Genomic DNA, 56,685 nt, shown 5'->3' with positions numbered 1-56,685 from the left:
GCCGGCGCCTGCGATGACCACCACCGGACCGGGCGGTGCGGCGATGACCGCGGCCTGTTCGTCGGTAGGCGCGAAAAGACCCAGCGCCGAGGCCAATTCGGCCGGACTGTAGCGAGCGGTCATGCCCTCTCCCCCTCGGACTGTGCCGGGCAGCTGTTGCGCACCGGGCAGTGTGCGCAATTGTCGTTGAGCCGGGCGACGAACGTCGGCCCCTGGGTCGCGGCGGCGGCGTCACCGACGTCGCGGCGCCACTGCGCGACCCCGTCGTCGGTCAGCGCGTCCTGCTCCCGCTCGGTCGGACCCGCGGCACCGCACTTGCCCAGGTACACCAACCGGCCGCCACCGGGCACGTCCCCGTCGGGGAGCAGCCCCGCGGCCACGGCCAGCTGATACATCGCCAGCTGGGCGTGGCGCTGCCCGTCGTCCTTGGTGACCGGGCTCTTGCCGGTCTTCAGGTCCACGACCACCAACCGGCCCTCGCTGTCGCGCTCCAACCGGTCCAGCCGGCCCCGCACCCGAACCGCGGGCCGCTCTTCGTCGTCGTCGCAGACGACGCCCTCGACGTCGACTTCGGTACCCACCTCCGTCAACTCGCGGCGGGTCTGGGTGCGCCAGTGCTCGAACGCCGACAGCATGGCCTGATGACGGGTCAACTCGTTGGCGGCGTGCCACTGCGCCTCGTGAGGCAGGTCCGCCCACACCTTCTCGAGCTCGTTGAGCAGTTGGCTCTCCGTTTTCCCCGACTCCGCCACCAGTGCGTGCAGCAGAGACCCGACCGCGGAGCGGACATCGCGGCCGTCGCGGCCGCCGTGGCGTTCGAGCAGCCAGCGCAGCGGGCAGTCGGTGAGCGTCTGCAGCGTCGACGGCGACAGCGTCACCACATGCTGCTCGTCGTCCCACAGCGGATCGTCGGTGGTCAGCGGCGTCATGAGGTGCCACTGCGTCGGGTCGGCACCCGGTACGCCGGCGGCGGCCAGCCGGGCCAGCTGTGTGGCCGCGCAGTCACGGGCGGCGTCGTCGACCGCACCGTCGGGGGCGCACACCACCGCCCGCAACCGGCCGACCAATGCGGACGGCGCCAGCACCCGCGGGGCCCGCACCGGCGGCTGCGGGTCGCCGCCGTCGTCCGTGGCGAACGCGCTCAGCTCTGCGCAGAACGGCGAGGGCAGCAGGGCTTCGGTACCGCTGTCGCTGTCGACAGCGGTCACCAGCACCCGGTTCCGGGCGCGGCCGAGCGCGGCGATCAGCAGCCTGCGTTCCTCGGCGAGCAGCGGCGCCCGCGACGACACCGCGGCGTCCGCGGAATCGGCGACGCCGTCGAGCACGTCGACCAGACGCTGGGTGCCCAGCACCCCGCCGCGCGGGACGGTGTTGGGCCACAACCCTTCCTGCAGACCGGCGATGACGACGAAGTCCCATTCACCCGCGAGCGCGGCGTGGGCGCTGCGCACCGCGACGGACTCCGTGGCGCGCCGCTCGTCGCGGCGCACCGGCGGTAGGCCGAGCGTGGTCACGTGGTCGAGGAAGCCGCGGACCGATGCGCCCGCGGTGCGGGTGACGTACTGGTCGGCGACGTCGAACAGGGCCGTGACGGCGTCGAGGTCACGGTCGGCCTGAGCACCTGCCGCCCCGCCCCGCTCACTGGCCGCGAGCCACCGCCGCTGCAGCCCGCTGCGATGCCACGCCTGCCACAGCGTGTGCCGCGGGTCGGCCCCCTCGTCGACGCTGCGCCGCGCGGCCGTCAGCACCGCGCGCACCCGGCGCAGCGGACGCTCGAGTTCGGCCGACACGGCGGGCGGCGGCCCGGTGAGCGCCTCGACGAGCAGGTCGGCGAAGTCCCGCGGCGGTTGGCTGCCGTCGGCGCGCCGCAATGCCCGACGCACCTGCCGCATCGTCACCGGGTCGACCCGCCCGATCGGACCGGCGAGCAGCGCCTCGGCCTGCGCACCGGTCAGGGTGTCGGCGGTGGCCTCGAGGACTGTCAGCAGCGCGCGTACCGCGGGCTCTTCGACCAGCGGCGCGGCCGTGGACAGGTCGACGGGCACCCCCGCCGCGGTGAGCGCACGCGCCAACGGCGCACCCGTGCGCGGCAGGGACCGCACGATCACCGCCATCTGCGACCACGGCACCCCGTCGACGAGGTGTGCGCGGCGCAGCGCGTCGGCGATGAGACCGGACTCGGCGTGGGCGGTCGCGGCGATCCGCACCGCGACTGAACCCTCGGTGGCGGAGGCGGATCCGACGAACTCGGGACGTTGACCGGGCAGCCGCCGACCCAGCCCGTTGATCGCGCGCGCCACGGCGGGTGAACACCGGTGCGAGCGGGTGAGGGTCACTGCGACGCCGTCCTCGTCGCGCAGCAGCGCCGGGTCCGCACCGCGGTACCCGAACACCGACTGGTCGGGGTCACCGGCGTACACGGTCAGGTCAGCGCCGGCGGCCAGCACCCGAACGAGCCGGGCGGCCTGCGGGTCGAGGTGCTGGGCGTCGTCGACGAGCAGCAGACCGATCCGCTGCCGTTCGGCGGCCAGCAGATCGGCGTCCATCGCGAACGCCTCGAGCGCTGCCCCGACGAGTTCGGCGGCGCCCAACGCCGGTGTCGTGGCCTGCGGCGCGGCCATCCCGACCGCGGAGCGCAGCAGCATGATCTGCTCGTAGGCCTGGGCGAACCGGCCCGCCGCCGCCCACTCCGGGCGCCGCGACATCCGGCCGAGGCGTTGCAGCGCAAGCGGATCGACGCCGCGTTCGGTGCAGCGGGCCATCAGGTCGCGCAGCTCGGTGGCGAATCCGGCGGTGGCCAGCGCGGGCCGCAGTTCGGCGGGCCACGCGACCGGGGACCGGTCACCGTCCTCGAGGTCACCGGCGAGCATCTCGCGGATGATGCCGTCCTGTTCGGCACCGGTGATCAGCCGCGGCGGCGCATCACCGTTGCGCTGCGCGGCCAGCCGCAACACCGCGAACGCATACGAGTGAATGGTGCGGACCAGGGGTTCGCGCACGACCTGCCGGACGCCGCCGTCGAGCAGCCTGCGGGTGACCGCCGCGCGGGCCGCCGAGCGCAGCGACGCCGAACCGGTCAGCAGCAGAACCGATTCCGGATCGGCCCCGGCGGCGATGTGCGCGGCGGCCGCGTCGACCAGCAACGTCGATTTGCCGGCTCCGGGGCCGCCGAGCAGGCGCACCACGCCACGCCGCCCGGGCGCGAGCAGCATGCGCGGCTCGGTGTGCTCGGCGGTGGTCGTCTCGACGTCCGGTGCGGTCATGAGGGCATGACATCACGGGGGTACGACAAGTCCCCGTCGGTGCGGGCTGGCACCATCGTCGGTGTGAGCCTGCACGTGCACCGCTACGGTCCGTCCGAACCCGTTCAACTGCTGGCCGTGCACGGTCTGACCGGCCACGGCAGACGCTGGCAGACGATGGCGAACACCTACCTGCCCGAGTTCGCCGTCGCCGCACCGGACTTGATCGGCCACGGCCGCTCCACGTGGGCCGCGCCGTGGACGTTGGACGCCAACACCGAGGCGCTCGCCGCCCTGCTGGACGCCGACGGCGGCGGTCCGGTCGTGGTGGCGGGCCACTCGTTCGGCGGCGCCGTCGCGCTGGCGCTGGCGGCGGCGCGGCCCGACCTGGTGTCCGGTCTGGTGCTGCTCGACCCCGCGGTCGGTCTCGACGGCGAATGGATGCGCGAGATCGCCGACGATATGTTCGCCTCCCCCGACTACACCGACCGCGACGAGGCCAGGGCCGAGAAGGTCTCCGGCTCGTGGGGTGAGGTCGATGCCGTCGAGCTCGACCGTGAACTCGACGAGCACCTGATCGCGCTGCCGAACGGTCGCAGCGGGTGGCGCATCAGCATCCCGGCGATGATGTCCTACTGGAGTGAGCTGGCCCGGCCGGTGACGCTGCCCCGGGATGGGACGCCCACCACGCTGATCCGCGCGACCCGGACCGATCCCCCGTACGCCACCGATGAGCTGATCGCCACGCTCGACGCCGCGCTGGGCGACGATCTGACTGTGCTGCACTGGGATTGCGACCACATGGTCGGCCAGGCCAAACCGGCGGAGACGGCCGAGGTCATCCGCGGACACCTCGAACGGCGCTGACCCGTGGCGGCCATCACCGACGAGCAGGTGGAGGCCGTCCGCGCGTTGGTGGCGCAGATCCCGCCGGGCCGGGTCGCGACCTACGGTGACATCGCCGAGGCGGCCGCGCTGTCGAGTCCGCGCATCGTCGGCTGGATCATGCGCACCGACTCCTCGGATCTGCCGTGGCACCGGGTGATCAGCGCATCCGGCAGGCCCGCACCACATCTGGCCACCCGACAGCTCGAACTGCTGCGCGCCGAAGGGGTGCTGGCCACCGACGGGCGGGTGCCGTTACGGGAGATCCGGCACGTCTTCCACTAGAGGATTCGACTAGAGCACCAGGCGGACCAGCGCCGCGGTGCGCGCCAGACCGGGGAACGCCGCCGCCGTCGACCGCGGGTGCAGAGCGTGCACCGCGAGCCGGAACATCAACGCGCGCAACAACATCTGCGGCCACTCCGGCAGCGACGCCCAGCGTTCGATCAGCCCGTCGTCGGCCTCACCCCACGACAGCGCGTCGACGACGACCACACCGGCCGCCCACGACGCCGGCCGCCAGTACGGCGTGATGTCGGTGATGCCGGGCGCGGCGGCCCCGGCGAAGAGCACCGTGCCGTAGAGATCGCCGTGCACCAGCTGACTCGGGCTCTTGGTGACCCGGCGCAGCGTGGCCAACTGGTTGATGAGTTCGATGGACCGCTGCCCGTCGGCCGAACCGGGCGCGACCCGCGCACCCGGCGGCAGCGAGTGCAGCGGGCGTTCCTCCCAGGCCGCGCGGTCGGCGGCGATGAACACGTCGACGTCCGCCCACGGCGCGACCGGGGGCTGGGTGAGGAAACGCGGCCGCTCGAGCGTCGCGGTGGCCTCGTGCAACCGGACCGCCGCCGAGACGACCTCGTCGTGGCGGGGCTCCGGTGTCCCGGCGACGAACGTGTCGGCCCGCCAGCCGGCGACCACGTAGCGGCCGTCGGTCGAGCGCACCGGCCGCGCCAGCCGCACACCGTCGACGAACAGGGTCTCCCGCACCTTCGCCGACCAGGCCGCCCGGGCGTGGTCGGCAATCATCGACAGCACCACCTCGCCGCAGCGCCAGCCGCCCTCCCAGCTCGAACCGAGCGGAACCGGGCGCACACCGACCAGCCCGAACGCCGCCAGGACATGGTCGGGCGGTCGCTCGATGCTCACAGGGTCAGGCTACCGGTGACACCCTCGACAATTGGCGCGCTGACCTGCTGTGTCGCCGAGCCGTTGCCGTGCTGAGACCTGCGGCCGGTCAGTACATCACCATGTCGGGTTCGAGTTGGCGCGCCCACGCCACGATGCCGCCCTGCAGGTGCAGCGCCTCGGAGAACCCGGCCTTCTTCACCGCCGCCAGCGCCTCGGCCGAGCGAACACCGGTCTTGCAGTAGAGCACCGGGATCCGGTCCTGGGGCAGCTTCGCGAGCCCGTCGCCGGCCTCGATCGTCGACTTGGGGATGAGCTCGGCGCCCTCGATGCGGTTGATGTCCCATTCCACCTGCTCGCGCACGTCGATCAGCGCGACCGGCTTGCCCGCGTCGATCAGTTCGCGCAGCTCCAGCGGCGTGACGGTCGAATCGGCCGCCGCCGAGGCCGCCGCGTCGGAGACCACCCCGCAGAACGCGTCGTAGTCGATCAGTTCGGTGATCTTCGGCGTCGCCGGATCCTTGCGGATCTTGATCGTGCGGTAGGTCATGTCGAGCGCGTCGTACACCATCAGGCGGCCGAGCAGCGGTTCGCCGATCCCGGTGATCAGCTTGATCGCCTCGGTGCCCATCACCGATGCGATCGAGGCGCACAGGATGCCGAGGACGCCACCCTCGGCGCAGGACGGCACCATCCCGGGTGGCGGCGGCTCGGGGTAGAGGTCGCGGTAGTTCAGGCCCTGCGGTTTTCCATCCGGCGCGTCGGGGGCGTCCTCCCAGAACACCGAGACCTGACCCTCGAAGCGGTAGATCGACCCCCACACGTACGGCTTGTGAGCGAGCACCGCGGCGTCGTTGACCAGGTACCGGGTCGCGAAGTTGTCGGTGCCGTCGAGGATCAGGTCGTACTGCTCGAACAGCCCGACCGCGTTCTCCGGTTCGAGGCGCTCCTCGTGCAACTGCACGGTCACCAACGGGTTGATCTCCAGGATCGAATCGCGTGCGCTCTGCGCCTTGGACCGGCCGATGTCGGACTGCCCGTGGATGATCTGGCGCTGCAGGTTCGACTCGTCGACGACGTCGAATTCGACGATGCCGATGGTCCCTACCCCCGCGGCGGCCAAGTACAGCAGTGTCGGCGACCCCAGGCCACCGGCGCCGATCACCAGCACCTTGGCGTTCTTCAGACGCTTCTGCCCGTCGAGACCGAGGTCGGGGATGATCAGGTGGCGGCTGTAGCGAGCCACCTCCTCGCGCGTCAGTTCGCCCGCCGGCTCCACCAGCGGAGGCAATCCCACATTCCCGGACACCGGTATCTCCTCAAAATTCTGCGGTGCGTCGACCACAGCGGTCGAGTCACCTCAACAATAGGCACCCTCGACAACACCGGATGTGCCCGCAGGCTTCCCGTCAGGCGATCGGATAGGGCCAGGGATTGAAGCGGCACGTCAGCCCGTCGGCACGCACGGTCTCGGGGTCGAACCGGGAGGCGTCGTCGTTCGAGGTGGAGAACGTCTGCTGCATCATGATCGGCGCCAGTGCCCCGTTCTCGATGCACGATTCGTGACGCTGGTAGCCGATCGCGTGGCCCACTTCGTGGTTGATGACGTACTGGCGGTAGGACCCGATGTCGCCCTGGAACGGCACCGCGCCGCGCACCCAGCGGGCCTCGTTGATGAAGACGCGGGGCTGATCGCCGAGGTAGGCCGGGTTATAGCAGGAGGCCTCGAGCGGGATGTCGTATCCGCAGCCCTCACGGATGGTCAGCGGCGAGGTCAGCGACACCCGGAAGTCGGGTTCGCCGGTGTCGATGCGGGTGAAGGCGAACTGCGGGTTGTGGGTCCAGCTCTTCGGATTGGCCAGGGTCTCGTCGACCATGCGGGCGAATCCCTCGTCACCGCCGAACCCCGTGGTGTCCAGGCCGTCCTCGACCTCGACGGTGTAGGTGAAGTTCTTCGTGGTGCCCTGCCCGACCTGCGCGGTGGCGCCGGGGACGATGTGCCAGGTGCGCGCACCGGCCTCGGTGAACGGCCCGCCCGCGGGCAAGATGCCCGTCGGCAGGTTGGCGTCGAACTGGGTGAGTCCCTTCGGCGGCGCCCCGACGATCGCCGTGCTGGCCGCACCGATGGTCGGCGGGCCCTGCACCGGTCCCTCCTCGTCGGCGACCTGTTCGGGGACGGCGGTCCCGGTGACGGTCTGATAGATGACGACGACGGTGAGCACCGCCAGCACCGGCAGCGCGTAGGCGCGCCATCCGTAGGTCGACACGAACCGGCCGAGCCAGGTCTGTTTGCGCCACTGCCGCCGCTCGTCGCGGTTGGAGCGGGCGCGGCCGCTGTCCGCCGCGAGGGGGTCGCGCTGGGCGCGCAGCGGGTCGCGGTGGCCACGTGGCGGCTCCTGCCACTCGGTGCGCACCGCGGGGACCCGACCGTCCCCCCGACGCTCTGGACCCATGTGTCCTCCACGCGCGCGGGAGTCGTAGGTCACGAAAACAGGATGGCACAGACCTGTGGCGATGAGTTTCCGGCACGCCACCGCCTTCGCCACCGGTGTCGAGACGCGGGCACCCCCGCTTCGGTAGTAATGTCGCCAGCGATGCGCGCCTCGGCCGAACACCGCCCAGCGCGCCAGCCGATTCCAGATTGAGGACTTGATGAGCGATCTCGCCAATACCGCTGAGAGGAGAGGCGACAAGCCGTCCAACGGCACCGGGGTGTCGAAGAGCAACCGGCGGGGCAATCGACTCCCTCGCGACGAGCGCCGCGGTCAGTTACTGATCGCCGCCAGCGAGGTTTTCGTCGATCGGGGCTACCACGCCGCCGGTATGGACGAGATCGCGGACCGGGCCGGGGTCAGCAAACCCGTGCTGTATCAACATTTTTCGTCGAAGCTCGAGCTGTATCTCGCGGTACTGCAACGCCATGTCGACAACATGGTGTCCGGTGTCCGCCAGGCGCTGCGCACCACCACGGACAACCGTCAGCGGTTGCGCGCGGCGGTCCAGGCCTTCTTCGATTTCATCGAGCACGACAGCCAGGGCTACCGGCTGATCTTCGAGAACGACTACACGACCGAACCGCAGGTCGCCGCCCAGGTGAGAGTGGCCACCGAGGCGTGCACCGACGCGGTCTTCGATCTGATCAGCCGGGACTCCGGCCTGGAGGCCCACCGGGCCAGGATGATCGCGGTGGGCCTCGTGGCCATCAGTGTGGATTGCGCCCGTTACTGGCTGGACGCCGAACGGCCCATCTCCAAGGACGATGCGGTCGACGGCACCGTCCTGTTCGCGTGGGGCGGGTTGTCCCACGTGCCGCTCACCCGTTCTTGACGGCCTCCGAGCCGACCACACCGAACCCCACCCGACGCACGTCGGCGGCGCCGATCTCCACGTAGGCGATCCGGCTGGTCTGCACCAGGAACCGCCTGCCCTTCTCGTCGGACAGTGCCAGCACGTTGCCGCCCGCACCCTCGGCGAGGGCGTCGGTCACCAATTTCTCGACCTCACTGGGCGTCTGCGCGCTGTTGAGGACGAGCTCACGCGGGCTGTCCGTGACACCGATCTTGACCTCCACGCCTGCACCTTTCGTCGTGTCTCACCGACTCCCTGTCGTTATCGGAAAGGCTAGTGGACGGCCTCGCGACCGCGTCGCCCTGGTGATTACGCGCTGCGCGAAGCGGCCGTCGCGCCGACGCGGCCGTCGCGCCGAAACCGCATTCCCTGCTGCCAAGCTTGTGGCCTGGCAGCAGGGAATGCGGTTTCGCGGGTCACGGGTGGCGACCGAACCGACGCAGGACCGTGACCGAATCGGATACTCGCCGACCTCAATTGTCACTTCTGCCCCGCTAGCATCGGGCTCAGAGTCGCTGGAAGCTACCGGAAAGCCATCATGACCAGGCATTACTCGCCGCATTCGCCGTACAGGTCCGCGCGTCGGAACCGTTCGACCGAGGAGCCGTACTCCGCCGCCGAGCACCCGGGCCACCGCCATTACGCGGACTCCACCGTCGGGCTGGACACCTACCGCGGATACGCCGATCAGCGCCCCGACTACGGAACCTATCGGCCCTCCGGGCAGTACACCGCCGAGGAGACGGCGGACTCCCGCTACGACGACGGTGCGGACTACGAGGATTACGAGGACTACGAGGACTACGACGCGTACGTCCTGCCCGTCGACAGCCGCTGGAAGTGGATCGCCGGTGGAGCGGCCGCCATCCTGCTGGTCGCGGTGATCTGCACGTTCGTGATCCTCGGCGGCGGCGACAGCGGTTCGGTGTCCGCAACGGTCGGCACCTCGGCCGAGAACCGCGCACCCGCGCCGACGGCCACCGCGGCGCCGCCGCAGGACACCGTCGCACCGTCACCCCCGCCGGTCGCCTCGCTCTCCCCGGAGACCGTCACCACCGTCACCCCGACCGCACCCGCGCCGACCGAGAGCGCCGTCCCCGAGGCGCCCAGCGCCGTCGCTCCCCCGCCGCCGGCCGCCACCCCGCGGGAGATCACCTACACGGTCACCGGCAACCCGCAGATCATCGACTTCGTCACGGTCATCTACACCGATCAGCAGGGTGCGCTGCAGACCGAGGTCAACGTGACGCTGCCGTGGTCGAAGACGGTCGTGCTCGACCCCGGCGTCGAGTTGAAGTCGGTGACCGCGACCAGCGTGGGCGGTCAGCTCAACTGCGCGATCACCGACGCCGCGGGCACCGCGCTGGTGTCGCAGAACAACAACTCGATGATCGCCACCTGCACCCAGTAGCGCTCAGGCCAGGCCGAGTTCCTGCATCCGGGCGTGGTGGGTCTGCTGCAGCCGGTCGAAGAACTCGGCCATCTGGGTCAGGCCCTCACCCGAGGACATCACCAGGTCGACGAGTTCGTCGTGGTCGGCCAGCACGTACTGCGCCTGCGTGATCGCCTCGCCGAGCAGCCGGCGCGACCACAGCGCCAACCGGTGCCGCTGCCGGTCGCTGGCGGTGAGCTCGGCGAGCGCCTCGGCGACGACGAACTGGGAGTGGCCGGTCTCGGCGAGTACACCGCGTACCACCGAGGCCACGTCGTCGGGCAGCGCGCCGGTGATCTCTGAGTAGAAGTCCGCGGCCAGCGCATCGCCGATGTAGGTCTTCACCAGCGCCTCGAGCCAGGTGCTCGGGGTGGTCAGTCGGTGGTAGCTCTCCAGCGCGGAGGCGTACTTCGTCATCGCGGGCACCACATCGACCCCACGCTGCTCCATGGCGTCGCGCAGCAACTCGTAGTGGTTCATCTCCGCGGCGGCCATGCTCGCCATGTTGATGCGTCCCCGCAGGTTCGGCGCCATCCGCGCCTCCTCGGTCAGCCGGTAGAACGCGGCGACCTCACCGTAGGCGAGCAGCGCGAACAGTTCGACGACGCCGGGATGATCAGCCGCCACACCGGCCGCCGGCGCGGTGCTCGTCTGCTCTCCCGAGGCTGCAGGCTGCGTCGAATTCATGGGCCAACTGTAATGGCCGCGCGGCGTCGATCCGCGCCGGCAAAGCCATCCAGGGTATGATGGCTCCAGGCGGCGGCTCATTCGAGACGGGCCGCTACCCAAAGAAATGTGCGTGCACGCGTTGGCCCGCCTCCGAAGTGCGAGGCCCAACGGATCGGTTCCGCCCGTCAGGGGCGATGTAGCCGCTTCATCGTCAGACTCGTGTGCGCGTGGAAAACCACGAGGTCCGACCATGAGTCGACTATGAAAGGCCACGTTCACTTCGCATGACTCCTTTGACAACTCCCGTTGACATGACATTCGCCAGCCTGGGCGTCCGCGACGAGATCTGTCGCGCACTGGCCGAGGAAGGCATCCACCAGCCGTTCGCCATCCAGGAACTGACGCTGCCCATGGCGTTGGCCGGCGACGACCTCATCGGTCAGGCCCGCACCGGGATGGGCAAGACCTACGCCTTCGGTGTCCCGCTGCTACAGCGCGTCACCACCGACACCGACCGGCCGCTCACCGGCACCCCGCGCGCCCTGGTCGTCGTCCCCACCCGCGAACTGTGCCTGCAGGTCCACAGCGACCTGTCGCTGGCCGCGAAGTACCTGACCGCGGGCGACCGCAAGCTCTCGGTCGTGTCGATCTACGGCGGCCGCCCGTACGAGCCGCAAATCGAATCGCTGCGCAAGGGCGCCGACGTCGTCGTCGGCACCCCGGGCCGGCTGCTCGACCTGGCCCAGCAGGGCCACCTGCAGCTGGGCGGTCTGAACGTGCTGGTGCTCGACGAGGCCGACGAGATGCTCGACCTGGGCTTCCTGCCCGACATCGAGCGCATCCTGCGCCAGACCCCCGACACCCGCCAGGCGATGCTGTTCTCGGCCACCATGCCGGATCCGATCATCACGCTGGCCCGCACGTTCATGAACCAGCCCACCCACATCCGGGCCGAGGCGCCGCATTCGGCCGCCACGCACGACACCACCGCGCAGTTCGCCTACCGGGCCCACGCGCTGGACAAGGTCGAGATGGTCAGTCGCATCCTGCAGGCCGAGGGCCGCGGCGCGACGATGATCTTCACCCGCACCAAGCGCACCGCGCAGAAGGTGGCCGACGAACTCGCCGAGCGCGGCTTCAAGGTCGGCGCCGTCCACGGTGACCTGGGCCAGGGCGCGCGCGAGAAGGCGCTCAAGAGCTTCCGCACCGGCGAGGTCGACGTCCTGGTGGCCACCGACGTCGCCGCCCGCGGCATCGACATCGACGACATCACCCACGTCATCAACTTCCAGATCCCCGAGGACGAGCAGGCCTACGTGCACCGCATCGGCCGCACCGGGCGTGCAGGCAAGACCGGTGTCGCGGTGACGCTGGTCGACTGGGACGAGCTGCCCCGCTGGTCGATGATCGACAAGGCCCTCGGCCTCGACACCCCCGACCCGGCCGAGACCTACTCCAGCTCCCCGCACCTCTACGAGGAGCTGAACATCCCCACCGACGCGACCGGTTCGGTCGGCGAGGCGCGGATCAGTTCGTCAACGCGGCGGGCCGAGCGCGCCGAGCGCGACGGCGACGAGAAGCCGGCGCGCAACCGCAGCCGTCGGCGCACCCGCGCGGGTAAGCCCGTGACGGGCCACGTCGAGGGGTCGGCCGACCAGGCGACCGCCGAGGCCGAGGACAGCGGTGACACCGAGGACAGCGGTGAGCGCGCCCCGCGGCGGCGTCGCCGGCGCCGTCCGCGCAAGGCCGCTTCCACCACCAGCTGACCCGACAGCCGGCCTCATCAGTGGTCAAACCCGAACGCCGCACGCGCGGCGACGTGATGGCCGCCGTGGCGATCGCCGCCGTGATCGCGCTGGTCGCGGCGGTGGTCTGGTGGACCAGCGACGCCAGGGCGACCATCAGCGAACCCGCCGCTTCGGCCGTACCGGATCCAAAACCCGCAGCCGCGGTGCCGTCGGCGCTGCGTGAAGTGTGGAGCGCTCCGAGCCCGAAGACCCGGTTGCCGGTCGTGGTCGGCGGCAGCGTCGTCACCGGTGACGGTGACACCGTGGTCGGCCGTGACCCCGCCACCGGCGACACCGTGTGGCGCTACGCCCGCGGCATCGACCTGTGCGGGGTGACGTCGGTCTACCACTACGCGGTCGCGGTGTACCCGGATGCGCGGGGCTGCGGTCAGGTCAGCACCATCAACGGCCGGACCGGTAAACGCGGCAACGCGCGCAGCGGCTACGCCGACCGCGAGGTGACGTTGAGTTCGGACGGCACCACGGTGCTGTCCGCCGGTGACAGCCGCCTGGAGCTGTGGCGTTCGGACATGGTCCGGATGCTCAGCTACGGCGCCCTCGACGCGCGGGTGAAACCCGATGTGCCGATCGCGCCGTTGTGCCGGCTGACGTCGGCGGCGGCGAGTTCGGAGGCGGTGTCGGTGCTCGAGGCGTGCCCGAACGAGGACACCCTGCGCCTGACGCTGCTGCGGCCCTCCAACGAGGAGGACACCCCCGACATCAAGTACGTCGAGCTGTCCGATGTGGCGGCCGACTCCGATGCCCGGGTCATCGCGGTCTCGGACAGCACGACGGCGGTGTACCTGCCGACACCGGAACCGACCGTCGACATCGTCGACGAGACCGGGACCACGGTCGCCAGCACGCTGATGACCGCGCCGCCCTCCCCGCACGCCGTCGCGACGCGCGCCGGGGACCTGATCACCTGGTGGACCGGCGACTCGGTGATGGTGTTCTCCGCCTCCGGGTTGCAGTACAAGTACACCGTCACCCCGTCGGGCGGGAACATGCCACTGGGTCCGGCGGCCGAGATGGCCGACCGGCTGCTGGTACCCGTCACCGACGGTTACGACGTCTTCGACCCCGGCTCCGGCGCCGGTGAGCGGCACATCGCGTTGACCCGGACTGCGGTCGACGGTGCCGTCATCCCCGCCGTGGTCGGCGACCGCGTCGTCGAACTGCGCGGCGGTGAGCTGATCGGGCTGGGCTAGGGGGTCCCCTTGCCCGCCGCCGCGACTTACACTCACCTCACCGCGTTGGGGAGGTGACCACGTGGACGAAGGCCGGCCTGAATCGATGCGTGCGCTCGTCGTGCGGGACCGCGCTGCCGGTGTGCACGGCCTGGTGCCCGCCGACGTGCCGTATCCGCACGCCGCCGAGAACGACGTGATCGTGCGGGTGCTCGCCGCGAGCTTCACACCCGGCGAACTCGGTTGGCCCGCAACGTGGTCGGACCGCAACGGGCACGACCGCGTCGACCCGGTCCCCGGGCACGAGATGTCCGGGGTCGTCGCCGAACTCGGATACGGCACCACCGGGTTGACGCTGGGTCAGCGGGTCTTCGGGCTCACCGACTGGGCCCGCGACGGAACCCTCGCCGAGTACGTCGCGGTGGAGACGCGGAATCTGGCGCCGCTGGCCGCGGACGTCGACCCCACGATCGCCGCGGCCGTCGCGATCTCCGGCCTGACCGCATGGCAGGCGTTGTTCGACCACGCTCATCTGGCGGCCGGCCAGACCGTGCTGATCCACGGTGCGGCGGGTGCGGTCGGGTGGATCGCCGTGCAACTCGCGGGCGAGGCCGGCGCCCACGTGATCGGCACCGGACGCGCCGCCCACCGCGATACCGTGCTCGACCTCGGCGCCGACGACTTCGTCGATCTCGGACGCGACGCCATCCCCGAACCCGTCGACGTGGTCCTCGACATGATCGGCGGTGACGTCCAGGACCGCTCGGCCGCGGCGGTGCGCCCCGGTGGTGTGCTGGTCAGCATCGCCGGACCGCCCCGCGTGGTGCCGCACGGCGGCCGCGCGCTGTTCTTCGTCGTCGAACCCGACCGCGCGGGGTTGCTCCGCCTGCAGGACCGCATCCGCGACGGCCGGCTGCGGCCGCCCCCGGTGACGGTGTACCCGTTCGACAAGGCGGTCGCGGCGTTCGACCCCGCCCACCGCGAGCGGGGTAAGACGGTCGTGCGGATCGGCTGACCCGCTAGAGCTCCGGGGTGTAGGTAGGCATGCCCTTGCCGTTCTTCCAGTGTTTGAGCAGCGCGGCCGCGAGCTCGCGGTAGGCCAGCGCCCCCTTGTTCTTGCGGCCGGCCAGGACCGAGGAACCCGATGCGCTGGCCTCCGCGAAGCGCACCGTGCGCGGGATCGGCGGGGCCAGCACCGGCAGCTCGTACCGGTCGACGACATCGAACAGCACGTCACGGCTGTGCGTGGTGCGCGAGTCGTACAGCGTCGGCAGGGCGCCCAGCAGCTTCAGGTCCGGATTGGTGATGGCCTGCACGTCGGACACCGTCCGCAGGAACTGGCCGACCCCGCGGTGCGCCAGCGTCTCGCACTGCAGCGGCACGATCACCTCGTCGGCGGCGGTCAAGCCGTTGAGCGTCAGCACGCCCAGCGACGGTGGACAGTCGATCAGCACCACGTCGTAGTTCCCGGACACCTTGGCGAGCGCCCGTTTGAGCGCATGCTCGCGACCGGCGCGCATCAGCAGCATCGCCTCGGCGCCCGCAAGGTCGATGTTGGCCGGCAGCAACGTCATTCCCTCGGGTGTCTCGACCAGCGCCGCATCCGGTTCGACCTCCCCGAGCAGCACCTCGTGCACCGAGACCGGCAGCTTGTCGGGGTCGTGGCCCAGCGAGAACGTCAACGAGCCCTGCGGGTCCAGGTCGACCAGCAACACCTGCTTGCCGCTCTCCGCCATCGCCGCCCCCAACGACGCGACCGTCGTCGTCTTGGCGACCCCACCCTTTTGATTAGCGACTGCAAGTACCCGCGTCACACGTGCCATCCTGACACGGCCACGCCCCGAATACGGGACGTGCGGCAGAATCGACGGGTGTGGGCCTGACCGACCATCGACTTCTGCTGATCCGCCACGGCGAGACGGAATGGTCGCGTTCCGGGCGACACACCAGCCGCACCGACCTCGAACTCACCGAAACCGGCCGTGAGCAGGCGACACAGACCGCCGAGGCGCTGGACCGGCTCACCCTCGCGGATCCGCTGGTGATCAGCAGCCCGCGCCGGCGTGCGCTCGACACCGCGAAATTGGCGGGCCTGACCGTCGACGAGGTGTCCGATCTGCTCGTCGAATGGGATTACGGCGACTACGAGGGCCGCACGACGCCCGAGATCCGCGAGAGCGACCCCGAATGGCTGGTGTGGACGCACGGCTGCCCGGGTGGCGAGACCGTCGAGGCGGTCACCGAACGCGCCGACCGTGCCGTCGAGATGGCGCTGGGCCATCTGGAATCCCGCGACGTCATCTTCGTCGGACACGGTCACTTCTCGCGCGCCGTCATCACCCGGTGGGCGGAGTTACCGCTGACCGACGGTATTCGCTTCGCCATGGTGGCGGCGTCGATCGCGGTGTGCGGATGGGAGCACGGGGTGCGGCAGATCAGCGCGCTGGCGCTGACCGGCTATCCGCATCCGTGCAAGCCGACATGACCGGATCCGCGGCCGAACCGACGTTCGTGCTGGCCGGCCCACAGGGTGCGGTCGTCGCCGACGGGATGCACACCGCCTATCCCGCGCTGACCGAGGCGCGCGCCGCGCTGGCCGACGGCGACACCCCGATCGTCGTGGGGGCGTTGCCTTTTGACCTGACCGCACCGACGGCGCTGTTCCGGCCGCAGGAGGTTTCGTTCGGTGCGACGCCCCCGGAACCGCCGGTCACCGACCTGCCCGCCGTGCGCATCGCCGAGTTCCGGCCCGCGCCGGAGGAGCACCGCGCCCGCGTCGCGTCGGCGGTGGCCGCCCTCAACGACCCCGGCACCGGCCTGCACAAGGTCGTCCTCGCGCGGGCGCTGCAGCTGACCGCCGAGGAGCCGCTCGACGCCCGAATTGTGTTGGCGCGCTTGATCGCCGATGATCCGAGTGCGAACGCCTACCTGGCCGACCTGAGCGGGGCGGGCGGCCGCTACCGCGGCACCGCGCTGGTGGGCGCCAGCCCGGAGCTGCTCGTCGCGCGGCGCGGCGACGTGGTGACGTGCCAACCGTTCGCCGGGTCGGCTCCCCGGCACGCCGACCCGGAGGCCGACCGCGCCAGTGGCGCCGCGCTCGCCGAATCGGCGAAGAACCGCCACGAGCACGCCGTGGTGATCGAGCAGGTGCGCCGGGCCCTCGCCCCGTTCTGCGCGGAGTTGGATATCGCCCCGAACCCGCATCTCAGCGCGACGGCCGCGGTCTGGCACCTGAGCACCAAGATCACCGGCCGTCTTCGTGAAAAATCCACGACCGCATTGGATCTCGCGGCCGCATTGCATCCGACGCCCGCGGTGGGCGGGGTGCCCACCGACCGGGCCGCGGCGCTGATCGCCCGACTGGAGGGCAGCCGCGGCTTCTACGCCGGAGCCGTCGGGTGGTGCGATGCAGCCGGCGACGGCCGCTGGGTGGTGTCCATCCGCTGCGCGCAACTGTCCGCCGACCGCCGCAGCGCCACCGCGCACTCCGGCGGCGGGATCGTCGCCGAATCCGATCCCGACGACGAAGTCGCGGAGACCACAACGAAATTCACCACCATCCTGTCCGCACTGGGGGTAACACCATGACCGTGACGGTTCGACGGGTCCGACCCGGCGACGAGGTCGAGCTGACCGCGATGGTGCACGAGCTGGCCGCCTTCGAACGGGCGTCGCAGGAGTGCACGGTCACCGAAAGCCAACTGCGCGATGCGCTCTTCGGCACCGAACCCCGGGTCTACGGCCACATCGTCGAGGTCGACGGCCGGGCCGCCGCCGGCGCGCTGTGGTTCTACAACTTCTCGACGTGGGACGGCGTCGCCGGCATCTACCTGGAAGACCTGTTCGTCCGTCCGGACCACCGGCGCCGCGGCCTGGCCCGCACCCTGCTCGCGACACTGGCACGGGAATGCGTCGAGCACGGCTACAGCAGGCTGAGTTGGGCGGTGCTGGACTGGAACGAGAATGCGATCGCGCTCTACGACGCCGTCGGCGGGAAACCGCAGACGGACTGGATCACCTACCGGGTGTCGGGTCCGGAGTTGTCGGCGCTGGCGGAGTCCTGAGCGCCCAGCCACTCGAGCGCCGAGGGGCTGAACAGCAGGAGCAGCGCAATCACCGCGACCGCGGCGACCGGAATGCCGTAGAACCACTGGTGCGATCCGACCGCGACGTACCACGTCACCGGTAGCAGCAGCAGTTGGGCGAACACCGCGATGCCGCGGCCCCACCGCCGTCCGGTCCACAGCGCCCACCCGGCGGCGAGCACCCCGCCCCCGACGATGCCGAACCACATGGCGTTGCCGAAGCCGCTGACGATGTGCTGGTCGGCGCCGAACAGTCCGCGCACCACGAACAGCAGGGCGGCCACCACCCCGGCGGCGCCCTCGATCGCGACCAGGACGGCGGCCTGGCGCACGGTGGAGGGGGCGGGAACGGTCACGACGTAAAGCCTAGATGCTCGCCGTTAGGCTCATGCCTCGTGCGTGCCGTGCTGATCGTCAACCCGAACGCCACATCGACCACCGCGGCAGGCCGGGATCTGCTCGCCCACGCGCTGGAGAGCCGTGTGGAGCTCACGGTCGCCCACACCGACCATCGAGGCCATGCCATCGAGATCGCCCGCGAGGCGGCCACTCAGGGGGTCGACGTGCTCATCGTGCACGGTGGCGACGGCACCGTGAACGAGGTCGTCAACGGTGTGGTGAGCGCAGGTCGCGACGCGGACGCACCGGCCGTCGGGGTGGTGCCCGGCGGATCGGCCAACGTGTTCGCCCGCGCGCTGGGCATCAGCCCCGATCCGATCGAGGCCACCAACCAGCTCGTCGACCTGCTCGGCGAGTACCGGCGCACCGGGGTATGGCGACGGATCGGCCTGATGGACTGCGGCGAGCGGTGGGCGGTGTTCACCGCGGGCATGGGCGTCGACGGCGACGTCGTGGCCGCGGTGGAGGCGCAGCGCGCCAAGGGCCGCAAGGTGTCGGCGTCGCGCTACATCCGGGTGGCGGTGCGCGAGGTCCTCGCCAGCGTGCGCAAGGAACCGACGCTGACGCTGCATCTGCCCGGCCAGCAGCCGACCGAGGGCGTGCACTTCGCGTTCGTGTCGAATGCGAGCCCGTGGACGTACGCCAACGCCCGGCCGATCTGGACGAACCCGGGCACGACGTTCGAGACGGGGCTCGGAGTGTTCGCCACGACCAGCATGAACGCGTGGGCGAATCTGCGGCTGGCGCGGCAGATGTTCGCCCGGGAACCCGATCCGGTGGCGCGCCATCTCATCCGCGACGACGATATGGCGTGGGTGCGGATCACCTCCGCGGTCCCGGTGGCGTGCCAGATCGACGGAGATTACGTCGGGCCGCGCGAAACCATGACCTTCACCGCGGTTCCCGACGCGCTCGCGGTCGTCGCGCCGTCCGCGAAAACGCTCTGACCTGCGCAAAAGAAAACGTCAAAAAAATTTTGCGCGCAAGTGTGTTGAGTGTAGTACGAGTGGGTAAGCGGACCTGGAACGTGGTCGCGCCAGTGACGTTGCACACGTGTTAACGCACATCTCTTGACATCCGTCGAGCCTGTGAAAATATCGGATGCAACAGTGCAGAAACATTTGTGTGCACGCGTTAACAGCCGAAGAAAAGCTCGTGCGCCCTGCTGCGCACATAGTGAGGAGTTAAAACAATGGATTGGCGTCATAAGGCCGTCTGTCGCGACGAGGATCCGGAGCTGTTCTTCCCGGTAGGGAACAGCGGGCCGGCGCTCGCGCAGATCGCCGACGCGAAGCTCGTCTGCAACCGGTGCCCCGTCACCACCGAGTGCCTGAGCTGGGCTTTGGAGTCCGGTCAGGACGCCGGCGTGTGGGGCGGCATGAGCGAAGACGAGCGTCGCGCGCTCAAGCGTCGCAATGCCCGCACCAAGGCTCGCAGCGGAGTCTGAACCAGCTAGAACCTTCAGTGAAGGCCCCGACGGAAGTCGGGGCCTTCACTGTGTTCGAAGACACAATTCAATTACAGAGAACCATTCCGTGTGAATCCGGCTTTCAATGTCCGGTGCGCGCACTGGCCAACCTCGGCCGCTCCCGCCTACTGCGCGGCTCGGCCGCTTCCGCCTACTGCGCGCTCGGCCGCTCCCGCCTACTGCGCGGCTCGGCCGCGGCGCCCGATCGGGACCCTCAGCACCACATCCGTCCCCCCGCTCGGCACATCGTGCATCCCGAGCGACCCGTCCAACTCCGCCGAGACCAACGTCCGCACGATCTGCAACCCCAGCCGGTCTGACTTCTCGAGGCTGAACCCGGCGGGCAGCCCACGGCCGTCGTCGTGCACCACGACGTCCAACCACCGGGCCGAACGCTCCGCGCGGATCGTGACACTGCCCTGCGCGGTGGTCGCGTCGAATGCGTGCTCGATCGCGTTCTGCACCACCTCGGTGATGACCATGACCAGCGCCGTCGCCCGGTCGGCGTCGAGCACGCCGAGATCGCCTTCGCGTTTGATCCGGATCGGCGGACCGACGCTCGCCACGTCGTTCATGATCGGCAGGATGCGGTCGACCACCTCGTCGAGGTTGACCTCCTCGTTGACCGACATCGACAGCGCGTCGTGCACCTGGGCGATCGACGACACCCGGCGCACCGACTCCATCAGCGCCTCACGGCCCTCGGCGTTGTTCGTCCGCCGCGCCTGCAGCCGTAGCAGCGCCGCCACCGTCTGGAGATTGTTCTTGACGCGGTGGTGGATCTCGCGGATCGTCGCGTCCTTCGACAGCAGCGCCCGGTCGCGCCGCTTCACCTCGGTGACGTCGCGGATCAGCACCGCCGCACCGGCCGCCGCGCCGTGCACCACCAGCGGGATCGTGCGCATCAGCACCGCGGCGCCGCCCGCGTCGACCTCCATGCGCATACTCGAACCGCCTGCGAGCGAATCGCGTACGTGGTTGGCCAGTTCCTGAGCCTCGAACGGGTCCGAGATGAGCGGACGCGTCACCGCCACGAGGTTGTGCCCTTCGAGGTCGGCGGCCAGGCCCATGCGGTGATAGGCCGAGATGCCGTTGGGGCTGGCGAACACCACGTCGCCCGCGTCGTCGAGACGGATGAATCCGTCGCCGACCCGGGGGCTCGACCGCGACATCGCGAGGTCGCCCACGTTCGGAAAGGTGCCCTCCGACAGCATGATCAACAGGTCGGCCGCGCAGTCGAGGTAGGCGATCTCCAGCGGGCTGGCCGTGCGTCGCGACGCGAGCGCGGTCTGGTGGGTGAGCACCGCCACGACGTCCTCGCGGTAGCGCACCGGGACCGCCTCGACGTTGAGTCCGGGCGCATCGGTCTGCGCCGTCGGCCCTTCGCGGCCGATGATCCCGGACTCGAACGTCGCCGTCACCAACGGCATGGTCTCGGGTATCGCGGTGGTGCCCACCGCGTCGGCCAGCAGCACGGTGGGGGCGGTGTTCGGCCGCACCTGCGCCACACAGACCAGCACGCCGTCGTCGCGGCGCACCCACATCAGGTAATCGGCGAAAGACAGATCGGCCAGCAGCTGCCACTCCCCGACCACCGCATGCAGATGGTCGACGGCATTGCCGGGCAGGACCGTGTGCTCGGCGAGCAGATCACCGAGGGTCGACATATCGCTCTACCGGGGACGGGAGAAGCGCTAGCTGATCACCGCGATGAGGTCACCGGCCTGGATGACGTCACCCTCGGCGACATTGACCTTGGTCACCGTGCCCGCGACCTCGGCCAGCACCGGAATCTCCATCTTCATGGACTCGAGCAGGACCAGGGTGTCACCCTCGCCGATCTGATCGCCTTCGTGGACCACGACCTCGAGCACACTGGCCACGATCTCCGCGCGAACGTCCTCGGCCATCTTCACCCCACTCACTGTCAGCTGTTGCCGCTCTATCGAACCACAACCCCGCGGCGTCGGAGCACCCGCCGGGCCGTGAGACAATGTCCTACAACCATCCGCGGGAGCGGGTCGGTGAATACTCGGACACACGGAGGTACCCCGATGGCCAAGCGAGGCCGCAAGAAGCGCGACCGGAAGAACACCAAGGCGAATCACGGCAAGCGACCCAACGCCGGGTCGAAGTCCGTTCGCTGACCTGAACTGATACACGAAACGACGGTCGTCGACCATTCGGTCGGCAACCGTCGTTTCGTTGTGTGCAGGGTCAGCTGCTGCGGTAGATCGTGGTGCGGCTGATCTCGATGCGCAACCGCTCGCGCAGGCTGTCCGGCGCCTTCTCCCCGCCGCACTTGACGGCGATCAGCCGTTTGACGCGCTCTTCCACGCCGTAGTGGCGCAGGCACGCGGGGCATTCCTCGAGGTGGTGCTTGAGCTTGTCGCGTGTCTCCGGGGTGCACTCCCCGTCGAGCAGCGTCCACACCTCCGCGATGACGGCGGCGCATTCCGGATGTTCCGGGTCGACGGGACCGACCGGCGGGGTCCACCGCTCTTCGTCACTCACGACGACACCTCCTCGGGCGCTTGCGCTCCGCGGATGAACCCGCGGTCTCGGGCGACATCGGCGAGCAGCTCACGGAGCTGCTTGCGGCCGCGGTGGAGCCGGGACATCACGGTCCCGATGGGCGTGTCCATGATCTCGGCGATCTCCTTGTACGGGAAGCCTTCGACGTCGGCGTAGTAGACCGCCATCCGGAATTCCTCGGGCAGCGCCTGCAGCGCCGCCTTGATCTCGGTGTCGGGCAGCGTCTCGAGCGCCTCCACCTCCGCTGATCGCAGACCCGTCGACGAGTGTTCGGCGTTCGCCGCCAGCTGCCAGTCGGTGATCTCCTCGGTGGGGTATTCCGACGGCTGGCGCTGCTTCTTGCGGTAGCTGTTGATGTAGGTGTTGGTCAGGATGCGGTAGAGCCACGCCTTGAGATTGGTGCCCTCGCGGAACGACCGGAACCCGGCGTACGCCTTGACCATCGTCTCCTGCAGCAGGTCCTCGGCGTCGGCGGGATTGCGCGTCATCCGCAGCGCACCGCCGTAGAGCTGATCGAGCAGCGGAATCGCATCGCGCTCGAAACGTGCGGTCAGTTCGGCGTCGGATTCTTCTCGTTCGACCGCCGATCCGTCGATGTCGGTCATCGTGGTCGACACCGTCCCTTCTGTCGCGGCACCGTCGAACAGGCCCGGCAGATCCACCGGACGTTCCAGGCAGGCCAATGGCACCAGAGTCCTCCTGTTGATCCTAGTGGTAGTGACCGACACGTTCCCGGGCGCGTACACGCCCGAAGTACCACCAACAACAGCATCACCGCGCGATGTTGTTCCCGATCGCAACCGATGCGCGTCCTAAGCTGACCGGCGTGCGCGCAGCTACACCGGCGATCGCGGCCCTGGTCACCGCGAAAGTGCCCCATGAGGTCCTGCAGTACCGGCACGATCCGCGCGCCGGTTCCTACGGCGAGGAGGCCGTCGAGGAACTCGCCGCCACCGGGATCGGGGCCGCGCAGGTCTTCAAGACCCTGGTCATCGCGCTCCCGAAGGGTCTTGCGGTGGCGGTACTGCCGGTGCCGGCCAAATTGTCGCTGAAGGCGGCCGCCGCCGCGCTCGGCGTCCCGAAGGCCACCATGGCCGAGCGGGCCGCAGCCGAACGCTCGACGGGTTACGTACTCGGCGGGATCTCTCCGCTGGGTCAGCGCAAGCGGCTGCCGACGGTCGTCGACTCCTCGGCACTGGAGTGGGACCGGATCCTGTGCAGCGCCGGTAAGCGCGGCCTCGAGATCGTGGTGGCCCCGCAGGACCTGATCCGGCTCACCGGCGCCGTGACAGCGGACGTCGCCGCTACTTGACGTCGGACGGGTGCCTCGCCAGCGGCGTGACGTGGATGTCCATGTAAGGGAAGAGCGGCAGCCCTGAGATCAGATCGTGCAGTTCGTCGTTCGAGTCGACGTCGAAGATCGAGAAGTTCGAGTACTCGCCGACGATGCGCCAGATCTGCGGCCACTTCCCCGACCGTTGCAACTCCTGCGAATACGCCTTCTCCCGGGCGATCAACTCGGTGCGCACCTCCGGATCCATCTCGTAGGGGATCCGGACGTCCATCCGTACGTGGAATTGCATCGACACTCAGCCCCGGACCGGGTCGAGGACGAAGTCGTAGGTCACCGCTTCGCCGCCATCGCGCTGCGGCGCAGGCGCCAGCACCAACTCCGGCTTGACGGCGGTGGCGATGTCGTCGTCGTTGTGCGGGTCACCCGGGAAGTACAGCTGGGCGGTGAGCAGTTCGTGGCCGGGCGCGGACACCTTGACGTGCAGGTGGGCCGGGCGCCAGGCATGCCAGCCGGCGGCGGCGATCAGCTTGCCGCAGGACCCGTCGGTGGGGATCTGGTACGGCGCCGGACGGATGGTGCGGATGCGGAAGGCGCCGTCGGGACCGGTGGTGAAGCTGGCCCGCAGATTCCATTCCGGGATACCGGGGGCGAACTGTGAGTAGAACCCGTCGGCGTCGGCGTGCCACAGCTCGACCTTGCCGGGCAGCGGAGTGCCGTCGGTGGAGGTGATCCGGCCGCTCCACACCAGCGGTGTGCCCCGCTCGTCCGAACGCATCGGCATGGTTCCGTCGGCTCCGAGGTCCGGCGAGTTCGGAACGTAGTAGGGGCCCTCGATGCTGCCCCGGTTCCCGCTGCGGTGGGAGGTGGCGACATCCTCGACGGCGTGTTCGACCCAGACGTCGAGGAACAGCGGCCATTCGCCGTCCTCGCCGACACCGATCAGCCACGCCTTGAGCGCGTTGTACTCGTCGTAGGTGACCCGGTGCTTGCGGATCGTCTCGTGCACCGCGGAGAGCACCTCACGGGCCAGCAGGTCGACCCGCTCCGACGGGGTGTCACCGACGGCGTCGTACGGCGACTTGTCGGTGCGGAAACGGTCGGTGGCCGAGGCGCCGGACGCGGCGGCGGTGGCGGTCTGGGCGGGTGTGGGTGTCTGGAACGTGGTCATCGTGGATCTCCTTGTGCAGTGGGCTGTTTCAGATGTCTGTGCGGTAGCGGGCTAGCTTGTCGGGGTCGATCTCGATGCCCAGACCGTTGCCCGCGGGGCGACGCATGACGCCGTCACGGATCTGCAGCGGCTCGGCGAGCAGGTCGTCGCTCATGTCGAGGAAGTTCGACAGTTCACCGGCGTAGCGCGAGGTGGCCGCGAAGGCGGTGCCGAACGTGACGGCACACGCGGTGCCGACCTGACCGTCGATCTGATTGCCCATGACGATCTCGACCCCGAGGCCCTCGGCGAGGTGGTGTACACGTTGCGACTGGGTGAAACCGGTGCGCGCGGTCTTGATGCTGATCGCGGTCGCGGCGCCGGCGAGTAGCTCCCGGGTCACGTCGGCGGGGGTGGGCACCGATTCGTCGGCGATGAACGGCACATCCAGCGCCCCGACCAGGCGGCGCCGCCCGAGCACGTCGTCGGCCGGACACAACTCCTCGGCGAACAGCAGGTCGAGGTCGGCCATCTGCTTCATGGCCCGCAGGGATTCCGATGCGGTCCAACCACGGTTGCCGTCCACGTAGAGGTCGACGGAGCCGCCGAAACGTTCCCGCAGCGCGCGGACCACCGCGGTGTCCAGTGACACCGGGCGCCGGCCGACCTTCACCTTGAACGTGGTGATGCCGTAGGTGTCGCGCATCCGCTCGGCTTCGGCGACCATCGCCGCGGGAGTGTCGAATCCGAGCATGTGGCTGACGCGCATGCGGTCGGTGAACCCGCCGAGCAGATCGCTGACCGGCAACTCCAGCGTGCGTCCGAGCGCATCCCAGATCGCCATGTCGACGGCGGACTTGGCGGTGGGGTTGCCCACGGTACGGCCCATCCGGGCGCCGGCCACCTCGCGTTCGGTCAGCGTGAGCCCGACGATCTGCGGGGCGAAGATCCCCTCGATCACCGCGACGATCCCGGCCTGGGTCTCGCCGTAGGTGAACGGGCGGGGCGGCGCCTCCGCGACACCCACGACGCCGTCGTCGGTATGCACGCGCACCAGCACGTGTTCAGCGACGGTGACCTCACCCGAGGCGAACTCGAGCGGTTTGACATACGGGATCGCGAACGGGATCGCGTCCAGCCGGGTGATCTTCACAGCGGCCTTCCGGTGGGCAGGGATTCGGGGATCGAGTCGGCGGCGAAGGTGGCTTCGAGCACGCCGGCGACGGCTTCGGCCAGGGGGTTGTCGGCGGAGGCGCGCCACGCCAGCGCCAGTTCGATGGTCTGGGCGTCGAGCAGATCGCGGAACACCAGCCCGGCCAACGGCAGCGCACGCACCGACTGCGGGACGACGGCCACCCCCAGGCCGGCGGCCACCAGCGAGAGCAGCACCGCGGTGCCGGGCGCCTCGTGTTCACGCCGGGGGACGAACCCGGCCTGACGGCAGCTGCGTACGACCGCGTCGTTGACCGCCGAATGCCGGCCGGCGTAGGCGATGAACGGTTCGCTGCGTAGGTCGGTCAACGAGACGACAGGTTCGACGGCGAGCCGGTGGTCGACCGATACGGCCAGCACGAGCGGTTCGACGTCGATCGTGCGCAGCTCGATGTCCTGGCCGACCGCGGGTGGGCGTAGTACACCCAGATCGATTGCGCCGCTGCGTAAACCGTCACATTGGTCCGGGGTCAGCAGGTCCGCCCGGATCTGCAGTGCGACGTCGGGCAGCTCGCGTCTGACCACCCGCGCGATACGCGGCAGATGCGAGAACGCAGCGGTGCCGGTGATGCCCAACCGGACCAGCCCGCTGCGTCCGGCCGCGATGCGTCGTACCCCTCGAACGGCATCGTCGACCCCCGCGAGGATCCGGGCCGCCTCGCTCTGCAGGAACTCCCCCGCCGCGGTGAGCGACACCTGCCGGGTGGTCCGGTTGAACAATGTGACGCCCAGCTCGTCCTCGAGCTGACGGATCGCGTAGGACAGCGCCGGCTGGGCGACGTGCAGCTGCTCGGCGGCACGGCCGAAATGGCACACCTCGGCGACGGCGGTGAAGTACCGCAGATGGCGTAGCTCCATCGTGTCTCCCCTGAGTCACAGCGCCGGCCGGTTGTGACCGGTGCCACGGCCCAGAGTATGGCGGCGATCCATACCCAACAAGGACTTGTTTTCGCCGTATTGATCGATAGAAATGATCAATAGGTGCCCAGCCCAGGACTAGTAAGAGCCCTAGTGTGACGGCGGCCACGTCCTGTGACCGTGGAGGCAACACGTCACAGGGAGGCACCGATGAGCGCACCGACAACCGACCGTCGCAGTCACCTCGAGCGCGTCCTCGCCGATGCGGTGATCGACGACCCCGAGGCCGGGATCCACCGCACCAACCGCCGCATCTTCACCGACGAGGACGTCTTCGAACTCGAGATGAAACACATCTTCGAGGGCAATTGGCTCTACCTGGCCCACGAGAGCCAGGTCGCCGCGGCCGGCGACTATTTCACGACCTACATGGGCCGGCAGCCCGTCGTCATCACCCGCGCCAAGGACGGCAGCCTGAACTGCCTCATCAACGCGTGTGCCCACCGCGGCGCGATGGTGTGCCGTCGCAAGACCGACAACCGCATGACACTCACGTGCCCATTCCACGGCTGGACTTTCCGCAACGACGGCACCCTGCTCAAGGTCAAGGACCCCGAGGGCGCCGGTTATCCGGCCACGTTCGACGTCGACGGTTCACACAACATGACGAAAGTGGCTCGCTTCGACAGCTACCGCGGCTTCCTGTTCGGCAGCCTCAATCCGGACGTCGCACCGCTCGCGGACCATCTCGGCGACACCACCAAGGTCATCGACATGCTCGTCGACCAGTCCCCCGACGGTCTGGAGGTGCTGCGCGGATCCTCGACCTACACCTACGACGGCAATTGGAAGGTGCAGGCGGAGAACGGCGCCGACGGTTACCACGTCACCGCGACGCACTGGAACTACGCCGCCACCACGTCGCGGCGCACCACCGGTGAATCCGCCAACGACACCAAGGCGCTCGACGCAGGCAGCTGGGGCAAATCCGGCGGCGGCTACTGGTCCTACCCGAACGGCCACCTGTGCCTGTGGACCTGGGCGGCCAACCCGCAGGACCGCCCGCTGTGGGACCGCCTCGACGAGCTCAAACGGATCCACGGCGACGCAAAGGGCGAGTTCATGGTCAAGGGCTCACGCAATCTGTGCCTATACCCGAATGTGTATCTGATGGACCAGTTCTCGACGCAGATCCGGCACTTCCGCCCGATCGCGCCGGACAAGACCGAGGTCACCATCTACTGCATCGCCCCGAAGGGCGAGAGCGCCGAAGCCCGGGCCCGGCGGATCCGTCAGTACGAGGACTTCTTCAACGCCTCGGGGATGGCCACCCCCGACGACCTCGAGGAGTTCCGCTCCTGCCAGTTGACCTATCAGGCGTCCGCCGCGCCGTGGAACGACATGAGTCGTGGTGCGCAGCACTGGCTTTCCGGACCCGACGAGGTCGCCGACTCGCTGGGCATGCACGGCGTCATCTCCGCGGGTGTCCGCAACGAGGACGAGGGCCTCTACCCCGTTCAGCACAGCCACTGGCTGCAGCTCATGCGCGCGGCGCTGGCCGACACCGGATCGGAGAAATGATCATGACCACCACCGAATCACATACCGCGACAGGCACACTCATCACCCAGAACATGATCGAACAGTTCCTCTACCGCGAGGCGCGCTACCTCGACGACCGGGAATTCGAGCGGTGGCTGGCCTGCTATGCCGATGACGTCGTCTACTGGATGCCGTCGTGGGACGACAACGACACCCTGGTGGAGGATCCCCAACGCGACATCTCGCTGGTCTACTACGCGAACAAGGGCGGCCTCGAGGACCGTGTCTTCCGCATCCGCACCGAACGGTCCTCGGCCACATCACTTCCCGAGCCGCGCACCAGTCACAACATCAGCAACGTCGAGGTGATCGAACGCCGGGGCGACCTGGTCGACGTCCGATTCAACTGGCACACCATGTATTTCCGGTACAAAACGGTCGACCCGTATTACGGCACGTCGTTCTACACCATCGACTTCTCCGGCGATCAGCCGCTGATCCGCCGCAAGACCGTCGTCCTCAAGAACGACTACATCCATCACGTCGTGGACATCTACCACTTCTGAGAGCCTTCCCATGACCTCCACCGAAACCCAGATCCACCGGGTCGCGCTGTCCTTCGAAGACGGCGTCACCCGATTCATCGACTGCCGTGACGACCAGACCGTCGCCGACGCCTCCTACCGTCAGCGCATCAACATCCCGCTCGACTGCCGCGACGGCGCGTGCGGAACGTGCAAGGCGCTGTGCGAATCCGGGACCTACGACGGCGGCACCTACATCGACGACGCCCTGCCCGCCGACGAGGCCGCCGCCGGTTACGTGTTGCCGTGCAGCATGCGACCCCGATCCGATCTGGTGTTGCAGATCGCCAGCAGCTCAGAGGTGGCCAAGACCGCGGCCGGCAACTTCGGTGGCACGCTCGTCGACCTCGACCGGGTGACGCCGACGACGGTGGCCTTCGCCGTCGAGATCCCCAACCGAGCGGATCTGGCGTTCCTGCCGGGCCAGTACGTCAACATCGCGGTGCCGGGGACCGATGTGACACGGTCGTATTCGTTCAGCAACGCCCCGCACGAGCAGCGGCTCACCTTCTTGGTCAAGCTGACCTCGGGCGGCGCCATGTCGACCTACCTGTCCGAGCGGGCGGCGGTCGGGGACGCCATCTCGTTCACCGGTCCGCACGGTTCGTTCTTCCTGCGGGAGACCGAACGGCCGGTGCTGCTGCTCGCCGGCGGCACCGGACTGGCGCCGGTGCTGTCGATGCTGGGCACGATGCGGGCTGCACGCAGCCACCGCAAGGTCCACCTCGTCTACGGGGTGAGCTCGGACGCCGACCTCGTCGAACTCGAGACGTTGACCGCGGTGGCCGCCGACCTACCCGGCTTCACCTGGGACTACTGCGTGGCCGACCCGGCGAGCACCGCGACCAACAAGGGACCAGACCGTGCCTACGTCACCAGCCTGATCCGCCCCGAACACCTCTACGACGGCGACGTCGCGGTCTACCTGTGTGGGCCGCCGCCGATGGTCGAGGCGGTGCGCACACACGTCGCCGCCGAGGGCATCGAACCGTTCGGCTTCTACTACGAGAAGTTCGGGCTGGCCACAACCGCGGCCGCCACCACCCCGCCGGTCACCCCCGTACCCGTTCCCGAGACCCCGCATGAGGCGTTGCAGCCCGACCCGGACGCCCGCGCGGTAGCCGGCCGGACGGTCTTCCCCGGTGCCGCGCTCGCACCGGCGCCCGTACCGGTCACACCGGCCCCAGACGGCGACACCGCCCGCCGGATCGCCGGTCAACTGATGTGCGCCGACGGCACCGGCGACGGCCCGGCGGCTCCGCTGGATCCGGACGACGTCGTGGTCACCGGCGCCGGGCGCGCGGTCGCCGGCCAGGAACTCTTCGCCGCGCAAGCCCTCCCCACCCCCTCCGAGCCGGCACCGCCCGAGGTCGCCGCCGACGGCTACCAGATCGGGGAGGAGCACCCGGAAGTGCACGAATCCGACGCGATCTTCCAGGCCCGCGAGGCGCTGGAACTCGGTGCGGTGGAACTGACCATCGGCCGGCTGAGCGCCTCCCAGCTCTCCGGATACCGGCTGCTCGCCGAGTCCACGTTGCCCTACGTCGAGGGTGACCGGTTCGTCGACGCGGCGCAGTACACCGAGACCAATGCGGCGTTCCACGACCACCTGTTCACACTCACGGGCAACGACCACCTGCTGCAGGCCTACCAGGCTCTGGGCGTCAAGGGCCGGATGAGCGAGGTGCTGCGCAATGCCACCTGGTGCCATCCGCTCTGCGCGCGGGACCACGTCGACATCGTTGCGGCCTTCGAGGCCGGTGACCGGGACGCGGCCCGGGCGCTGATCGCCGCGCATGCCGAACGCTCCAAGCAGACGATGCGCCGGGCGATGGCCGACGCGGCGGCGGCCCGGCGGCCGCGGTTCGTCACCCCGGGCCGATTCGCCGACAAGGTCGTGCTGGTGACCGGTGCCGCACAGGGCATAGGCGAACAGACCGCGCGGCGGATCAGCGCCGAAGGCGGACGCCTGGTGTTGGTCGACCGCTCGGAACTGGTGAAGGACCTGGCCGACGAACTCGCCGCGGGCGGGCCCGCGACCCGCGCGGTCACCGTCGATCTCGAACACGCCGAGGGCGCGGAAACCATGGTGGCACAGGCGCTATCGGCGTTCGGCCGGATCGACGTGCTGATCAACAATGTCGGCGGTGCCATCAACTTCAAACCGTTCGTCGAGTTCACCGGCGGCGAGATCCGCGCCGAGGTCGATCGGTCACTCATGACGACGCTGTACGCCTGCCGGGCGGTGCTGCCCTCGATGGTGGCGCGCGGCGACGGCGTGATCGTCAACGTGTCGTCGGCGGCGACCCGCGGCATCCACCGCATCCCCTATTCGGCGGCCAAGGGCGGCGTCAACGCGATAACCGCCTCGTTGGCCGTCGAGTACGCCGGTGAGGGGATCCGAGTGGTGGCGACCGCTCCCGGCGGAACGTCTGCCCCGCCCCGCCGGATCTCGCGCGGCACACCGGAGTTCAGCGACGACACCCAACGCGACTGGTTCCAGGCGCACATCGACCAGACCGTCGAGTCGTCGTCGATGAAGCGGTACGGCACCCTCGACGAACAGGCCGCGGCCATCTGCTTCCTGGCCTCCGACGAGGCGTCGTACATCACCGGTTCGGTGCTGCCGGTCGCCGGGGGCGATCAAGGCTGAGCCGGCCCGGCACGTGCCTACGATGTGACGGTGATCATCGTGGCCGCGGAATGCGTCGGGCGCGACCGTGAACTGGCCGAGTTGACCGCCCGCTGCCTGGCCACCGCGGACTCGGGCACGGACGTCGTCGCGGTGCTCGGCCCACCGGGTGTCGGCAAGACGACGCTGGTCAACCGGTTGGCCGCCGACCACGCACGCGCTCTCGTCGCCCACGCGCTGCCGTGGGAGGCCGCCGCACCGGGCGCGGTGCTCGCCCAACTACTCCAGGAACCGGTGCGCGACGATCCGGTCGGCCAACTCCTGGAGGGGATCGCCGGGGCCGGAGCGCCCGCGTTGCTGATCGTCGACGACGCCCGATACGCCGATCCGCTGTCGATGCAGGTGCTCGAGACCGCGGTGCGCCGCCACCGTGCGGGCGCGCTGCTCGTCGTGCTCACCGCGACGCATGCGTCGGACATAGCGGCGAGCTTCGTCTCGACCGAACTGCGACTGGGCGGCCTGTCCCCGTCGGCTGTCGGCGAACTCGCGAGGCGGCGCGGGCGCGTCCTGCACCCGACGATGGTCGACGTGCTCACCCGTCACACCGACGGCAACCCCCGCGACGCGCTCGCCCTGCTCGACGAGGTGCCCGCACCGGTCTGGTCGCGCCACGACGCGCAGCTGCCGGCCCCGGCGCACACCGTGGCGGACGTCCGGTCCCGGTTGGAAGGCTGCCGCCCGCCCGGCCGTGCCCTGATCGAGGCGTTGGCGGTGCTCGGCGACGGCGCATCGCTGGGGGAAGCCGCGCTGCTGGCAGGCATCGACGATCCGCTCGCCGCCGTCGATGATGCCGAAAGTGCCGAACTGACAGTCATGACAGGAGAATTCGGCGTCTCCCTGCGGTCACGTCTCCTGCGGGCGGGAGTGCTCGACGTGATGGGTGTGCGCCGCGCGGCCGATGTGCACCGGCGCGCGGCCGGCATCGTCGCCGACCCGGTCCGACGACTGCACCACCTCGTCGCGGCCACCCCCGTTCCCGACGCGGCACTGGCCGACGAGGTCGACGCGATGGCCCGCGCGCGCGGCGCCGAGGGGGCGTGGGCAGTGGCGGCGACGTTGTTCCGTGAGGCCGGCAGGCTCAGCCCCGATCCGCTGGCGCGCGACGACCGGCTCACCCGTTCGGTGGACGCGCTCGTCGCGGCCGGCGACACCGCGGCCGCCGCCGCGCTGGTACCCGCGGTCGAGAGCCTGCGCGAGACTCCGTTGCGGGACGCCACGCTGGCCTACCTGGCCGTCGTGCGCGGTCGCGGAGCCGAGGCGGACGTCCGGTTGCGGCGGGCGTGGGCGATCGTCAACGCCGGACGTGATCCCGAGACCGCAGCGCTGATCGCGGGCCGCTATGTGCTGCATTCGCTGATGCGTTGTCGCGGTGCAGAACTCGTGGAGTGGGCCGATCGCGCCATCGCGCTCTCCGGGGACGACTCCCCCGCGGGCGTCGAGGCCGCGGCGATCCGCGGTCTCGGACTGTCCGCAATCGGGCACTCGGCCCGCGCCTCGGCCGCGTACGACGAACTGGCTTCGCGCATCAAGTACGGCGCCCAGGCACAGCGCATCGCGATGGGCCGAGGCTGGCTGCAACTGGCGGCTGACGACCTCGACGGCGCCCGCAGCAGCCTCGAGGGCGCGGTGTCGACGACCGAATCGGGGGGATCGGCCCGCATCGCCCTGTGGGCGTTGGGCTGGTTGGCGCGCGTGCAGTTCCTGACCGGGGACTGGGATCAGGCGCTGCAGACCGTCGAGCGCGGTCGACTGACCGCCGCGTCAAGCGGGATCGTGCTCGTGACGCCGCTTCTCGAGTGGACCGCGACGCAGATCCATTCCCTGCGTGGCGATTTCGAAGCCGCGCAGACAGCGGTGCGCGCCGCGAACGCCGTCGCCCAGGGGTACGAGATGATGCGGCTGGCGACAGCGCTGGCCCGGTCGCAGATCGCCGAGGCCGAGGCCGACTACGCCGGGGTGCGGCGGGCGCTGGACCCGCTGACCCGGATGTCGGGGCGGATCACCGCCGAACCGGCACTGTGGCCGTGGGCCGACGTGCTGGCCAACGCGATGGTCCTCGACGGTCAGCCGGAGGCGGCCGATGCGTTCATCGGTCCGCACGAACAGCGCGCGGCCCGGCGCGGGCAACGCTCCACCCGCGCCCGGCTGGGGTACGCCCGCGGCCGGATCCTCGGGGCCGCCGGGGACATCGACAACGCCCGGCGCGCCTTCGAGGAGGCACTCGCGCTGCTCGACGGACTGCCGCTGCGTTACGACCTGGCGCGGGTCAACTTCGCCTACGGGCAGACGCTGCGCCGGGCCGGGAAGCGGCGCGACGCCGACGCCGTCATCACCACCGCCCGCGATCTGTATCTGGCGCTCGGCGCCCACACCTACGTCGCCCGATGCGAACGCGAACTCAAGGCAGGCGGCGTGCACGTCGTGCGCGGGCCGCGTGGTCACACCGAACTCACCCCACAGGAAGATGCGGTCACCTCGCTTGTGGCGCAAGGGCTTTCGAACCGGGAGGTGGCGGCGGAGCTGTACGTCTCTCCGAAGACGGTGCAGTACCACCTGACCCGGATCTACGCCAAGCTCGGGGTGCGTTCGCGCTCCGAGCTCGTCGCGGTGACCGCATCACGCCAGTGACCGCGCCCGTCGGTGACCGGTGCCGCGGTGGCGGCCACCACGTCGGCGAACTCGACCCCCGGCGCGAGTTCGACGACCTCGAACCCGGTTCCGATCACATCGAGCACTGCGAGGTTGGTGATCACGCGGCTCACCACCGAGCGCCCGGTGAGCGGTAGATCGCAACTCCGTACGAGGCGTGGGGCTCCGGCCTTGGTCATGTGTTCCATCAGCAGCACGACGCGGCCTGCTCCGTTGACCAGATCCATCGCGCCGCCGATGCCCTTGACCATCGCGCCGGGGACCATCCAGTTGGCCAGGTCGCCGGTCATCGACACCTGCATACCGCCGAGCACCGCGACGTCGACGTGGCCGCCGCGGATCATCGCGAAGCTGGTTGACGAGTCGAAGTACGACGCGCCGGCCAGCACCGACACGGTCTGCTTACCCGCGTTGATCAGGTCGGGGTCGACCTCGTCCTCGTAGGGGAACGGGCCCACTCCGAGGATGCCGTTCTCGGCGTGCAGGGTGACCTGTGACCCCGCCGGGAGATGGTCGGGGATCAGCGTCGGCAGGCCGATACCGAGGTTGACGTAGTCGCCGTCGCGCAGTTCGGCCGCGGCGCGGGCAGCCATCTGGTCGCGGGTCCAGCTCATCGGGTGGCCTCCTCGGGTCGTGGCCGGGTGGTGCGTTTCTCGATGTCCTTGCGCAGCGCCTGAATCGGCGTCAGCGGCACGACGCGCTGCACGAAGATCCCGGGAAGGTGGATCTCGTCGGGTCCGAGTTCGCCGACCTCGACGACCTGTTCGGCCTCGACCAGAGTGATGCGGCCCGCCATCGCGGCGGGCGGGTTGAAGTTGCGTGCCGCTGCGTGGAACCGGCAGTTGCCCGCGCGGTCCGCCACCGCCGCCCGGATGAGCGCGTAGTCGGTGACGATGGCCTCCTCGAGCACCATGTCACGGCCGCCGAAGGTGCGGACCTCCTTCGGCGGTGAGGCCAGCGCGATGCTGCCGTCCGGGTGGTAACGCCATGGCAGTCCGCCCTCGGCGACGAGCGTGCCGACCCCGGTCGGGGTGAAGAACGCGCCGATCCCGCTGCCGCCGGCGCGCAGCCGTTCGGCCAGCGTGCCCTGCGGGGTCAGTTCCACGGTCAGCTCACCGGCGAGGTACTGCCTGCCGAACTCCTTGTTCTCCCCCACGTACGACGCGATGACACGGCTGATCCGGCCCGCCTCGAGGAGCAGGCCCAGCCCGGCGCCGTCGACGCCGCAGTTGTTGGAGACGATGGTCAGATCGTCGGCGCCCTGGTCGAGCAGCGCCTCGATCAGGAACCACGGGATACCGGCGAGGCCGAACCCGCCGACGGCCAGGCTCGCGCCCGCCGGGATGTCGGCGACCGCGTCGCAGGCCGATTTGACGACTTTGTCCACTGTCACGACTGCTCCAGGTGTTCGATGAGGGCGGAGTTCACGATCGCGGGCTGCTCCGCATTGGCCAGGTGTGCCGCCTCGGGCACGACCGCCAGGCGACCGTCCTTGACCCCGTCGGCGATCTCGCGCAGCTTCGGCACGGGCGTGGCCGGGTCGCGGTCGCCCGCGACGGCCAGGGTCGGGGCGATGATCGAGGCGAGGTCGTCGCGCAGGTCGAGCGCGGCGATCGCCTCACAGCATCCCGCGTAGCCCTCGGCCGGGGTGGCGGCCACCATGGCCTCACAGCCGGCCCGCACGTCGGGGTGCGCCGTCCGGTAGGCGGCGGTGAACCAGCGTTCGACGACAGCGCAGGCGATCGCGCCGGTGCCGCGAGTGCGCACCGTCTCGGCGCGTTCTAGCCAGGTCGAGGCGGGCGGTAACGCGGTGCCGGTGCACAGCAGGGCGAGCCGGTCGACGCGCTCGGGGTTGCGCGCGGCCACGCGCATCGCCGTCATCCCGCCCAGCGACAACCCGACCAGGTGGGCGTGGTCGATGCCCAGCCGGTCCAGCAGCGCGACGAGGTCATCGGCGAGGTCGTCGATGCGGTACGGGCCCGGCGGCGTCGGCGAGGCGCCGTGTCCTCGGGTGTCGTAACGCACGACACGGAAACGCGCTTCGAGGTCGGCGAGTTGGCGGTCCCACATCCGGTGGGTGGAGCCTAGGGAATTGCTGAGCACGACGGCCGGGCCATCGTCTCGACCGCTGACGAGTGCGTGAACCTTCACCGAAGTCATGCCTTCGACTGTAATGACGTGCTCTTATATTGTGAAATATCCATTTTCGCCCGATTGAGACCTGAGGAGTATCAGTTGGAGCTGCGTCATCTGCGCTACTTCCGGGCGGTCGCCGAGGAATTGCACTTCGGCCGGGCCGCCGAACGCCTGCGGATCGCCCAGCCGCCGCTGTCCCAGCAGATCCGGGCGCTCGAACGCGAACTCGGCGTCGCGCTGCTGACGCGGTCCACCCGCAAGGTCGACCTGACCCCCGCGGGCGCGGCGTACCTCGAGCGGGCGGTCGCGATCCTCGACGCGGTCGACGACGCCGCCGACGTCGCGCACCGGGTCGCCGAGGGGTCGGCGGGCCGGTTGGTGATCGGCTGCGTCGGCTCGGCCACCTACTCGCTGCTCCCGACGCTCGTGCGCACGCTGCGAGAGACGCTGCCGGGGGTGGACGTGGCGGTGCGTGGCGAGATGCTCGCGCCGGCGCAGATCACCGCGTTGGTGTCCGGGGAGATCGACCTGGGGCTGCTACGGCCACCGGTCTCGCATCCGGCGGTGCGCGTCGAGACCATCCGCCGGGACCGGTTGCTCGTGGCATTGCCGGAGTACCACCCGTTGGCCGCGGCCGCCGGCGTCGACATCGCCGACCTGCGCGACGAGGAGTTCGTCGTGCACGCCGGGCACGGCCACTCGGTGATGAACAGCGTGGTGACCGCCCTGTGCGCGGCGGCCGGTTTCGTCCCCCGGGTCCGTAGCGAGGTCGAGGAGACCTCGACCCTGGTCACACTCGTCGCCGCGGGCCTCGGCGTGGCGGTGGTCCCTGAACCGACCGCGGCGCTGGGCGTGCCCGGCGTGCGGTACCGCGCGCTGTCCGGCGACCGGCCCGTCGCCGTCGACCTCCTGGCCGCGCACGCCGCCCGCGCGTACTCACCGCTGGTCGACCGGGTGCTCGATGTTCTGCGCCGAGTCGCCGAAACCCACCACCGGCCCGACATAGGGTGAGGCCATGGCAGACAAGCCCTTGAGCGGGAAGACCATGTTCATCTCCGGCGCCAGCCGCGGCATCGGGTTGGCCATCGCCAAACGCGTCGCCGCCGACGGCGCCAACATCGCGCTGATCGCCAAAACCGCCGAACCGCATCCCAAGCTGCCCGGGACGATCTACACCGCGGCCGAGGAGATCGAACAGGCCGGCGGTCAGGCGCTGCCGATCGTCGGCGACATCCGCGACGGCGATTCGGTCACCGCCGCGGTCGCCAAGACCGTCGAGCAGTTCGGCGGCATCGACATGTGCGTCAACAACGCGTCGGCGATCAACCTCGGCTCGGTCGAGGAGGTGCCGCTCAAGCGGTTCGACCTGATGAACGGCATCCAGGTCCGCGGCACGTACGCCGTCACGCAGGCGTGCATCCCGCACATGAAGGGTCGCGACAATCCGCACATCCTCACGCTGTCCCCGCCGATCCGGCTGGAGCCGCAGTGGCTCACCCCGACCGCGTACATGATGGCGAAGTTCGGGATGACGTTGTGCGCGTTGGGGATTGCTGAAGAGCTTCGTGATGCGCACATCGCGTCGAACACGTTGTGGCCGCGCACCATGGTCGCGACGGCCGCAGTGCAGAACCTGCTCGGCGGCGACGAGGCGATGGCCCGCGCCCGTAAACCCGAGGTGTACTCCGACGCCGCCTACGCAGTCCTGACGAAACCGTCGTCCTACACCGGGCACACGTTGCTGTGCGAGGACGTACTGCTCGAGGCCGGTGTCAGCGACCTGTCGGTGTACGACTGCATCCCGGGCTCCGAACTCGGCGTCGACCTCTGGGTCGACTCCCCCAACCCGCCGGGCTACACCGGGCCCTGAGACCTTGCGCTCACGGTCGTGGGTAGCGGTCGAACCACGACCGTGAGCGCAATCTCTGGGCCGTGACTCAGCGCGCCTCGTAGAGGATTCCGCGTCCGATCGCCTCCCGGACGACCGGCAGCGCGGCCGCCGCCAGCGCGGCGGCGTCGACACCGTGGTGGGCGGCGAGCAGGTCGATCAGGGTGCCCAGTGGCACCTCGCCGCGACAGCCGGCCAGCAGCGCGCGGGACACCTCGTCGACGCCGAGCACCGCACCGGGACCGCCCGGCCGGCGCACCGCAGCGCCGACGACCTGCCACCCGTCGGGCCCGGGCAGCGACTGCTCGTCGAGGAACACCGGCGCCGTCGACAGTCGCGCCGCCAACAACTCGGTATCGCTGGTGTGGTGCAGGTATTCGCGCCGCGCGAAGAACGCATCAACCTCCGCACCGGTGACGACCTCGTCGGCGCCGGTGATCTCCTCGATGACGTGGTCGGGTGCGCGGTGCTCGTCGGCGCCGGGTGCACGTAGCGCGATCATGCCCATCCCGACGCCGGTGATGCCCTCGGCGGCGAACCAGTCCAGCCATTCGCCGCCGCGGCGCGCCGCCTGCTCCGGCGGTTCACCGGCGTCGGAGGTCCACAGGGAGACGTAGCTGACCGGATCGGCGAGCTCGCGCTGCACGACCCACGCGTGCAACCCCGTGCCGGCAAGCCAGCCGCGCACCCGGTCGCGCCAGTCCTGCCCGTCGCGCACAATCCAGTTGGCCATCACGTGTGCGGTGCCGCCCGGTTCGAGATGCTCGCCCACCTGTTCGATCAGGTTGCGGCTCAACGCATCTCCGACCATGCCGGAGTCGCGGTAGATGTAGTCGCGGGCACCCGCACCCACTACGAACGGCGGGTTGGACACGATCAGGTCGAAGCGTTCACCGGCGACGGGTTCGAACAGGCTGCCGCACCGCAGGTCCCACGACATCCCGTTGAGACGCGCGGTCGCCGCGGCCAGCGCCAGTGCGCGCTCGTTGGTGTCGGTGGCGACGATCTCGGTGCAGTGCGCGTCGAGGTGCAACGCCTGGATGCCGCAGCCGGTGCCGAGGTCGAGTGCGCGCCGGACCGGTTCGCGCACCACCGCGCGAACCAGCGTGACCGATGCGCCGCCGATGCCGAGGACGTGATCATGCCGGACGGCGCCCTCGCTCAGTGCCGCATCCAGATCGGAGACGACGACGAAGTCCCGGACGCCGTCGCCGTGCGGGCGGATGTCGAGGGCGGCCCGCACCGACCCCGAATCGGTGACGGTCAGCACCCCGTTGACGACCAGCGCATCCACCCCCGCGGTGGGGAACGCCACCGCGGCCCGGTCGCGCGTCTCCTCCACCCCGAGCAGCAGCAGCCGGACCAGCACGGCCAGCGCGTCATGTTGCGGGGCGGCGCGTTCGGTGACGCGCAGCGCAGGCCACCACACGCCCCTGGCGAATGCGGCGTCGGCGTCGGCGCCGAGCAGGGCCGCTACCCCGTCGGTGGTGTAGCCCGCGGCGCGCAGGTCGGCGCCCAACGCGTCGACGACGGCAGCGTCGTGCAACGGTGGGATCAAAGCAGCGTGGCCTGTTCGGGCTCCGGCTCGGCCGGCTCGATCAGTTCCGGACCGTTGTTGCGGACGTTGTTGACCAGCCGGGACACCTCGCGGACCTCGATGCGGTCGAGATCGCCGTGGCCGCGCAACAGGCCCTCGTCGATCGGGGCGTCCGGATCGAGCCAGCGGTCCCAGTCGGTCGCGCTGATGGTCAGCGGCATGCGGTCGTGGATCTCGGCGAGCGGGCCCGCGGCGTCGGTGGTGATGATCGTGCAGCTCACCAGCGGCGGCGCCTCTTTCGGGGCGTCTTTGGGCCGCCAGGTGGTCCACAGCCCGGCCATGAACAGCGGTTGCCCGTCGGCCCCGTACATGAAGAACGGGGTCTTGACGGCTTTCTTCCCGGCCTCGGCGGGATTGGGCCGCCACTCGTACCAGCCGTCCATCGGCACCAGGCACCGCTTGCTCTTGGCCGACGCGCGGAAGGCCGGCGACGAGGTGACCTTCTCGGCGCGGGCGTTGATCAGCAGCGGACCTTTGTTGTCCGGTGCGCCGTCCTCGGCGCTCTTCGTCCACGGCGGGATCAACCCCCAGCGCATCGACCGCAACCGGCGCGTCGCCTCGTCGTCGGGGTCGCTGTGCCGTTTGACGACGGTGGTGATGGTGGTGGTGGGGGCCACGTTGTAGTTGGGCCCCGACTCGTTGGGGACGGCGTTGGTCTCGTCGATCGCCTTGATCTTCTCGGCCAGCAGGGCCGGGTCGGTGGTCACCGCGAAACGTCCACACATACCTCCGATACTGGCACGCCGAACCGACAAGGCAGGATGGTGTGGTGAGCAATTGGCCGGCCCCGGCGACGCCGACCCCCGTCCACGCGACGGTGACCATCCCGGGTTCGAAATCCCTGACCAACCGGGCGCTGGTGCTCGCGGCGCTGGCCACTCCGCAGGGCCCGTCCACGATCAGCGGGGCCCTGCGCAGCCGCGACACCGACCTGATGATCGGGGCGCTGCGCACCCTCGGCTTCACCGTCGAATGCGTCGACGAGGTGGACTGCGAACTCGTCGTGAGCGGGAACCTGTCCCCCGCGGCGGATGCCCGCGTCGAGTGCGGCCTCGCGGGCACCGTGCTGCGCTTCCTGCCGCCCGTCGCGGCGATGAGCAGCCAGACCGTCGAGTTCGACGGCGACGAGCAGGCCCGCGTGCGCCCGATCAGCCCGCTGCTGGCGGGGCTGCGGACACTCGGCGTGCAGATCGACGGCGACGGGCTGCCGTTCCGGGTGCGCGGCGAGGGTTCGGTGGCCGGCGGCACGGTCGAGATCGACGCCTCGGGCTCGTCGCAGTTCGTCTCCGGACTCCTGCTGTCGGGTGCGGCGTTCCGCGACGGCCTGACCATCGTGCACACCGGCGAGTCGGTGCCCTCGGCGCCGCATGTGGCGATGACGATCAGCATGATGCGCGACGCGGGCGTCGAGGTCGACGACAGCACGCCCAACCGGTGGACCGTGCGGCCGGGCCCGGTCGCCGCCCGGCACTGGACCATCGAACCCGACCTGTCCAACGCGGTGCCGTTCCTGGCCGCCGGTGTGGTCAGCGGTGGCGCGGTGCGGATCACGGGCTGGCCCGCGACGAGCATCCAGCCGGCGGGCACGATCCTGGCGATCCTCGAGAAGGTCGGCGCGGCGGTGCGCCAGACCGACTCGTATCTCGAGGTGCAGGGCACTCGGCTCTACGACGGCTTCGACGCCGACCTGCACGACGTCGGCGAACTCACCCCCGCGGTGGCCGCTCTCGCCGCCGTCGCCACCCCGGGTTCGGTGTCCCGGCTGCGGGGTGTGGCGCATCTGCGCGGACACGAGACCGACCGGCTGGCCGCGCTGAGCGCCGAGATCAACGGCCTCGGCGGGCAGTGTGAGGAGACCGACGACGGGCTGGTCATCACCGCGGCACCGCTGCACGGCGGGGTGTGGCACTCCTACGCCGACCACCGGATGGCGATGGCCGGCGCGATCGTCGGACTGCGCACCCCCGGCGTCGATGTCGAGGACATCGGGACGACCGCCAAGACGCTGCCGGAGTTCCCGCGGCTCTGGACGGACATGCTGGCCGGACAGACCGTCGTCGACCCCGAGGCAGGCGCTTGAGCCGTCGCGAGTACGACGAGTCCGACGTCCGGGTGCGTCCGGGTCGGGGTACGCGCCCGCGCACCAAGACCCGCCCCGAGCACGCCGACGCGCGCCGCGCCATGGTGGTGACCGTCGACCGCGGGCGGTGGGGCTGTGCGCTCGACGGCGACCCGGACCGGGTGGTGACCGCGATGCGGGCCCGCGAACTCGGCCGCACCCCGATCGTCGTCGGCGACGATGTCGAGGTGGTCGGCGACCTGAGTGGCCGCCCGGACACGCTCGCACGCATTGTGCGCCGCGGTGACCGCCGAACGGTGTTGCGCCGCACCGCCGATGACACCGATCCGACCGAACGGGTGGTGGTCGCCAACGCCGACCAACTGCTCGTCGTCGTCGCGCTGGCCGATCCGCCGCCGCGGACCGGTTTCGTGGAACGCTCGCTGATCGCGGCCTACGCCGGAGGTCTGACGCCGATCCTGTGCCTGACCAAGAGCGATCTCGCACCCGCCGAACCGTTCGCCGCGCAGTTCGCCGGCCTGGAGCTGACCGTCCTCACCGCCGGCCGCGACGATCCGCTCGACACCGTGCTGCCGCTGCTCGGCGGCCGGGTCACCGTACTGCTCGGCCACTCGGGAGTGGGCAAGTCGACGTTGGTGAATCGCCTTGTGCCCGAAGCGGATCGAGCTATCGGCGAGGTGAGCGGCGTGGGTAAGGGCCGACACACGTCGACGCAGTCGGTCGCGCTGCCACTGAACGGCGGCGGGTGGGTGATCGACACCCCCGGGGTCCGGTCGTTCGGGCTGGCCCACATCGAACCCGACGACGTGATGCTGGCGTTCTCCGATCTCGCCGAGGCGATCGCCGACTGCCCGCGCGGCTGCGGGCACATGGGGCCACCCGCCGACCCGGAGTGCGCACTCGACGAGTTGAGCGGTGCGGCGGCCAACCGCGTGGCCGCGGCCCGGCACCTGCTGGCCGCGCTCAACGAGGCCTAGCTTCACAGGTTCGGATCAAGGTGTGACGGGAAGGTAGGAGAGGGTGTGCGCCGTTGCATGAGCGGGCACACCGACACGATGCGGGTGACCGACGGACGCCCGCATCCCGACGACGCACAGGAGGCTCTACCTTGAGCAACGTTCCCACGATCACCCTCAACGACGGCGCGACGATCCCCCAGCTGGGCTTCGGCGTCTACCAGATCAAGCCCGACGAGACCGCGGACGCGGTCAAGACCGCGCTCGACATCGGCTACCGCCACATCGACACCGCCGAGATGTACCAGAACGAGCGCGGCGTCGGCGAAGGCATCCGTAACAGCGGGATCGACCGGTCCGAGGTGTTCATCACCAGCAAACTCAACAACGGCTTCCACAAGCCCGACGACGCCCGTCGCGCGTTCGACAGGACGTTGAGCGAGTTGGGCTTCGACGGCGATGACGGGTATGTCGACCTGTTCCTGATCCACTGGCCGCTGCCGACGCTGTACGACGGCGACTTCGTGTCGACGTGGCAGGTCCTCGAGGAGTTCAAGAAGGACGGCCGGGCGCGCAGTATCGGGGTGTCCAACTTCCAGGTCGACCACCTCGAGCGCCTCGCCCGCGAGACCGAGACCGTACCCGCGGTCAACCAGATCGAGGTGCACCCGTACTTCGTCAACGAGAAGGTGCGCGCCTACGGCAAGGAGCACGGCATCGCGACCGAGGCGTGGTCACCGATCGCACAGGGTCAGGTGCTCGATGATTCGGAGGTCACTCGCATCGCGGAGTCCACGGGACGCACGCCGGCACAGGTGGTGTTGCGCTGGCACATCCAGCGCGGTGACATCGTCTTCCCGAAGTCGGTGACGCCCAAGCGGATCGAGGAGAACTTCGCGCTGTTCGACTTCGAGCTGAGCGACGCGGACGTCGACGCACTTTCCGGCCTCGACAAGGGCGAGGACGGCCGCACCGGTCCCAACCCGGACACGTTCGACTACATCCCCGACTGACCCGACAACCCAGATACGGAAACCGCGGGGAGACCGACGATTCGGTCTCCCCGCGGTTTCGTTGTGGCTTCTACGCAGCCAGAGCGCCTCGCGCAGCACGCTTTTCGCGACGCCGGGTCCGCACGGCGGCGATGGACGACCGCAGGCCGCGCCGCTGGGTGGGCTCGAGGTCGGCGAACATCCGCTCGCTACGCGTCTCGGGCGCGTTGTCCGCGGTGTCGCGCAGGAACCGGTCCGGCAGCGACAGCTTGGCGATGGTCCGCCAGCTCTTGCCGTACTGCACCAGGAACGACCCCGTCGTGTACGGCAGGTCGTACTTGTCGCAGAGCGCCTGCACGCGGTAGGAGATCTCGTGCAGCCGGTTGCTGGGCAGGTCCGGGTACAGGTGGTGCTCGATCTGGTGGCACAGGTTGCCGCTCATGAAGCGCAGCAGCCAGCCGCCGGTGAAGTTCGCGCTGCCGAGCATCTGGCGCAGGTACCACTGCCCCTTCGACTCGCCGACCATGTCGGTCTTGGTGAACTTCTCCGCGCCGTCGGGGAAGTGACCGCAGAAGATCACCGCGTTCGACCACACGTTGCGGATGACGTTGGCCACCGCGTTGGCCGTCAGCGTCGACCGGTAGGTCGCACCCGGCGAGAGCGCGGTCACCGCGGGCCACGCGACGTAGTCCTTGACCAACTGCGCGCTGGCCTTGCGGGCGAATTCGCGGACGCGGACCTTGCTCTCGTCGCGGTCGTCACGACCCTTGAAGATCTTGCCGAGCTCGACGTGCTGCAGTCCGACACCCCATTCGAACCCGAGGGCGAGGATGGTGTTGTACAGCAGGTTGCCGAGGTTGAACGGCTTCCACTTCACATCGCGGGTGACGCGGATGAGGCCGTAGCCCACATCGTCGTCCATGCCGAGGATGTTCGTGTACTTGTGATGCATGAAGTTGTGGGTGAACCGCCAGTGCTTGGAGGCCCCGCCCATGTCCCACTCCCACGACGACGAGTGGATCTCCGGATCGTTCATCCAGTCCCACTGGCCGTGCATGACGTTGTGGCCGATCTCCATGTTCTCGATGATCTTGGCCACGCCCAACGTGGTGGTGCCCGCCCACCAGGCCGAGCGGCGGGAGCTGGCGGCCAGCAGCAGCCGGCCGGTCAGTTCGAGCGCCCGCTGCGCCGCGATGGTGCGGCGGATGTAGCGCGCATCGCGCTCACCGAGGGAGTCTTCGATGTCCTGCCTGATCGTGTCGAGCTCGACACCCAGGCTTTCGATGTCGGCGTCGGTGAGATGTGCGAATTCAGGTACGTCTGTGACTGCCATCTGTGGCGCCTCCTTCCTCTACCTACGGTAGCGTAACCTACGAGCCCGTAGGTTACCAGTGGGTAACTGCTAAACGTCCAGAACGCAATCGCCGGAGGCGGCCGAGACGCAGGTCTGGATCCGGCTGCCCGCCTCGTGTTCCGTACCGGTCCGTAGATCCCGGACATGCCCGTCGATCAAGCCGACTACACATGACTGGCAGATCCCCATCCGGCAACCGAACGGCATCTGGATGCCCACCTGTTCGCCGGCGTCCATCAGCGACGTGGCCGCGTCGACGTCGAGGGTCTTACCGCTGCGCGCGAACTCCACCGTGCCGCCCGCACCGTGGGGCGCGGCCTTCGTGACCGCGAACCGTTCCAGATGCAGGGCCTCGGCGACGCCGGCCTGCTCCCACACCTTCTCGGCGTCGTCGAGCATGCCTTCGGGCCCGCACGCCCAGGTCTGGCGCTCCCGCCAGTCGGGGACGAGTTCGTCGAGCCGGGACAGGTCGAGGCGGCCCTGTGTACGGGTCAGCCGCAGCTGCAAGGTGTAGCTGTCGTGCTTGTCCTGCAGCGCGGCCAGTTCGCCGCCGAACATCACGTCGGATTCGGTCGGTGCGGAGTGCACGTGGACGATGTCGGTGATCTGATCGCGGCGCTGCAGCGTGCGCAGCATCGACATGACCGGGGTGATGCCGGAGCCGCCGGTGAGGAACAGCACCTTGGCCGGCGCCGGGTCGGGCATCACGAAGTTGCCCTGCGGCGCGGCCAACCGCACGATCGTGCCGGGCGCCACCCCGCCGACGAGATGCGTCGACAGGAAGCCCTCGGGCATGGCCTTGACCGTGATGGAGATCGTGCGACCGGCGCTGCGCGGACTCGAGGTCAGCGAGTAGCTGCGCCACCGCCAGCGTCCGTCGACGAGCAGCCCGATGCCGATGTACTGCCCGGGCTGGTAGTCGAAGGTGAACCCCCACCCCGGTTTGATCACCAGCGTCGCCGAGTCCTCGGTCTCACGCCGCACGTCGACGATGCGGCCGCGCAGTTCGCGCGCCGACCACAGCGGATTGGCCAGCTGCAGGTAATCGTCGGGCAGCAGCGGGGTGGTGATCTTCGCGGCGATGTTGCGCAAGGCGTTGAGCGCGGGATGCCTGGCGGTCACCTGGGGGCGCACGGTGTCGGCGACTTTGGCCGAGACTTTGATGTGACTCTTGGCCATGAACCTACGGTACCGTAACTTACGGTCCCGTATCTACTCCTAGAGCAGCTCGAGCAGGAACGGCAGTTCCTGCGGGGCGTACCAGGCCAGGTCGTGGTCCTGCGCGTCGCCCACGGTGAGTTCAGCGTCCTCGTCCCCGAAGTCGGCGACGTCGACGGCGTTGACCGCCAGCTTCACGGCGCTTTCGGCATCCGCGTTGTCCACATACGCCGCGATGACGTCGGCGTAGTCGACCGGGCCGGTCAGCCGCACGACGGCATCGTCGAGGTCGGGGCGAGCGGCGGCCCCCTCGACGTCGGCGACCAGCACCGCCCGCCGCGGGGGCAGCGTCGCGGCGCCCTCGTCGGCGGCCAGCAACCGCAGCGAGGCCAACGCCGCATCGCGCAGCGCCACCTCGGCGAGTTCGTCGTCGTCGCCTTCGGCGTAGGCCTCGCGCAGCGTCGGGGTGACCGCGAACGCGGTGCCGTTCACCGCCCGGAGCGAGCGTTCGGCGACGAGCTGCTGGAGCATGGCGAGTGTCGCCGGGATGTAGACGCGCATCCCGCGAGACTAGCTACGGGCGTCGGGATCCTTCTCGACGGAGATGATGAAGTCGTCGCCGTGTTCGATCACACCGTGGATCACGGCGCTGTCGACGGCGTCGGCGGCGTACTTCTTGCGCACCACGAGCGGATCCTTACGCAGGTCCTTGACCAGCGCGACGGCCAACCCGACCATCACGAGCACGAACGGCAGCGCCGCGATGATCGTGATGGTCTGCAGACCGGTGAGCGCGTCCTCCCCGCCGACCAGCAGCATCACCGCCGCGACCGCACCCGTCGTCACGCCCCAGAAGATGACGGTGCCGCGGGACGGTTTGATCGTGCCGCGTTCCGAGAGCGACCCCATGACGATCGAGGCGGCGTCGGCGCCCGAGACGAAGAAGATCGCCACCAGCACCATCACCAGAATGCTGGCCACGGTCGCGATCGGAAACTGCCCGAGCAGCGTGAAGAGCTGTTCCTCGTTGCTGCCCTCGCCGGCGAGGTCGACCCCGTTCTGCTGGGTGTTGATCGCCGCACCGCCGAGGATGCAGAACCACACCAGCGACACCAGGCTCGGCACGAGCAGCACACCGGTGACGAACTGCCGGATGGTGCGGCCGCGGGAGATGCGCGCGATGAACATGCCGACGAACGGGGTCCACGAGATCCACCAGGCCCAGTAGAAGATCGTCCACGACTGCAGCCACGCGTCGACGTCGACGCCCTCGGCGCCGGTGCGCGCGGACATCATCGCCAGGTCGGCGGCATAACTGCCGATCGACGTCGGCAGCAGGTTGAGGATGAACACTGTCGGGCCGACGACGAAGATGAACAACGCCAGCAGCACCGCGAGCACCATGTTGATGTTCGACAGCCACTGGATGCCGCGGGCCACCCCGGACACCGCCGACAGCACGAAGGCGACGGTCAGCACCGTGATGATCACGATCAGCACGGTGTTGCCGGTCTCGCCGATACCGGCGACGATCTGCAGGCCGCTGCGGATCTGCAGCGCGCCCAAGCCCAATGAGGCCGCCGAACCGAACAGCGTGGCGAAGATCGCCAGCATGTCGATGACCTTGCCCCACGGTCCGTTGGCGCGGGATCCGAGCAGCGGTTCGAACGCCGCGCTGATCAACTGCAGGCGACCCTTGCGGTAGACGCCGTAGGCGATGGCCAGGCCGACGACGGCGTAGATCGCCCACGGATGCAGCGTCCAGTGGAACAGCGTGGTGGCCATCGCCGACTGGACAGCCTCCGAACCGCCCTCCGGTCCGACCCCCGGAGGCGGCGTCGCGAAATGGGTCAGCGGTTCGGCGACGCCGAAGAACATCAGTCCGATGCCCATACCGGCGCTGAACATCATCGCAACCCACGAGATGCTGCGGAATTCGGGTTCCTCGTCGTCGCGGCCGAGCGGGATGTTGCCGAACCGGCCGAGCGCCAGCCACAGCACGAACAGCACGAACGCCGACGCGGTGAGCACGAAGAGCCAGCCGGTGTTGTTCATCACCCACGTCAGCGCATCGCCCGAGGCGGTGGCCAGCGAATCGGTGCTGACGAAGCCCCACACCAGGAACGCCACGGCGATGACGGCGGTGACCCCGAAGACCACCCAGTCCAGGCCGCGCGAGCCGGTGTAGGCCTCCTCCTCGACCGGCAGGTCGAGGATGGGATGCGGGATCGCTTCGTCGGTGGGCGACTTGATCGCCTTGTTCACACCGCGTCGAGGGGTCTTCTCGTTGTTCTTCTCGGAGTTGACCGTCATGGTCTGACCATACGACGCCACCGGATCGGTCCCGTCAATGCCTCGACGGCAACGATCGGGTCACCGTGCGGCTTCCAGCAACTCCTCCAGCGATTCGGTGAGCAGTGCGGGCAGCACGTCGACGTCGCTCATCGCATCCCGGTCGGCGTTGATCCCGAAGTACAGCTCCCCGTTGTAAGAGGTGACGCCGATCGCGAGCACCTGGTTGCGCAGCAGCGGCGGAACGGCGTACGTCTCGAGCAGTTTGGTGCCCGCGACGAACATCTGCTTCTGCGCCCCGGGCACGTTGGTGATGAGCAGGTTGAACTGTCGCGCGTTGAACGTGGTGGCGACACGGATTCCCATGGCGTGCAACGTCGGTGGCGCGAACCCCGACAGCGTGACGATGGTCCTGGCGTCGACGAGGCTGGCCGCGGTCGGATGCGATTCGGTCGCGTGGGCGATCTGCGACAGGCGCACCACCGCATTGCCCTCCCCCACCGGCAGGTCGACCAGGAACGGCGACACCTGGCTGATCGCCTGCCCCGGCCCCGACGAGTCGATCTCGGCGTCGGGGTAGACCGACATCGGCGCCATCGCCCGCACGGTCGCCGTCGGCGTGACGGGCTCCCCACGGGAGAGCAGCCAGTTGCGCAACGCCCCGGCGATCACGGCCAGCACGACGTCGTTGATGTCGCAGTCGTAGCGCGCCCGCACCGTGCGGTAGTCGTCGAGGTGGTGCCCGGCGACGGTGAACCGCCGGTTGCGCGACACGGTCGTGTTGAGCGGGCTGCTCGGGGCGGTGCCCCGGGACAGGGTGCGGGCCACGTCGGCGACGCGGTGTCCCGCGGCGACGAGCTGTTCGGAGTTGGTCAGGTCGCTGATCGCGGACCGCACCGCCGAGAGTTGATCGGCGGGCCGGGTGATCCACTCCCCGACCGCCCCGAGCAGCAGCGCACGGTCGCTGGGTTCGCGCGCGGGGATCCAGATGTCCTCACCGAACTCCGGCGACTTCTGCGTGCGGTCGGCGATGACGTGGCCGACCTCCAGGGCGGTCATCCCGTTGACCAGTGCCTGGTGGGTCTTGGTGTAGATCGCGACCCGGTTCTTCGCCAGCCCCTCGACGAGGTACATCTCCCACAGCGGGCGGGACCGGTCGAGCGGGCGAGACCCCAGGCGGGCGACGAGGTCGTGCAGTTGGGCGTCGCTGCCCGGGGACGGCAGAGCCGAGCGACGGATGTGGTAGGTGATGTCGAAGTCGCGGTCGTCGATCCACACGGGCCGCGCCAGGCCCAGCGTCACCTCGCGGACCTTCTGCCGGTACCGCGGGATCTGGGGCAAACGCTGCTCGACGGTGTGCAGCAACGTTTCGTAGCTCAGCCCGCTGCGCGGCTTGCGCAGAATCGACAGCGTGCCGACGTACATCGGCGTCGCGGTGTCCTCGAGCCGGTAGAACTCGGCGTCCGATGCCGACAACCTGGTCACCATCCGACGCCGCCCCCTGATTCTTCGCCCCGCTGATTTTCCCGCCACCGTAGCGGCAGCAACTGAAGAGCCGCATCACGGGTGCTCACGACCAGGTGAGAACCGTGCGACGATGGAGCGGTCTGTTCCTCTCCAGCAGACGGTTGTCCTGTCCCGCCGCGCCGAGCCGGAGAGTGCCCGTGACCCAGTCATCGCCCCCGAACGCAGAACGTCCGTCGTTCACCTCGCCGGTGGTCGACTACGAACCTGCGCCCGTTGCGTTCCCGCCTGCGCCGTGTCCGGCCCCGTCCCCGGCGGCGCTGCACCGCCGGAGTCCTCGGCTGCTGCGGCCCGCGCCCCGGCGCGAGGTGACCGAATCCGTCGCCCCGCCCGCGGCAGGCGCGTTCGCCGACCTGGCGCTGCGCCGCGTCCTCGAGGTCCTCGACCGCCGCCGTCCGCTGATGCACCTCAAGCCGGTCGTGGCGCCCCAGGTGCTCGACACCGTCGGCGCCCTGTGCCGGGTGCGCCACCCCAGCGCCGCCAAGCTGCGCCGCGTGCGGTTGCGCAGCGCGGGCCCGGCGGCAGTGGAGGTGTCGGCGACCTACACCCGCGGCGACCGCGTCCGCGCGATCGCCGCCAGGGTGGAGCTCACCGGTACCGGCCGTTGGCAGGTGGTGGCCCTGCAGATCGGGTGACTCAGCCGCGGCGCTGCGGACGCGAGGCCTTGGCCTGCTTCCGGGCCGCCTCGCGGCGTTCCTTGCGGGTGGTGCCCGTAGGCGCCGCATGGCGCGGACCGCCGTTGGACCGCTGCACCTCCGCCGAGCCGTCCTCGCCCGGGCCGACGTACGTCAGCGGCGGGCTGTCGTCGTTGTCGATTCCCTTGGCGCGCAACGTCGGTGCGGGGGTCTCCCGTTCCTTGGTGGCCACCCCACCCTGACCGGTCTGCGCCTGGGCCTTCGCCGCTGCGGCGGCGAACTCCGACAATCCGGGCGGTGCGGCGACCGGTGCGACCCGGTTGGCCTCGGGCGCCGCCTCGACGGTGACGTTGAACAGGAAGCCGACCGACTCCTCCTTGAGCGCCTCGAGCATGCCGACGAACATGTCGTAGCCCTCACGCTGGTACTCGACGAGCGGATCGCGCTGCGCCATCGCGCGCAGGCCGATGCCCTCCTTGAGGTAGTCCATCTCGTAGAGGTGTTCGCGCCACTTGCGGTCGATGACGTTGAGCAGCACGTTGCGCTCGAGTTGGCGCATCGCGCCCTCACCGGCCAGCTCCTCGAGTTCGCGCTCCCGCTCGGCGTAGGCGCGTTCGGCGTCCTTGATCAACAGGTCGAGCAGTTCGTCGCGGGTGAGCTCACCCGCCTCGCCGACGGCGTCGGAGTCGATGAGGTCGTGGTAGTCCACGCCGACCGGATAGAGCTGCTTGAGCGCGGTCCACAGCTGCTCGAGATCCCAGTCCTCCGAGTAACCCTCGGCGGTGGCGCCGTCGACGTAGGCGGTGATGACGTCGACGAGCATCTTGTGCGCCTGATCGGCGAGGTCCTCGCCCTCCAGGATGCGGCGACGCTCCTCGTAGATGACCTTGCGCTGCTGGTTCATCACCTCGTCGTACTTGAGGACGTTCTTGCGGACCTCGAAGTTCTGCTGCTCGACCTGCGTCTGCGCGCTCTTGATGGCGCGGGTGACCATCTTGGCCTCGATCGGCACGTCGTCGGGCAGGTTCAGCCGCGTCAGCAGGGCCTCGAGGGTGGCGCCGTTGAAGCGCCGCATGAGCTCGTCACCCAGGGAGAGGTAGAACCGTGACTCGCCGGGGTCCCCCTGACGGCCCGAGCGGCCACGCAACTGGTTGTCGATACGGCGGGATTCGTGGCGTTCGGTGCCGAGCACGTAGAGCCCGCCTACCTCGCGCACGTCGCGGGCTTCCTCTTCGGCCTCGGCCTTGATCTGGTTCAGCGTGGACTCCCACGCGGCCTCGTACTCATCCGGCGTCTCGACCGGATCGAGGCCCTGTTCGCGCAGCCGCTTGTCGGCGAGGAAGTCGACGTTGCCGCCGAGCACGATGTCGGTACCGCGGCCGGCCATGTTGGTGGCGACGGTCACCGCGCCGAGGCGGCCCGCCTCGGCGATGATGTTCGCCTCCTGCTCGTGGTACTTCGCGTTGAGGACGTTGTGCGGGATCTTGCGCTTGGTGAACTGCTTGGACAGGTATTCCGAGCGTTCGACGCTGGTGGTGCCGATCAGGACCGGCTGGCCCTTCTCGTACCGCTCCTGGACGTCGTCGACGACGGCGATGAACTTCGCCTCTTCGGTCTTGTAGATCAGGTCGGTCTGGTCCTGACGGACCATCTCGCGGTTCGTCGGGATCGGGACGACGCCGAGTTTGTAGATCTCGTGCAGCTCGGCCGCCTCGGTCTGGGCGGTACCGGTCATGCCGGCGAGCTTGTCGTAGAGCCGGAAGTAGTTCTGCAGCGTGATCGTGGCGAGCGTCTGGTTCTCGGCCTTGATCTCGACGTGCTCCTTGGCCTCGATGGCCTGGTGCATGCCCTCGTTGTAGCGGCGGCCCAGCAGCACGCGGCCGGTGAACTCGTCGACGATGAGGACCTCGCCGTTGCGGACGATGTAGTCCTTGTCGCGCTGGAACAGCTCCTTGGCCTTCAGCGCGTTGTTGAGATGGCTGATCAGCGGAGAGTTCGCCGACTCGTAGAGGTTGTCGATGCCCAGCTGATCCTCGACGAACTCGACACCGACCTCGTGCACGCCGACCGTGCGCTTGCGGATGTCGACCTCGTAGTGGACGTCCTTCTCCATCAGCGGCGCCAGCCGGGCGAACTCGCTGTACCAGTTCGAGGCGGCGTCGGCGGGGCCGGAGATGATCAGCGGCGTACGGGCCTCGTCGATGAGGATGGAGTCGACCTCGTCGACGACGGCGAAGTTGTGGCCCCGCTGCACGCGGTCCTCGAGCCGGTGCGCCATGTTGTCGCGCAGGTAGTCGAAGCCGAACTCGTTGTTCGTGCCGTAGGTGATGTCGGCGGCGTAGGCGGCGCGGCGCTCGTCCGGGGTCAGCCCGGAGAGGATGACGCCGACGGACAGGCCGAGGAAGCGGTGAACGCGACCCATCCACTCGCTGTCGCGTTTGGCCAGGTAGTCGTTGACGGTGACGACGTGGACGCCCTTGCCGGCCAGGGCGTTGAGGTAGGCGGGAAGCACACAGGTCAGGGTCTTGCCCTCACCGGTCTTCATCTCGGCGACGTTGCCGTAGTGCAGGGCGGCACCGCCCATGACCTGGACGTCGAAGTGGCGCTGGGATAGCACGCGCCAGGCCGCCTCACGGGCCACGGCGAACGCCTCCGGGAGCAGGTCGTCGAGGTCTACCGGGTCGTTCTCGTCGGCCAGCCGCCGCCGGAACTCGTCGGTCTTGGCCCGCAGTTCGGCGTCAGACAGCTTCTCGACGTCGTCGGACAAGGTGTTGACATAGTCGGCCACCTTCTTGAGGCGCTTGACCATGCGGCCTTCACCGAGACGGAGCAACTTATCGAGCACGGATTTCCCCTGTGGGTTGAGGTATCAGACCTGTCCCATGGTAGAGGTCGCGCCTGGCAATCCCGTCTTCCCGCACGACGAACCCCGCGGCGGGCGTGCCGCCGCGGGGTCGGGTGGGCGGGTTCAGGCGAGCCGGATCAGCCCGTAGTCGTAGGCGTGCCTGCGGTAGACCACCGTGGCCTTGTCGGTCTCCTTGTCGTGGAAGAGGAAGAAGTCGTGACCGACGAGTTCCATCTGTGACAGCGCGTCGTCCACCGTCATCGGGGTCGCGGGGTGGTCCTTGACGCGAACGATGCGTCCCGGTTCGTGATCATCGAGGGCGAGCCCGTCGAGCGTGCCGGCCTCTGCGTCGGCGGGCGCGGTGTTCTCCTCGCCGACCGGGACCGTTGCCGCGGTGGCCTCGGCCACCGATACCGGGCGCTTGTCGCCGTAGTGGATCTTGCGGCGGTCCTTGCTACGGCGCAGTCGATTCTCGAGTTTGCTCACCGCCGCCTCGAAGGCGGCGTAGAAGCTGTCTGCACAGGCCTCGCCCCGGACCACCGGACCGCGTCCGCGCGCGGTGATCTCCACGTGCTGACAGTTCTTGCGCTGGCGGCGGTTCTTCTCGTGGTCGAGTTCGACGTCGAAGAGGTAGATGCTGCGGTCGAACCTTTCCAGTCTCGCGAGCTTCTCGGCGACGTAGATGCGGAAGTGATCGGGAATCTCGACGTTGCGGCCTTTGACGACGACCTCGGCGTTCGTCGCCTCGGCGGGCGCTTCGTCCTCGATCACCATCGTGCGGTCAGTTTCCATGGAATGCGTTGACATACTTGGCAACTCGTTTCTCTTTCGCGTCGCACGCCTATTGCGTGCCGGACCTGTCACGGAACGCGCCGACGAGACTCGGGTATCGCGGAAAACTGCCGCGGCTCACCGGCGCAAGGTGTCGACTGTCACCTCCTACCGTTGTGCGGCGAAGTCGGCGCATCGTGTTGAGCGCCTGCCGTGAATACACGGGTTGTTAAGACCGAAGGTAGTCGTTGTTCACCGGGTCGGCCAGTGGTTCTCGATACTGTTTCAAGTTCTTCACGATCGATTGATCCGCGGGCCTTCACGATCACGCGTGAGCGAGCGTCAGCACCGCCACAACCCGGGCGCCTGCGGTTTGCAGCACGCGGACGGATTCCGTTGCGGTGGCGCCCGTGGTGACGATGTCGTCGACGAGGACCACGTCCCCGCGGACGGGCCGCACGAGCCTGATGCGGTCGGCGACGTTGCGCTGGCGATCGGATACCGACAGCCCGACCGAATCGCGGGTGAGGGCCTTGGACCGCAGCGCCACGACGACGTCGCCGGACGCGGCCCTCGCCATCCGTGTGACGGGGTCGCCGCCGCGACGGCGGGCCGCGATGCGCCGGGTGGGGGCGGGTATGAGCGGGACGCCGGGCTCGACGATCCCCCAGGCGGCCAGGTGCGCGACGGCCTCGCACAGGGCGTCCGCGAGCGGTGCGACGAGGTCGGTGCGGCCGCGTTCCTTGAGGGCGAGGATCGCGCGGCGGCGCGGTCCGGCATAGCGACCCAGCGAGAAGACCGGCACGCCAGGGTCGAGGCGTGGACTGACCAGATGCGGTTCATCGGGGCGGACGGTCCACGTCGCGGCGCACTGCGCACACCAACGGGTGGCGGGTCGGCCGCAGCCACCGCACTCGAGCGGGAGCACGAGGTCGAGCATGGCCCTCAGTGTCGGCGGACGGTCCGACACCACCGCCTACGTGTCAGACCCTCGCACTAGTGTTCGATATATGGATGGACAGACGGTCGTGGCAGCGTTCGGTACCGCGGTCGACGACCTGGTGGCGGCCGCGGCCGAACTGCAGGCGGCCTCCGTCGACGGCCTCACCCCGGCGCAGGCGCTCGCCGAATTCGACCGCATCAAGACCGCCCTGTGGGCACTCCCGGCCGTCGAGCACCGATTGACCAGCCGGGTCATGGAAGCCGCCCCCAACGACTTCGGCGCCACCTCGCACAAACAACTCCTGGCCAACACGCTGCGGGTGTCGCTGCGCGAGGCCGGCGAACGCCTCGCCGATACCCGCCAGCTGGGTCCGAGGCACACGCTGACCGGGCAATTCGTGCGCCCCGAACTGCCCCACACTGCCGCCGCGGTCGCCGAAGGCGCCATCGGCACCGCCCACGTGCGGATCATCCAGGACTTCATCAAGAAACTACCCACCTGGGTGTCGTTTGCCCGCCGCGACGACTACGAACGCGACCTCGTCGGGCATGCCCGGGTGCTGCGGCCCGACCAGTTCCGCAAAGTCGCCGAGGCGCTGATGGGGTTCATCGACCAGGACGGCACCGAACCCGACCACGACACCATGCAGCGCCGCCGCGAATTCACCCTCGGCCGCCAACAAGCCGACGGCATGAGCCGCATCACCGGCTACATCACCCCCGAAGCCCGCGCCTACCTCGAAGTCGCCCTCGAGAAATACGGCGCCCCCGGGGTGAACATGCCCCACGACGACGCCGTGGTCGCTGAGGTCTCCGGCCGTGACGAACGCACCACCGGTCAACGCCACCACGACGCGTTGACCACCGCCCTGCGCCTGGCCATCGAATCCGGCGCCATGGGCCAGCTCGCCGGCGTCCCGGCGACGATCGTGGCCAACGCCAGCCTCGCCGACCTCGAACGCGGGACCGGGTGGGCGTTCACCGGCGGCGGTAGCCGCCTACCGATCCGTGACCTCATCCGCATGGCCGGAAAATCACGGCATTATTTGGCGATCTTCGACGACCACCACGAAGAGGTCCTCTACTTCGGCCGCGCCCGCCGGTGTGCCACCACAGCCCAGCGGTTGGCGCTCTTCGCCCGCGACCATGGCTGCACCCACCCCCAGTGCACCGTGCCGTTCTACGGCACCGAAGCCCACCACACCGACGACTTCGCCGCCGGCAACGGCCAAACCAACATCAACACCATGGCGCTGGCCTGCCATCCCGACAACCTACTCATCGCCAACACCGGCTACACCACCGAACGCCCCGGCGACGGCCGCACCTACTGGATCCCACCGGCCGACCAGGACACCGGCCAACCCCG

General features: G+C 69.5%; 55 protein-coding genes (1 of these 55 only partly in view). 25 read left to right on the top strand and 30 right to left on the bottom strand.

What is annotated here, in order from left to right; translation table 11 throughout:
- Together AU194_RS10285 and AU194_RS10280 are read right to left on the bottom strand one after the other, a co-directional pair.
- A protein-coding gene (locus AU194_RS10285; RefSeq protein ID WP_059089134.1) for an ATP-dependent DNA helicase crosses the window boundary here: on the bottom strand, window positions 1-123 show its 5' end (the start). It extends 3,141 nt beyond the left edge of the window; the window shows 123 of its 3,264 coding nt (coding positions 1-123); the start codon lies at window positions 121-123; the stop codon falls past the left edge of the window.
- Window positions 120-3,263, bottom strand: coding sequence for an ATP-dependent DNA helicase (locus AU194_RS10280; protein WP_059089133.1), 3,144 nt, complete (start codon window positions 3,261-3,263; stop codon window positions 120-122). The genes AU194_RS10285 and AU194_RS10280 overlap by 4 nt, the downstream gene beginning before the upstream one ends.
- Window positions 3,264-3,269: 6 nt before the next feature.
- Here AU194_RS10280 and AU194_RS10275 point away from each other — a divergent pair, with 6 nt between their 5' ends.
- Together AU194_RS10275 and AU194_RS10270 are read left to right on the top strand one after the other, a co-directional pair.
- The gene (locus AU194_RS10275) at window positions 3,270-4,109 is read left to right on the top strand and encodes an alpha/beta fold hydrolase (RefSeq protein ID WP_059089132.1); all 840 of its coding nucleotides are present in this window, start codon (window positions 3,270-3,272) and stop codon (window positions 4,107-4,109) included.
- Between the two features lie 3 nt (window positions 4,110-4,112).
- Entirely contained in the window at window positions 4,113-4,412 is a 300-nt protein-coding gene (locus AU194_RS10270; protein ID WP_059089131.1) for an MGMT family protein, read from the top strand.
- Window positions 4,413-4,421: 9 nt separating this feature from the next.
- On the opposite strand, the gene AU194_RS10265 is transcribed toward AU194_RS10270, so the two are convergent.
- The 3 genes from AU194_RS10265 to AU194_RS10255 all read right to left on the bottom strand — a co-directional run bounded on the left by AU194_RS10265 (window position 4,422) and on the right by AU194_RS10255 (window position 7,708).
- Complete coding sequence (locus AU194_RS10265) at window positions 4,422-5,276, bottom strand: TIGR02569 family protein (RefSeq protein WP_059089130.1); 855 nt, start codon at window positions 5,274-5,276, stop codon at window positions 4,422-4,424.
- An 88-nt stretch (window positions 5,277-5,364) separates the two neighbouring features.
- Window positions 5,365-6,564 (bottom strand): adenylyltransferase/sulfurtransferase MoeZ, encoded by a 1,200-nt coding sequence (moeZ, locus tag AU194_RS10260; RefSeq protein ID WP_059089180.1) that lies wholly within the window; start codon window positions 6,562-6,564, stop codon window positions 5,365-5,367.
- Window positions 6,565-6,664: 100 nt separating this feature from the next.
- Entirely contained in the window at window positions 6,665-7,708 is a 1,044-nt protein-coding gene (locus AU194_RS10255) for a DUF3152 domain-containing protein (protein WP_059089129.1), read from the bottom strand.
- Between the two features lie 199 nt (window positions 7,709-7,907).
- On the opposite strand from AU194_RS10255, the gene AU194_RS10250 reads away from it, so the two are divergent.
- Window positions 7,908-8,582, top strand: a complete 675-nt coding sequence (locus tag AU194_RS10250; protein ID WP_059089128.1) for a TetR/AcrR family transcriptional regulator — start codon at window positions 7,908-7,910, stop codon at window positions 8,580-8,582.
- Here the strand turns inward: AU194_RS10250 and AU194_RS10245 are convergent.
- Window positions 8,569-8,826, bottom strand: a complete 258-nt coding sequence (locus tag AU194_RS10245; protein ID WP_059089127.1) for a DUF3107 domain-containing protein — start codon at window positions 8,824-8,826, stop codon at window positions 8,569-8,571. The genes AU194_RS10250 and AU194_RS10245 overlap by 14 nt on opposite strands.
- Before the next feature lie 315 nt (window positions 8,827-9,141).
- Between AU194_RS10245 and AU194_RS10240 the strand changes: the two genes are divergently transcribed.
- On the top strand, window positions 9,142-10,014 hold the full coding sequence (locus tag AU194_RS10240; RefSeq protein ID WP_059089126.1) for an MmpS family transport accessory protein: 873 nt from the start codon (window positions 9,142-9,144) through the stop codon (window positions 10,012-10,014).
- 3 nt (window positions 10,015-10,017) lie between these two features.
- Here AU194_RS10240 and AU194_RS10235 read toward each other — a convergent pair whose 3' ends face one another.
- Window positions 10,018-10,722, bottom strand: a complete 705-nt coding sequence (locus tag AU194_RS10235; RefSeq protein WP_059089125.1) for a ferritin-like fold-containing protein — start codon at window positions 10,720-10,722, stop codon at window positions 10,018-10,020.
- Window positions 10,723-10,988: 266 nt separating this feature from the next.
- Here AU194_RS10235 and AU194_RS10230 point away from each other — a divergent pair, with 266 nt between their 5' ends.
- The 3 genes from AU194_RS10230 (at window position 10,989) to AU194_RS10220 (ending at window position 14,696) form a co-directional block, all read left to right on the top strand.
- A complete protein-coding gene (locus AU194_RS10230) occupies window positions 10,989-12,470 on the top strand; it encodes a DEAD/DEAH box helicase (RefSeq protein ID WP_059089124.1) in 1,482 nt (493 codons plus the stop codon).
- Window positions 12,471-12,490: 20 nt separating this feature from the next.
- Window positions 12,491-13,702, top strand: coding sequence for a PQQ-binding-like beta-propeller repeat protein (locus AU194_RS10225; RefSeq protein ID WP_059089123.1), 1,212 nt, complete (start codon window positions 12,491-12,493; stop codon window positions 13,700-13,702).
- A gap of 85 nt (window positions 13,703-13,787) precedes the next feature.
- Window positions 13,788-14,696, top strand: a complete 909-nt coding sequence (locus tag AU194_RS10220) for an NADP-dependent oxidoreductase (protein WP_059089122.1) — start codon at window positions 13,788-13,790, stop codon at window positions 14,694-14,696.
- A gap of 4 nt (window positions 14,697-14,700) precedes the next feature.
- On the opposite strand, the gene AU194_RS10215 is transcribed toward AU194_RS10220, so the two are convergent.
- Window positions 14,701-15,504 carry a ParA family protein gene (locus AU194_RS10215; RefSeq protein ID WP_197417579.1) on the bottom strand — a complete coding sequence of 268 codons (804 nt, stop codon included), beginning with the start codon at window positions 15,502-15,504 and terminating at the stop codon, window positions 14,701-14,703.
- A gap of 50 nt (window positions 15,505-15,554) precedes the next feature.
- Here AU194_RS10215 and AU194_RS10210 point away from each other — a divergent pair, with 50 nt between their 5' ends.
- The 3 genes from AU194_RS10210 to AU194_RS10200 are packed head-to-tail and all read left to right on the top strand — an operon-like array spanning window position 15,555 to window position 17,745.
- A complete protein-coding gene (locus AU194_RS10210; RefSeq protein WP_059089121.1) occupies window positions 15,555-16,166 on the top strand; it encodes an acid phosphatase in 612 nt (203 codons plus the stop codon).
- A complete protein-coding gene (locus tag AU194_RS10205; RefSeq protein WP_059089120.1) occupies window positions 16,163-17,269 on the top strand; it encodes an isochorismate synthase MenF in 1,107 nt (368 codons plus the stop codon). The genes AU194_RS10210 and AU194_RS10205 overlap by 4 nt, the downstream gene beginning before the upstream one ends.
- On the top strand, window positions 17,266-17,745 hold the full coding sequence (locus AU194_RS10200; protein WP_059089119.1) for a GNAT family N-acetyltransferase: 480 nt from the start codon (window positions 17,266-17,268) through the stop codon (window positions 17,743-17,745). Before AU194_RS10205 ends, AU194_RS10200 begins: the two co-directional genes overlap by 4 nt.
- Here the strand turns inward: AU194_RS10200 and AU194_RS10195 are convergent.
- A complete protein-coding gene (locus tag AU194_RS10195; RefSeq protein WP_059089118.1) occupies window positions 17,700-18,122 on the bottom strand; it encodes a hypothetical protein in 423 nt (140 codons plus the stop codon). The two genes, AU194_RS10200 and AU194_RS10195, sit on opposite strands and share 46 nt — an antisense overlap.
- 39 nt (window positions 18,123-18,161) lie before the next feature.
- Here AU194_RS10195 and AU194_RS10190 point away from each other — a divergent pair, with 39 nt between their 5' ends.
- The gene (locus AU194_RS10190) at window positions 18,162-19,112 is read left to right on the top strand and encodes a diacylglycerol kinase family protein (RefSeq protein WP_059089117.1); all 951 of its coding nucleotides are present in this window, start codon (window positions 18,162-18,164) and stop codon (window positions 19,110-19,112) included.
- A 245-nt stretch (window positions 19,113-19,357) separates the two neighbouring features.
- Window positions 19,358-19,612 (top strand): transcriptional regulator WhiB1, encoded by a 255-nt coding sequence (whiB1, locus tag AU194_RS10185; RefSeq protein ID WP_011558794.1) that lies wholly within the window; start codon window positions 19,358-19,360, stop codon window positions 19,610-19,612.
- Window positions 19,613-19,809: 197 nt separating this feature from the next.
- On the opposite strand, the gene AU194_RS10180 is transcribed toward whiB1, so the two are convergent.
- Both AU194_RS10180 and AU194_RS10175 read right to left on the bottom strand, forming a co-directional pair.
- Window positions 19,810-21,300, bottom strand: coding sequence for a sensor histidine kinase (locus AU194_RS10180; protein ID WP_059089116.1), 1,491 nt, complete (start codon window positions 21,298-21,300; stop codon window positions 19,810-19,812).
- Window positions 21,301-21,327: 27 nt separating this feature from the next.
- On the bottom strand, window positions 21,328-21,543 hold the full coding sequence (locus tag AU194_RS10175; protein WP_059089178.1) for a biotin/lipoyl-binding carrier protein: 216 nt from the start codon (window positions 21,541-21,543) through the stop codon (window positions 21,328-21,330).
- A 144-nt stretch (window positions 21,544-21,687) separates the two neighbouring features.
- Here AU194_RS10175 and AU194_RS32970 point away from each other — a divergent pair, with 144 nt between their 5' ends.
- Entirely contained in the window at window positions 21,688-21,780 is a 93-nt protein-coding gene (locus AU194_RS32970) for a 50S ribosomal protein bL37 (protein WP_099050200.1), read from the top strand.
- Window positions 21,781-21,850: 70 nt separating this feature from the next.
- Here the strand turns inward: AU194_RS32970 and rsrA are convergent, their stop codons facing one another.
- On the bottom strand, window positions 21,851-22,147 hold the full coding sequence (gene rsrA, locus AU194_RS10170) for a mycothiol system anti-sigma-R factor (RefSeq protein ID WP_059089115.1): 297 nt from the start codon (window positions 22,145-22,147) through the stop codon (window positions 21,851-21,853).
- Window positions 22,144-22,773, bottom strand: a complete 630-nt coding sequence (locus AU194_RS10165) for a sigma-70 family RNA polymerase sigma factor (protein WP_197417585.1) — start codon at window positions 22,771-22,773, stop codon at window positions 22,144-22,146. The genes rsrA and AU194_RS10165 overlap by 4 nt, the downstream gene beginning before the upstream one ends.
- Before the next feature lie 176 nt (window positions 22,774-22,949).
- Here AU194_RS10165 and AU194_RS10160 point away from each other — a divergent pair, with 176 nt between their 5' ends.
- Window positions 22,950-23,480, top strand: coding sequence for an aminoacyl-tRNA deacylase (locus AU194_RS10160; protein WP_157575981.1), 531 nt, complete (start codon window positions 22,950-22,952; stop codon window positions 23,478-23,480).
- Here the strand turns inward: AU194_RS10160 and catC are convergent.
- The 4 genes from catC to AU194_RS10140 are packed head-to-tail and all read right to left on the bottom strand — an operon-like array spanning window position 23,473 to window position 26,679.
- Window positions 23,473-23,751: a muconolactone Delta-isomerase gene (gene catC, locus AU194_RS10155; protein WP_059089176.1), complete on the bottom strand. Its 279-nt coding sequence runs from the start codon at window positions 23,749-23,751 to the stop codon at window positions 23,473-23,475. The two genes, AU194_RS10160 and catC, sit on opposite strands and share 8 nt — an antisense overlap.
- Window positions 23,752-23,757: 6 nt before the next feature.
- The gene (gene catA, locus AU194_RS10150) at window positions 23,758-24,630 is read right to left on the bottom strand and encodes a catechol 1,2-dioxygenase (protein WP_059089113.1); all 873 of its coding nucleotides are present in this window, start codon (window positions 24,628-24,630) and stop codon (window positions 23,758-23,760) included.
- 28 nt (window positions 24,631-24,658) lie between these two features.
- The gene (locus AU194_RS10145; RefSeq protein ID WP_059089112.1) at window positions 24,659-25,762 is read right to left on the bottom strand and encodes a mandelate racemase/muconate lactonizing enzyme family protein; all 1,104 of its coding nucleotides are present in this window, start codon (window positions 25,760-25,762) and stop codon (window positions 24,659-24,661) included.
- Complete coding sequence (locus AU194_RS10140) at window positions 25,759-26,679, bottom strand: LysR family transcriptional regulator (RefSeq protein WP_059089111.1); 921 nt, start codon at window positions 26,677-26,679, stop codon at window positions 25,759-25,761. The genes AU194_RS10145 and AU194_RS10140 overlap by 4 nt, the downstream gene beginning before the upstream one ends.
- A 210-nt stretch (window positions 26,680-26,889) precedes the next feature.
- On the opposite strand from AU194_RS10140, the gene benA reads away from it, so the two are divergent.
- From benA to AU194_RS10120, 4 genes are read left to right on the top strand one after another with little or no spacing between them, the layout of a single operon-like run.
- Window positions 26,890-28,260, top strand: coding sequence for a benzoate 1,2-dioxygenase large subunit (gene benA, locus AU194_RS10135; RefSeq protein WP_059089110.1), 1,371 nt, complete (start codon window positions 26,890-26,892; stop codon window positions 28,258-28,260).
- A gap of 2 nt (window positions 28,261-28,262) precedes the next feature.
- Entirely contained in the window at window positions 28,263-28,787 is a 525-nt protein-coding gene (gene benB / locus AU194_RS10130; protein WP_059089175.1) for a benzoate 1,2-dioxygenase small subunit, read from the top strand.
- 10 nt (window positions 28,788-28,797) lie between these two features.
- A complete protein-coding gene (benC, locus tag AU194_RS10125; RefSeq protein ID WP_059089109.1) occupies window positions 28,798-31,458 on the top strand; it encodes a benzoate 1,2-dioxygenase electron transfer component BenC in 2,661 nt (886 codons plus the stop codon).
- Window positions 31,459-31,482: 24 nt separating this feature from the next.
- The gene (locus AU194_RS10120) at window positions 31,483-34,125 is read left to right on the top strand and encodes a LuxR family transcriptional regulator (RefSeq protein WP_157575980.1); all 2,643 of its coding nucleotides are present in this window, start codon (window positions 31,483-31,485) and stop codon (window positions 34,123-34,125) included.
- On the opposite strand, the gene AU194_RS10115 is transcribed toward AU194_RS10120, so the two are convergent.
- The 3 genes from AU194_RS10115 to pcaD are packed head-to-tail and all read right to left on the bottom strand — an operon-like array spanning window position 34,062 to window position 36,306.
- The gene (locus AU194_RS10115; RefSeq protein ID WP_059089108.1) at window positions 34,062-34,760 is read right to left on the bottom strand and encodes a 3-oxoacid CoA-transferase subunit B; all 699 of its coding nucleotides are present in this window, start codon (window positions 34,758-34,760) and stop codon (window positions 34,062-34,064) included. The genes AU194_RS10120 and AU194_RS10115 overlap by 64 nt on opposite strands.
- Window positions 34,757-35,539, bottom strand: a complete 783-nt coding sequence (locus AU194_RS10110) for a CoA transferase subunit A (protein ID WP_059089107.1) — start codon at window positions 35,537-35,539, stop codon at window positions 34,757-34,759. Before AU194_RS10110 ends, AU194_RS10115 begins: the two co-directional genes overlap by 4 nt.
- Window positions 35,536-36,306, bottom strand: coding sequence for a 3-oxoadipate enol-lactonase (gene pcaD, locus AU194_RS10105; RefSeq protein WP_059089106.1), 771 nt, complete (start codon window positions 36,304-36,306; stop codon window positions 35,536-35,538). Before pcaD ends, AU194_RS10110 begins: the two co-directional genes overlap by 4 nt.
- 75 nt (window positions 36,307-36,381) lie before the next feature.
- Between pcaD and AU194_RS10100 the strand changes: the two genes are divergently transcribed.
- Together AU194_RS10100 and AU194_RS10095 are read left to right on the top strand one after the other, a co-directional pair.
- On the top strand, window positions 36,382-37,293 hold the full coding sequence (locus tag AU194_RS10100; RefSeq protein WP_059089105.1) for a LysR substrate-binding domain-containing protein: 912 nt from the start codon (window positions 36,382-36,384) through the stop codon (window positions 37,291-37,293).
- Between the two features lie 4 nt (window positions 37,294-37,297).
- Window positions 37,298-38,152, top strand: a complete 855-nt coding sequence (locus AU194_RS10095; protein WP_059089104.1) for an NAD(P)-dependent oxidoreductase — start codon at window positions 37,298-37,300, stop codon at window positions 38,150-38,152.
- A 67-nt stretch (window positions 38,153-38,219) separates the two neighbouring features.
- On the opposite strand, the gene AU194_RS10090 is transcribed toward AU194_RS10095, so the two are convergent.
- Together AU194_RS10090 and AU194_RS10085 are read right to left on the bottom strand one after the other, a co-directional pair.
- Window positions 38,220-39,725 carry a methyltransferase gene (locus AU194_RS10090; RefSeq protein WP_059089173.1) on the bottom strand — a complete coding sequence of 502 codons (1,506 nt, stop codon included), beginning with the start codon at window positions 39,723-39,725 and terminating at the stop codon, window positions 38,220-38,222.
- Window positions 39,725-40,492, bottom strand: coding sequence for an SOS response-associated peptidase (locus AU194_RS10085; protein ID WP_059089103.1), 768 nt, complete (start codon window positions 40,490-40,492; stop codon window positions 39,725-39,727). Before AU194_RS10085 ends, AU194_RS10090 begins: the two co-directional genes overlap by 1 nt.
- 44 nt (window positions 40,493-40,536) lie before the next feature.
- Between AU194_RS10085 and aroA the strand changes: the two genes are divergently transcribed.
- The 3 genes from aroA (at window position 40,537) to AU194_RS10070 (ending at window position 43,816) form a co-directional block, all read left to right on the top strand.
- Complete coding sequence (gene aroA, locus AU194_RS10080) at window positions 40,537-41,847, top strand: 3-phosphoshikimate 1-carboxyvinyltransferase (protein WP_059089172.1); 1,311 nt, start codon at window positions 40,537-40,539, stop codon at window positions 41,845-41,847.
- Entirely contained in the window at window positions 41,844-42,824 is a 981-nt protein-coding gene (gene rsgA / locus AU194_RS10075; protein ID WP_059089102.1) for a ribosome small subunit-dependent GTPase A, read from the top strand. Before aroA ends, rsgA begins: the two co-directional genes overlap by 4 nt.
- 131 nt (window positions 42,825-42,955) lie before the next feature.
- The gene (locus tag AU194_RS10070; RefSeq protein WP_059089101.1) at window positions 42,956-43,816 is read left to right on the top strand and encodes an aldo/keto reductase; all 861 of its coding nucleotides are present in this window, start codon (window positions 42,956-42,958) and stop codon (window positions 43,814-43,816) included.
- A 70-nt stretch (window positions 43,817-43,886) separates the two neighbouring features.
- Here AU194_RS10070 and AU194_RS10065 read toward each other — a convergent pair whose 3' ends face one another.
- From AU194_RS10065 to AU194_RS10045, 5 genes are all read right to left on the bottom strand, one after another.
- Entirely contained in the window at window positions 43,887-45,128 is a 1,242-nt protein-coding gene (locus AU194_RS10065; RefSeq protein ID WP_059089100.1) for a fatty acid desaturase, read from the bottom strand.
- Between the two features lie 69 nt (window positions 45,129-45,197).
- Window positions 45,198-46,328, bottom strand: a complete 1,131-nt coding sequence (locus AU194_RS10060) for a ferredoxin reductase (RefSeq protein WP_059089099.1) — start codon at window positions 46,326-46,328, stop codon at window positions 45,198-45,200.
- A gap of 39 nt (window positions 46,329-46,367) precedes the next feature.
- Window positions 46,368-46,868 carry a hypothetical protein gene (locus AU194_RS10055; protein WP_059089098.1) on the bottom strand — a complete coding sequence of 167 codons (501 nt, stop codon included), beginning with the start codon at window positions 46,866-46,868 and terminating at the stop codon, window positions 46,368-46,370.
- A gap of 9 nt (window positions 46,869-46,877) precedes the next feature.
- Window positions 46,878-48,620: a BCCT family transporter gene (locus AU194_RS10050; RefSeq protein ID WP_059089097.1), complete on the bottom strand. Its 1,743-nt coding sequence runs from the start codon at window positions 48,618-48,620 to the stop codon at window positions 46,878-46,880.
- A gap of 60 nt (window positions 48,621-48,680) precedes the next feature.
- Complete coding sequence (locus AU194_RS10045) at window positions 48,681-50,087, bottom strand: wax ester/triacylglycerol synthase family O-acyltransferase (RefSeq protein ID WP_059089096.1); 1,407 nt, start codon at window positions 50,085-50,087, stop codon at window positions 48,681-48,683.
- Between the two features lie 176 nt (window positions 50,088-50,263).
- Here AU194_RS10045 and AU194_RS10040 point away from each other — a divergent pair, with 176 nt between their 5' ends.
- Window positions 50,264-50,758 carry an Rv3235 family protein gene (locus AU194_RS10040; protein WP_059089095.1) on the top strand — a complete coding sequence of 165 codons (495 nt, stop codon included), beginning with the start codon at window positions 50,264-50,266 and terminating at the stop codon, window positions 50,756-50,758.
- A 1-nt stretch (window position 50,759) separates the two neighbouring features.
- On the opposite strand, the gene secA is transcribed toward AU194_RS10040, so the two are convergent.
- The 3 genes from secA to AU194_RS10025 form a co-directional block, all read right to left on the bottom strand.
- Window positions 50,760-53,603 carry a preprotein translocase subunit SecA gene (gene secA / locus AU194_RS10035; protein WP_059089094.1) on the bottom strand — a complete coding sequence of 948 codons (2,844 nt, stop codon included), beginning with the start codon at window positions 53,601-53,603 and terminating at the stop codon, window positions 50,760-50,762.
- 123 nt (window positions 53,604-53,726) lie between these two features.
- Window positions 53,727-54,377 carry a ribosome hibernation-promoting factor, HPF/YfiA family gene (hpf, locus tag AU194_RS10030; RefSeq protein ID WP_197417584.1) on the bottom strand — a complete coding sequence of 217 codons (651 nt, stop codon included), beginning with the start codon at window positions 54,375-54,377 and terminating at the stop codon, window positions 53,727-53,729.
- A gap of 322 nt (window positions 54,378-54,699) precedes the next feature.
- A complete protein-coding gene (locus tag AU194_RS10025; RefSeq protein ID WP_059089171.1) occupies window positions 54,700-55,314 on the bottom strand; it encodes a ComF family protein in 615 nt (204 codons plus the stop codon).
- A gap of 70 nt (window positions 55,315-55,384) precedes the next feature.
- Here AU194_RS10025 and AU194_RS10020 point away from each other — a divergent pair.
- A partial coding sequence (locus AU194_RS10020) for a 13E12 repeat family protein (RefSeq protein ID WP_059089092.1) occupies window positions 55,385-56,685 on the top strand: 1,301 nt, incomplete at its 3' end.

The organism is Mycobacterium sp. GA-2829 (assembly GCF_001499965.1).
In the GTDB taxonomy this organism is placed as follows: domain Bacteria; phylum Actinomycetota; class Actinomycetes; order Mycobacteriales; family Mycobacteriaceae; genus Mycobacterium.
This window is presented reverse-complemented; position numbering and strand designations above follow the sequence as displayed.

Excerpts from the sequence above, each read along its gene's own strand:
- AU194_RS10095 (WP_059089104.1), top strand. The coding sequence starts at position 37,298 with ATGGCAGACAAGCCCTTGAGCGGGAAGACCATGTTCATCTCCGGCGCC.
- AU194_RS10205 (WP_059089120.1), top strand. The coding sequence starts at position 16,163 with ATGACCGGATCCGCGGCCGAACCGACGTTCGTGCTGGCCGGCCCACAG.
- AU194_RS10250 (WP_059089128.1), top strand. The coding sequence starts at position 7,908 with ATGAGCGATCTCGCCAATACCGCTGAGAGGAGAGGCGACAAGCCGTCC.
- whiB1 (WP_011558794.1), top strand. The coding sequence starts at position 19,358 with ATGGATTGGCGTCATAAGGCCGTCTGTCGCGACGAGGATCCGGAGCTG.
- AU194_RS10115 (WP_059089108.1), bottom strand. The coding sequence starts at position 34,760 with ATGAGCTGGACCCGCGACCAGATGGCTGCCCGCGCCGCGGCCGAACTG.
- AU194_RS10280 (WP_059089133.1), bottom strand. The coding sequence starts at position 3,263 with ATGACCGCACCGGACGTCGAGACGACCACCGCCGAGCACACCGAGCCG.
- AU194_RS10060 (WP_059089099.1), bottom strand. The coding sequence starts at position 46,328 with ATGGCCAAGAGTCACATCAAAGTCTCGGCCAAAGTCGCCGACACCGTG.
- AU194_RS10065 (WP_059089100.1), bottom strand. The coding sequence starts at position 45,128 with ATGGCAGTCACAGACGTACCTGAATTCGCACATCTCACCGACGCCGAC.
- AU194_RS10235 (WP_059089125.1), bottom strand. The coding sequence starts at position 10,722 with ATGAATTCGACGCAGCCTGCAGCCTCGGGAGAGCAGACGAGCACCGCG.
- AU194_RS10275 (WP_059089132.1), top strand. The coding sequence starts at position 3,270 with ATGACATCACGGGGGTACGACAAGTCCCCGTCGGTGCGGGCTGGCACC.
- AU194_RS10025 (WP_059089171.1), bottom strand. The coding sequence starts at position 55,314 with ATGCTCGACCTCGTGCTCCCGCTCGAGTGCGGTGGCTGCGGCCGACCC.
- AU194_RS10240 (WP_059089126.1), top strand. The coding sequence starts at position 9,142 with ATGACCAGGCATTACTCGCCGCATTCGCCGTACAGGTCCGCGCGTCGG.
- benB (WP_059089175.1), top strand. The coding sequence starts at position 28,263 with ATGACCACCACCGAATCACATACCGCGACAGGCACACTCATCACCCAG.
- AU194_RS10255 (WP_059089129.1), bottom strand. The coding sequence starts at position 7,708 with ATGGGTCCAGAGCGTCGGGGGGACGGTCGGGTCCCCGCGGTGCGCACC.
- AU194_RS10215 (WP_197417579.1), bottom strand. The coding sequence starts at position 15,504 with ATGGCACGTGTGACGCGGGTACTTGCAGTCGCTAATCAAAAGGGTGGG.
- AU194_RS10180 (WP_059089116.1), bottom strand. The coding sequence starts at position 21,300 with ATGTCGACCCTCGGTGATCTGCTCGCCGAGCACACGGTCCTGCCCGGC.
- benC (WP_059089109.1), top strand. The coding sequence starts at position 28,798 with ATGACCTCCACCGAAACCCAGATCCACCGGGTCGCGCTGTCCTTCGAA.
- pcaD (WP_059089106.1), bottom strand. The coding sequence starts at position 36,306 with ATGACTTCGGTGAAGGTTCACGCACTCGTCAGCGGTCGAGACGATGGC.
- AU194_RS10160 (WP_157575981.1), top strand. The coding sequence starts at position 22,950 with ATGTTGTTCCCGATCGCAACCGATGCGCGTCCTAAGCTGACCGGCGTG.
- hpf (WP_197417584.1), bottom strand. The coding sequence starts at position 54,377 with ATGGTGATCGAGGACGAAGCGCCCGCCGAGGCGACGAACGCCGAGGTC.
- AU194_RS32970 (WP_099050200.1), top strand. The coding sequence starts at position 21,688 with ATGGCCAAGCGAGGCCGCAAGAAGCGCGACCGGAAGAACACCAAGGCG.
- catA (WP_059089113.1), bottom strand. The coding sequence starts at position 24,630 with ATGACCACGTTCCAGACACCCACACCCGCCCAGACCGCCACCGCCGCC.
- AU194_RS10085 (WP_059089103.1), bottom strand. The coding sequence starts at position 40,492 with ATGTGTGGACGTTTCGCGGTGACCACCGACCCGGCCCTGCTGGCCGAG.
- catC (WP_059089176.1), bottom strand. The coding sequence starts at position 23,751 with ATGCAATTCCACGTACGGATGGACGTCCGGATCCCCTACGAGATGGAT.
- AU194_RS10045 (WP_059089096.1), bottom strand. The coding sequence starts at position 50,087 with ATGGTGACCAGGTTGTCGGCATCGGACGCCGAGTTCTACCGGCTCGAG.
- AU194_RS10200 (WP_059089119.1), top strand. The coding sequence starts at position 17,266 with ATGACCGTGACGGTTCGACGGGTCCGACCCGGCGACGAGGTCGAGCTG.
- benA (WP_059089110.1), top strand. The coding sequence starts at position 26,890 with ATGAGCGCACCGACAACCGACCGTCGCAGTCACCTCGAGCGCGTCCTC.
- AU194_RS10140 (WP_059089111.1), bottom strand. The coding sequence starts at position 26,679 with ATGGAGCTACGCCATCTGCGGTACTTCACCGCCGTCGCCGAGGTGTGC.
- AU194_RS10165 (WP_197417585.1), bottom strand. The coding sequence starts at position 22,773 with ATGACCGACATCGACGGATCGGCGGTCGAACGAGAAGAATCCGACGCC.
- AU194_RS10220 (WP_059089122.1), top strand. The coding sequence starts at position 13,788 with ATGCGTGCGCTCGTCGTGCGGGACCGCGCTGCCGGTGTGCACGGCCTG.
- AU194_RS10055 (WP_059089098.1), bottom strand. The coding sequence starts at position 46,868 with ATGCGCGTCTACATCCCGGCGACACTCGCCATGCTCCAGCAGCTCGTC.
- AU194_RS10050 (WP_059089097.1), bottom strand. The coding sequence starts at position 48,620 with ATGACGGTCAACTCCGAGAAGAACAACGAGAAGACCCCTCGACGCGGT.
- AU194_RS10230 (WP_059089124.1), top strand. The coding sequence starts at position 10,989 with ATGACTCCTTTGACAACTCCCGTTGACATGACATTCGCCAGCCTGGGC.
- AU194_RS10175 (WP_059089178.1), bottom strand. The coding sequence starts at position 21,543 with ATGGCCGAGGACGTTCGCGCGGAGATCGTGGCCAGTGTGCTCGAGGTC.